The following is a 53,524-nucleotide window of genomic DNA, read 5'->3' as shown; positions in this document are numbered from 1 at the left end:
TCGCAGTACCCGCAGCGCGTCGCGCAGAACGGCACGTGGAGGTACACGCCGAACGGCCGGCCGCCGGCGCCCGCGCGGACGCCTTCCGGCAGCAGGCCGGAGGCGGGGACCGGCTCTCCGTCGGGGACGACCGCACACATGGACGCCCCACAGTGTGGCGGGCGGACCGCTGGACGTCCGATAGGGTCCCGCGCCACATGAGGCGTACAGGGACGCTCGGGCTGCTGGCCGCCGCGATGCTCGCGGTCTTCGCGCTCGCCGGCTGCGGACAGGACCAGGTCAAGGCGAACAACCGGTACGTCGCCGCGACCGACCGGGTCGTGCAGGCGTTCGAGACGAAGTTCCAGGCGCTGCAGGCCGACTTCACGCCCGTGAGCACGCCCCCGGAGGACCTGAGGACGCTCGCCCTTCTGCAGGCCGCCGTCGCGCAGGTCGTGCAGGACCTCGGCCGCATCCAGCCCCCCGCGAAGATCGCTGGCCTCCACGAGGCGCTCATCGCCCACACGCGCGAGTACGAGACGGTCATCAAGACGGCCGAGACGGGTTTGAAGTCGCAGGACCTGACGAAGATCGCCGCGGCCCGGTCGCGGTTCTCGAGCCAGCTCGCCGCGGTCGCCACGAAGATCACCGACACGATCAACACGATCAACGCCGCCCTGAAGTAGGCGTCGCCGGGTCGCGCGGATGTCGCTTCGCTCCCTGCGTCGAGCATCGTCGAGGACTCGGTGAACACGTACCTGCGCGCGAGCCGCTCGCTCACCTCGCCGCGGGTGAAGCCGGCGACCGCCATCTCGATCGCGACGAGGCGGGCGCCATCGGAGATCGGGGCCGCGTTGTCGTCGGCCGGCTCGGTGAGCGGCGCCGCGGTGGCGCCGGCGAGCGCGGACGGGTCGGTCGGGCGGTAGGGCCCCGCGTAGCCGCCGAGGACGGGCGGACGGATAGAGGTTCGAGACGACGAGGACCCTCATGCGCCGGTCCCCTCGCCCGGCCCGGACGATGGACCCGAGCCCGCCCGCCGCCGCCGGAGCCCCAGCCTCCCGACGACCCGCGCGCGGTCCTCCCGCGAGAGCCCGCCGCAGCCGAGCACCGCAGCCGGGTAGACGACCGCCGCGACGAGCCCGAGGCCGATCGCGCCGAGGCCTGCGTGCCGCGCGAGGGCGACGGCGACGCTCATGATCGCCCCGGCGAGCAGCGCGTTCGGCAGGCGCCCGGGGCGGAACGGCAGCTGCAGCGGCGACAGCGAGATGCGCGCCGCCGACGTGATGACGATGACCTCGGTCGCGACCGTCACCCACGCCGCCGCGATGTAGCCGTGACGCGGCAGGAGGATGACGTTCGCGACGACGTTGAAGACGAGCGCGACGATCGCGATCCACACGAACGACTTCTGCCGGTCGACGACGATCGCGAGGAAGCCCATGAGGTAGCCGAAGCACGTCGACATGAACGCGAGCATGAGGACGGGCAGGACCCCGGCGGCGGGCGCGAACTCCTCGCCGAAGAGGAGGACGATCGCCGGGCGCGCCGCCGCGATCGTGAACGCGAGCGCCGGCACCGAGATGAGCGCCATCGCCTCGAGCACCTGCTGCACGAGACGGCGCGTGCGCTCGGGGTCCGCGGGCCAGGCCGCGGAGATGAGCGGGAACGTCGTCGCCATGATCGCGGCGGGGAGGAACTGGACGCGATCGAGCAGCAGGTAGGCGGTGCCGTACAGGCCGGCGCCGCGCTCGCCCGTGTAGTGGAGGACGAGGAGCTGGTCGATGCGCCCGTAGGCGAACGTGAGCATCGAGGCGATCCCGAGCGCGACGCCGACGCGCAGCAGCGCCCGCCCGTGCACGCGCACGCGGTCGAGCGCGAGGCGGGTCCCGCGCAGCACCCACACGGTCTGGAAGGCCGTCGTCACCGCGGTCGTGAGCATGAGCGCGGCGGCGAACGCGACGAGGCCGCCGCCCGTCGCGGCGACCCCGATGACCGCCGCCGTCCAGATGACCGAGTTGAACGTGATGACGAGGATCGTGCGGTCGTTGCGCATCTTCAGCTGGAAGGCCGCGCGCAGCGACATCGGCGCCTGCACGACGAGCGTCCCGGCGATGAGCGCGCCCGCGGTCCGCATCGCCGAGGAGGACGCCTCGGCGCTGCACACGAGGTAGGTGAGGAGGCCGGCGGGCAGCGCGAGCAGCAGCCGCAGCACGAGCAGCGCGCCGAGCCACTCGCCCTCCTCCGCGGGGGCGGCCGCCGCGCGCCGCACCGCGTTCGGCTCGAGGCCGAGCTCGGCGACGGTGCCGACGATCGCCTGTACGGCGAGGAGCGTCACCCACTGGCCGTTGCCGTCGACGCCGAGCCCGCGGACGATGAGGATCGTCACGACGACGCCGAGCGCGAGGTTCCCGACCCGGCCGACGAGCTGGATGGCGACGTCGCGGACGGCGGCGCCGCGGGTCGGCCCGGTCGTCGCCTCCGCCGTCATGCCACCACCCTCCGGACCCACCCCGGCGCGAGCGAGCAGCGAGCCCTCTGGGCGAGGCGTCCTGCCGTCATGCGGCGAGGGTGCCGACCGCGTGGCTCGCGCGGATCGCGAGCAGCAGGTCGTCCCACGACCGGGCGACCTGCTCGGCGGCGAGCAGCTCGCAGAGCGCCCGCAGCCCGTCGAGCCCGGCCGCGCACTCGCGGTCCCAGCGCAGGGTGAGCGGGATCCACAGGGCGGTCTGCGCCTCGACGAGCTCGCGCACGACGGGCAGCAGCTCGGCGGCGGTGCCGTCGAGCGGCGGGTAGGACGGCAGCCACACCGCGTCGCCCCGCCACGACGGGCCGGCGTGGAACCCGAGCGTCTCGATCGTCGGCGCGCCGCCGCAGACGATGTCGAAGCGCGCGGCGAGCGCCGCCCACGCGGACGCGTCGAAGCGGTCCCACGGCGCGACGAAGACGTCGGCGTGCAGCGCGGCGTCGCGCAGCGCCTCCTGCGCGGTGTCGAGGCGCTCGTCGAGCTCCGCGCGCTTGAGGCCGCTGAACTCGGACGGGCTCGACGCCTTCCCCGACCGCGTGCGGTGATCGAGCCCCTGCAGTGCGAAGGCGACGCCGTCGCGGCGCAGGTCGGCGAGCAGGTCGCGCTCGGCGGCGTCGTGCTCGCGCCACGCGTCGGCCGACCGGTCCAGCGGCCGGTCCGGGACGCGCGGGAGCACCGACATGAGGTAGGGGACGCCCGCGCCGGCGAGCACCGCGTGCACGGCGGCGGCGTCCTCCGTCGTGCGGCCGGGCGCCGCGCCGTACGCCTCGTGGTGGGGGAAGCCGTCCACGCGGACGACGAGCTTCGGACGGCCCTCGGCCGCGTCGCCCAGGACGGCGCGGCGCGCGGCGACGTACGGTGCGACGACGTCCTGCTGCCACGACAGCCGGCCGCGGCGCAGCTGGGCGCGCTGGAAGCGGCGGCTCAGGCCGGACGGCACGAGCAGGCCACGGACCGCGCGGCGGACCTCCGGGACGTGGAGTGCGGCCGGCTCGACGAGTCCGAGCGCGAGCTCCTCGCCGAACAGGAGCCCGGCCGTGCGCGTCTCGTCGATGGTGAAGGCGGGCGCCATCGTCAGACCGGCGCCCCGGGGGCGACGAGGGGCGTCGCGACGACGGGCAGGCCGTGCGCGAGCGCCTCCACGACCTTCACCTCGCCGAGCTGGTGCCGGACGGCGGACTCGTAGGACGCGAGGCGGCGCGCGCCGCGCGAGGTGACGATCGGGTGCAGCCGGATCGCCGGGTGCTCGACACGCTCACGGGCCGGCTCGCCGGCGCCGAACGCGACGTAGAGCGGGACGACCGGGCCGCGCTCGGCGAGGGCCCGCGCCACCGCGTACGTGCGTAGGGCGCGGCCGACGCCGAGCGGCGGGGTGTGGGCGGTGAGGAAGAGGTCGGGCATCAGACGGCGGGGTCGGCGGGGCGGAGCTCGCGGTGCAGGCGGGCGACGACCGCGGAGGGGTCGTCCGCGGGGCGCCCGGGTCGCACAGCACCATCGCGTCCACGTGCCTGACCTGGACCGTACCGCTGAGCGCGCGGGCGAGGGCGAACGGCCCGCCAGCACCGCCGGAGGGCGCGGCCCGCGGCGTCACGAGGGGACGGAACTGCGCGGCCTCCAGGTGGGTGTAGCGCCACACGTCGCCGAGCGCCTCCCGCGACGCGGTCCCGGGAGTCCGGCGTCGCGAGGAAGGCGAGGAGCTCGTCCGCGAGCTCGGGCGTGATGCGCTCGTCGGCGCCGACCTCGAGGACCCAGTCGCCGGTCGCGTGGCCGGCGGCGTTCGCCGCCTCGTCCTGGACGATGAGGCACGCGCTGACCGTATGGCCCGCGCCGGCCGTCATCCGCGCCGCCGCCGCCGGCCGAGCCCGACGCTGACGGCCTGCGCCGGGCCGTACAGCCCGGCGGCCTTCAGGCGCACGCGGGCGGGCGTCGTCGACGGGAACACGGGCTCGCGCGGGACCGAGAGCGCCCGCCAGCGGCCGGCCTCGACGCCGACGCCGTTCACGCCGCACGCGATGCGGAAGCCGGCGCGGCTCGCGGCCGCCATGGTCGTCTCGTCGTGGCGCCCGTACGGGTAGGCCATCGTCCGGACCTCGTGGCCGACGAGCTCCTAGCACCTCGCGGCTGCGGCGCAGCTGCACCTCCTGCTCGTCCGCGCCGAGCAGCGGCAGGTCCACGTGGTCGTGGGAGTGCGCCCCGATCTCGAAGCCGGCCTGCTCGAGCGGCGCGACCTCGTCCGGGCCCAGGATGCGGCGGCCCGGCGGCAGGTCGGGATGGTCGTGGCCGAGGAGCGCCGGCGTCAGGAACGCGGTCGCGGTCGCGCCGCGCGCGCGGAGGATCTCCGCGGCGAGGTGGTGGGTCTCCGCGAGGCCGTCGTCGAACGTGATCGCGCCGAGTCCGTCGGCGGCCCGCCCGCCGCGGGCGACCGCGTCCCACAGTTCGGTGATCCCGACGAGGCGGTAGCCGCGGGCGCGCAGCGCGTCGACGTGCGCGGCGAAGCGCCGCGGCGTCGTCATCAGGCCACCCGGGTCCGTCTGCGGGGTCTCGTCGCCGAGGCCGTGGTAGCAGAGGACGAACGGCAGCCGGCGCCCGCGGGCGGCGGCGACGAGGTGGCGGCCGAGGAGCACGGGCGACGGCACCGGCTCAGCGCGTCCCGGCGACGGGGTGGGGACGGCCGCCACGGCGTCCACGTCGGCGAGCGCCGGCAGCGGCGTGGACACGACGGAGTGGCCCGCCGCGAGGTACTCGTACGTCGTCGATCTTCGACGCGCAGGTGATGTCGCGCCCGTCGAGGGGCGTGCCCGGCGAGTTCATGCGCCTGTTCCTACCAGCTTGCGCAGGCGGGCGTGAGCAGGAGCATGACCTTCGGCGTCGCCCGTAGCCCCGCCACACCGGGAGCGCCGCGAGCCGGCCCCAGAGCGCTCGCGCGGCGCCGGCGGCAGGGGGCGGGCGGCCTCCCGGCCGAAGCGCGCCGGCGCGAGGGCCACCTCGACCCGGGACCCGCGGGTCGCCCCGGCCGCAACGAGCGCGAGGGCGGGACTCTCCGCGGCGGCGTGCGGCGGGCGGGTCAGGCGTGGGTCGCGGCCATGGCCTCGTACGTGCGGCGCATCCCGTCGGCGAGGGAGACCTCGGCGGCGAAGCCGAGCTCGGTCCGCGCGCGGGTCGCGTCGAGCGCGCTGCGCTGGAGCTCGCCGAGGCGCGCGTCCGCAAGCTCGGGCGTGAAGGCCGTCCCGGCGGGCAGGCACTCCCGCAGCGCGTCGACGAGGTCGAGCACGGTCGACTCGACCTCGGTGCCGATGTTGTAGGAGCCGTGGGCGTCCGGGTGCTCGGCGGCGAGGAGGTTCGCGGCGACGATGTCCGCGACGTAGATGTAGTCCCGCGTCTGCGTCCCGTCGCCGTAGATCGTCGCCGGGCGCCCGCTGAGCGCGCGGCCGCAGAAGATCGCGATGACCCCGGCGTCGGCCGCCGGGTTCTGGCGCGGGCCGTAGACGTTGCCGTAGCGGACCGAGACGGTGCTCAGGCCGTGCAGGCGCTGGGCCCAGGCGCAGTACTGCTCCGCGCACTGCTTCGACTGCCCGTAGGCGCCCATGGGCTTCGGGTCGACGGTCTCGGGCGTCGGGATGACGTCCACGTCCCCGTAGATGCCGCCGCCGGTCGAGGTGTTCACGACGCGCTGCACGCCGACCGCGCGCGCGGCCTCCAGGACGTTGATCGTCCCGATGACGTTCACCGACGCGTCGAAGGCCGGGTCCTCGATCGACTTGCGCACGTCCGCCTGCGCGGCGAGGTGGAAGACGAGCTCGGGCCGCGCCCGCTCGAACACCGCGCCGAGCGCGTCCGCGTCACGGATGTCGACGACGTCGAGGACCGCGCCGCCCGCGAGCGCGCCCGCGAGGTTCGCCTCGTCGCCGGTCGTGAGGTTGTCGACGACGGTCACCTCGTCACTGCGCGCGATGAGCGCATCGGTGAGGTGGGATCCGATGAAGCCGGCACCGCCGGTGACGAGGACTCGCATCGGCACGATGCTAGACGCTGGGTCCGGGAGCCCGCGGGGGTCCGTCCGGGTGGATCTCGGGGCGCGGCTGCGGCTGAAGCCGCACCCGGTCGTGCTGACGCTCGCGCGCCGCGACGGCCGCGCCGGCGAAGGGCCTCGTCGTGCGGGTCTTCCAGCGCTGGACCGGGATGGAGGCGCAGCGCCGCATCACGCGGTGAGCGCACCGCGCGCCGCGCGCGATCGCCACAATGGGGGCATGTCGCCCACCTGGATCTGGATGCAGTCCATCCTCGCCGTGTTCATCGTCGCCTCGATCGTCATCGCGATCACGAAGCTCACCTGAACGGCGGCCGCGGCCGCGGCCGCAGCGCTCAGCGCCCGAGGAGGCGGCCGAGGACGCCGCCGCGCGGCGGCTCCGGCGGCATGACGGGCGCGAACGGCAGGTTCGTCCCGTCGAGGATCGCGAGCGGGACGGCCCGCGCGAACCAGTCGATGTGCTCGGGGCTGAACCCCGCCTCCTCGAGGGGCGCCCGGATCCCGGGCGGCCGGCCGACGAGGCCGTGCGCGTCCGAGGCGACGTCGTGGACGAGGCCCTCGGCGGTCAGCCGTCGGGCGAAGCGCTGGACGTCCTTGCCGAAGCGGCCGACGAAGGCGCTCGCGGTGATCGAGGTCAGCGCGCCGCCGGCGACGAGCCGCGTGAGCATGCCGGGGTCGCGCTGGAAGGCCGGGATGCGCTCGGGGTGCGCGAGGACGATGTCCTCGTGGCCGCGGGCGCGCAGCGCGTCGACCCCGGCCTCGACGCCGGCGGCGACCGGGCTCAGCGGGCACTCGAGCAGCAGCCACGGACCGCCGCCGAGGTGCAGCGCCCGCAGCTCGTCGTCGGAGAGGTCGAGCGCGCGGGTCAGGGCGACCTCGGCGCCGGGCCGCACCTCGAGGTCGATGCCCTCGTCCCGGAGCACGGCGTTGACCTCGTCGACCTTCTCCGCGATCCGCGCGGCGGTGTTCTCCATCCAGTCCCAGGAGACGTGGGGCGTGGCGACGATCGTCGCGGTCCCGCCGGCGACCGCCGCCCGCGCGAGCTCGAGCGTCTCCGCGATCGTCCTCGGCCCGTCGTCGATGCCAGGGAGGATGTGGTGGTGCAGGTCGATCACGTGTCCTCCAGGGTAGACCGCGCGGGCCGCGGCCGGGGTCCGCGAGGCGCCGGACCGGCCGGAGAACGGCGCCGGGGCGGCGCTACGCTCCGTGCATGATCTCCTCGATCGTGGTGGGCACCGACGGATCGGACACCGCCGGCACGGCCGTCGGCGAGGCGGTCTCGCTCGCGGTCGCCCTCGGGGCGAAGCTCGAGATCGTCTGCGCGTACGAGCCGGTCGCCGCCGAGCGGCTCCGCGAGGAGCGCAGCCAGGTCCCGAGCGACCTGCAGTGGCTCGTCAACCCGCGCGAGGACGTCGACCAGACGCTCGCCGCGGCGGCCGAGGCGGCGCAGGCCGCGGGCGTCGAGCGGGTCGGCGTCCACGCCCGCCAGGGCGACCCGGCCGACGCGATCCTCGACGTCGCCGAGGAGCAGGGCTCGGACCTCATCGTCGTCGGCAACAAGGGCATGACGGGCGCGAAGCGCTTCCTCCTCGGCTCGGTGCCGAACAAGGTGAGCCACCACGCGCCCTGCAGCGTCCTCATCGTCCGCACCTCCTGACGCCGAGACGCCGGCTCAGGGCAGCAGCGGGCCGCCGGTCGGGGCCGGCGCCGGGGTGGTCCCGGTCGGCGCGGGCGCCGGGTTGGAGGACGGCGGCGTCGTGGACGGCGGCGCCTTCGGGGCGCCGAGCGCGGCCGCCGCGTCGAGCAGGCCCGCGCCGTACGCCCGGTCGGGGCCGGGGACGCCGAGGTCCCGAGCGGTCGCCTTCAGGCGCTTCTCGATCTGCGCCGGCGTCGGGTCGTCCCCGAGCGTCTTCGCGGCGAGCATCAGGGCGATGACGCCGGTGACGTGCGGCGCGGCCATCGACGTGCCCTCGTAGTCCCCCGGGACGATGAAGCGGCCCGGGTCGCTCGCGCGGAAGGTGATCTGCCGGATCGTGCGGCCGGGCGGCGCGCCGGGGTTGCAGTTCGCGTCGTCGCCGAGCAGCGGGGAGTCGTCCCCGCCGCCGGGCGCCATGAGGTCGAGGCCCGGCCCGTCGTTCGAGTAGTCGGCTGCGCAGCCGTGCTCCGTCGTCCCGCCGACCTGGATCGACAGCGAGCCGTACTTCCTCGCCGGGACGTTGTCCACGGCGGAGTTGCCGGACGCGCCGACGACCGCGACGCGATGGCGCTTGGCGTACTCGAGCGCGGAGCGGATGTCCGGCGCGCTCGTGAGCGACACCGGGCGCACCCCGTCGCTCAGCTCGATCGACACGTTCAGGACGCGGGCGCCGTGGTCCACCGCGTAGCGGATGCCCTGCGCGACGCGGTAGGAGGAGCCCTCGCCGTACTGGTCGAGCACGCGGACGGCGAGGATCTTCGCGGCGTACGCGACGCCGACCATGCCGTAGCCGTTGTTCGCGGCGGCGGCGATCTCGCCCGCGACGAACGTGCCGTGGCCGTTCTCGTCGTTCGGGAAGTTGTCGGAGCCGACGAAGTCGCGCCCGCGGATCATGCGGACCGCGGGCAGGTCCGGGGAGCGGACGTAGGGGCCGCGGTCCGCGTAGGCCACGCCGGTGTCGAGCAGGCCGACGACGATGCCGCGGCCGCCGTCGGCGCCGGCGGCGCGCGCGAGGTTCCACGCGTCCTGCGCCCGGATGCCGAACGGGCCGGTGAAGTCCCACTGGCGCGCGGACCAGCCGCCGGCGGCCGCCGCGTGGCCCGTCGTCCCCGTGTCGTCGGGGTTGAAGCCGGCGATGCGCGCGCGGTAGGCGGGCGTGACCCAGGCGACGGGCCGCTCGGCCCGCAGCCGCGTGAGCGCTGCCGCCGCCGTCGTCCCCCGGCGCAGCCGCCCGACGACCGCGCCGCCCGCGCCCGCGAAGCTCGACCCGACGCCCGCCGCCCGCAGGACGGCCGTCCGCTCGGCGGCGCCGACGTCGTGCTTGAAGCGGACGACGACGCGGCGCGACGGGTCGGCCGCGTGCGCCGCCGGCGCGGAGAGGAGGGCCGTCGCCGCGAACGGCAGCAGCGCCGCGGCGAGGAGCCGGGCCCGGGCACGTCCGGAGGCGAGGTGCAGGGACAAGTTGCGATCAGGAGCGGGTCGGCGGGGCGACCCTGGCGAGCCAGTGTGACACGCCCCTCGAACCCCGGTGACGGTCATTCGACGCGGTGGCGGGGACAATGGTGACGTGATCGATGCCCCCTTGTTCGCGGCCGACCCTCCGGCGCCTGCCGACGTGGCGGCGATGCGGCTCGCCCTGGCGCAGGCCCGGTCGGCCGAGGCGCACGGCGACGTGCCCGTCGGGGCGGTCGTCGTCGACGCCGTGGGCACCGTCCTCGGCGCCGGTCGCAACGAGCGCGAGCACGCCCAGGACCCCACCGCCCACGCCGAGATCCTGGCGCTGCGCCGCGCCGCCGCGGCCGTCGGCTCCTGGCGCGTCCTCGACGCGACGCTCGTCGTGACGCTCGAGCCGTGCGCGATGTGCGCGGGCGCGATCGTCCTCAGCCGGGTGCCGCGCGTCGTGTTCGGCGCCTCGGACCCGAAGGCCGGGGCGGCCGGGAGCGTGCTGGACATCCTCGCCCAGCCCGCGCTGAACCACCGCCCGGAGGTCGTCGGCGGTGTGCTGGCCGACGAGTGCGCCGAGCTGCTGCGCGCGTTCTTCCGCGCGCGGCGTTAGCTCGCGGCCCGCGTCCTCGGGCCGCGGCGGTCGTGGGCCGCGATGAACTCGTCGAGCCTGCTGCGGGTGCGGCGGTGCATGAGGAGGCGCAGCAGTGGGGTGCGGCCGAGCAGCCCCGGGACCGGCCCGAGGGCCTGGCCGGCCCAGGCCCGCAGGTCGAAGCGGTCGCGGTGCGCGGCGATGAGGCCGTCGCGGAAGACGAACGTCGCGTGCACGTCGTTGTGGACCGGGCGCCCGGTCTGCGAGAACGTGTAGTCGGCGATCCAGTGGGCGGTGCCGGTGCCGTTCCGGCTCACCTCGCGGTCGAGGAGGACGGCGCGGAGATCGCCGCCGCTGCTCTGGCAGAGCATCCGCCACATCGCCTGGCCGCGGCCGTCCTCGAGGTGGCCGAACGCCGGGTCCTCGAACGTCGCGTCCGGCGTGTAACAGGCGGCCATCGCGTCCCCGTCGCCGGCGTCCATCGCGGCGTACAGCCGCTCGAGGAGCTCCTCGTGGGCGGCGACCTCGGCGGGCGACAGCGACATTGGCCGCAGCCTACTCCGGACGACCGAACGCACCCAAGAGGGTGGCGGTGAACGTCGCGATCCGATCGGGGCTGAACCGCTCGGGGTCGGCGAGCACGATCCGCGCGGCGTCCTCGCCCATCGTCAGCAGCCCGCGCGCGAGGAGCTCGGTGTCGATCCCCTCGGGGCCGCCACGCGCCTGCACGCCCCACTCGACGAGCGGCTCGAGCAGGGCGAAGACGGCCGCCCGTCCCTCGGCCACCCGGCGTCGCACGATCGGGGGCGCCCCCTCGACGGGGAAGAGGACGAGCCGCCACAGCCGCGGGTGATCGCGCACGAGCATCGTGAAGGAGCGGACCGCGTCGACGAGCAGCACGTCGGGGTCGCGGGTCACCGGCAGCTCCGGGATGACCGCCGAGACCTGCCCGACGGCGCGCGCGGCCGCCTGGTCGACGAGCGCGGTGAGCATCCCCTCGAGGTTGCCGAACTGCGCGTAGACGACCGTGCGGGCGATGCCGGCCTCGCGGGCGACGCGGTCGATCGACACCGCGCCGAAGCCCTCGTCGAGGACGATCCGGGTGACGACGTCGAGCAGCTGCTCACGGCGCTGCTCGGCGGGGAGTCGGCGGGCCTTGGGGCTCATCGGGGCGCCGCGGACTCTTCCAGACGGCGGGGGCGGCCGGGAGGGGACTCCACGTGGACAAACGCCCACCGCGATCTTTGTCCAGCGGGATGAGGTGGGGGAGGCGGCCGGCGCAAAGGCTTCATGGGTCCGCATCAACCGTCGCGCCGGCGGGCAGGGTCAACGGTCGTACCGCCGGCACGCAGCCAGGAGAAGACACAGCACATGAGGTCCAAGAAGACGCTCGCGCGGGCGCTCGGAGCCGCGCTGCTCGCCGGCGCGCTCGCCGCGCCGCCCGCCCTCGCCGACGGCGCCACCCAGGCCCCGACCCCGGTGAACCTCGTCTCCGACCACATCGGCATCAACTCGGCCTTCGTCTTCCTGGCGGCGGTCCTCATCATCTTCATGCAGGCCGGGTTCGCGATGCTCGAGATCGGGTTCGTGCGCGGGAAGAACGCGGGCTCGGTCGTCGCGAAGATCCTCGTGAACTTCGCCATCGCCGCGCTCGGCTGGTGGGCGGTCGGGTTCGCGATCGGCTTCGGCGGGGGCGGCTCGATCATCGGGACGCACGGCTTCTTCCTCGGGTCCGACCCGCTGAACGGCGCCTTCGCGCTCGCGTCGCCCTCGCGGGTGGGCGGCGTCTCCGTCCAGGTCCTCTGGCTCTTCCAGTTCGCCTTCTGCGCGGTGACGCTCGCGATCGTCTGGGGCACGACGCTCGAGCGCATCAAGTTCGGCGTCTACGTCGCCTACGCCGTCATCTTCTCCACGGCGATCTACCCGATCGTCGCCCACTGGATCTTCGGCGGCGGCTGGCTCGCGGCGGACATCCACGTGCAGGACTTCGCGGGGTCGATCGTCATCGACGTCACCGGCGCGGCCGCGGGCCTCGCCGTCCTGCTCCTGCTCGGGGCGCGGCGCGGCAAGTTCGGGCCCGACGGGCTCCCGCGCGCGATCCCCGGCCACAACATGCCGCTCTTCGGCCTCGGCGTCCTCATCCTCTGGCTCGGCTGGTTCGGCTTCAACCCGGGCTCGACGCTCAACGCGCTCGACGGCCGCTTCGGCACCGTCGCGCTCATCACGCAGCTCGCGGGCAGCGCCGGCGTGCTCACGGCGATGATCGTCATGCACCGCAAGACGAAGACCTTCGACATCGGTATGGCGGGCAACGGCGCGATCGCCGGGCTCGTCGCGATCACGGGTCCGTCCGGCTACGTCGAGCCGTGGGCGGCGCCGATCATCGGGGGTGTCGCGGGCGTCATCGTCGTCTACGCGGTCCTCGCGATCGAGCGGCGCGTCGACGACCCGGTCGGCGCCCTCGCCGCGCACGGCATCTGCGGCGTCTGGGGCGCGCTCTCGTGCGGGCTGTTCGCGGCGCCGCACCTCGCGAAGCTCAACCTCGGCGGCAGCCACGGCGGGCTCTTCTACACGGGGTCCTTCACGCAGCTCGGCAGCCAGGCGCTCGGGATCGCCGTCGTCTTCGCGTTCGTCTTCGCGACGTCCTACGCGGCCTTCTGGCTCATCGAGAAGACCTACGGCCTGCGCGTCACGGCGCTCGAGGAGCACGAGGGGCTCGACATCTCCGAGCACGGCATGTACGGCTACCCCGAGCAGTTCATCCCGGCGTCCGAGCTCTACGGGGCGGCGGCGCTCGCGCCCGACTCCGACCCGGTGTCGGTGCTGCGCTGAGGGACGGGACGGGACGGGGCGGGGCGGGACGGGCGGGCGCAGGGCGAGCCACTAGCCTGACCGGGTGGTCCCGTCCGCCTCCCGCGCGTCCCGCCTGTCCCCGGGGCTCGTGCGCCTCCTCGCTGTCGCCTGCGGCGCCACGGTCGCGAACCTCTACTACGCCCAGCCGCTGCTCGACACGATCGCGCGGGCGCTGCACGTCTCGTCGGGGGTCGCCGGGCTGCTCGTCACCTCCTCGCAGGTCGGGTACGCGACGGGCCTCGTGTTCATCGTGCCGCTCGGAGACCTCGTCGACCGGCGGCGCATGGTCTGCCGGCTGCTGCTCGTCACGACGCTCGGGCTGCTGCTGGCGGCGATCGCACCCTCGTTCTGGGTGCTCGCGCTCGGTGTCGGGGTCGCCGGGGTCACGTCGGTCGTCGCGCAGGTGCTCATCCCGTTCGCGAGCGAGCTCGCCGACGAGGAGGACCGTGGCTCCGTCGTCGGCGTGGTCATGAGCGGGCTGCTCATCGGGATCCTGCTCGCGCGGACGGTGTCGGGGCTCATCGCGTCCGCGGCCGGGTGGCGCGCGGTGTATTACGTCGGGGCCGGGCTCATGCTGTCCCTGACCGTGGCGCTGTGGCGGGCGCTGCCCGACGTCGCGCCGCCGTCGACGCTGCCCTACCGGCAGCTGCTCGGGTCGATCGGGACGCTCGTCCGCCGCGAGGGCGCGCTGCGGCGCCGGATGGCGTACGGCGCGATGGGGATGGCGACGTTCTCGACGCTGTGGACGACGCTCACCTTCCTGCTCTCGCGCGCGCCGTACTCGTACGGCGACGCGGTCATCGGCCTGTTCGGGATCGCGGGGCTCGTCGGGGCGGGGTCGGCGCGCTTCGCCGGGCGCCTCGCCGACCGCGGCCTCACGCACCGGGCGACGCTCGGCTTCTGGCTCGCGGTCCTCGGCGGGTGGGGCCTGCTCGCGCTCGGGACCTCGTCGGTCGTCGCGATCATCGCCGGCCTGGTGCTGCTCGACCTCGGGGTCCAGGGGCAGAACATCCTCAACCAGGCGACGATCTACGCGCTGGCGCCCGACGCGCGCAGCCGCGTGACGACCGCCTACATGGGCAACAACTTCCTCTTCGGCGCGGCGGGCTCGGCGGCGGGCGCCGCCGCGTTCTCGGCCGGCGGCTGGGACGCGGTCTGCGCGCTCGGCGCCGGCTTCACGCTCGTCGCCCTCGGGTGCTGGCTGGACGAGCACCGCCGGATCGTCGCGGTGCCGGCGGTGTCGTCCGCGCAGTCCTCCGCCTAGGTCCGGCTGCCGGAGGTGCCGGAGGGGGTCGTGGTCGACGGGGCCGGCGCGTGGGGCGCGGCCGGAAGCTCCCGGGGTCCGGTCCGCTGGCAGCGAGCGGTCAGCGCCGGGATGCGGTGATGCCGACGCCGGGCAGCATCCGCGCGAGGCGCTTGGCGAGCTTCGGGCCCTGGTTGGCCGGGCAGCCGCGGACGAGCGTCCCCTCCAGCCGTACCTCGGTCATGATCGGCCCGTAGCGCCCGGAGCCGGTGATCTGGGCGGCGACGCCGTCGGCCGTGCGCGAGCCCGGTACGCTCGCCGCGCCCCAGCTCAGCAGGCCCGGGAAGGCGGCCACGAGCCGGCCCTTGTCGCTGAGGCGCGAGCGGACCCAGGCCATGGAGGTGGTCGTCGGGGCGACGTAGAGCGCGTTGAGGTCGGCGGTGATGACGTGGCTGCAGCCCCCGCGGCTCGAGGGCGCCGTGAGCGTGGCGGACGAGGACCGGGCCCGGATGGCCCAGTTGGCCGGGACCGTGAACGAGGCCGTCGCGTGCTGCTTCTCGAAGGTGCTGCGCAGGGTGACGACCTGGTCGCCGGGGTCGGCGGATGCCACTCGCGCGGTCGCGCCGAGGACGACCACGGCGAGGCACGTGAGCACCACACCCACGCGTCGCACGGCCGACCGGCTCTTGCGTTTCCCCCACATGACCTTGACCCCCGTCAGATGTCACGGCGATCGTGGCAGACCGCACGGACGGCGTCATTGTGCCGGATGTCGCCCCGTCGTGTCAGCGCGAGGTGAAGACCGCGACGCGCCGCGGCTCCGGCACCCCGCGCGGCACGATGTCCCGCCAGGTCGCCGAGGCGTCGTCGTGCCGATCCATCGCCGTGAAGTCGACGAGGATCTCGTCCGCCGCCGCGACCTCCGCGAGGCGCGCGGCGAGGTTCACCGGCGGCCCGTGCCAGTCGCCCGCGCGGCGGATGACCTGGCCCCAGGCGACGCCGGCGCCCGCCCGTAGCTCGGTCCGCTGTGCGAGGGACGCGACGGCCTCCCGGGCCGCGGCGAGCAGGCGCGCCGTGTCCGCCGAGACGAGCAGCACCCCGTCGCCGAGGAACTTGCCGGCGGCGACGTCGTGGTGCGTGGCGGCCTCCTGGCCGACCGCGTAGAGCACGTCGGTCAGTTCCGCGATCTCCTGCGGCGAGCGGTCCAGCATGAACGCGGTCGACCCCCGCAGGTCGACGAACGCGACCGCGACCGGCGGCTCGGCGTGGCGTCCCTCCGCCGCGGCCCCGAGGCGCCGGCGCGAGATCTGCCGCGCCCGCCGCTCGCACAGGAGCGTGAACGTCGCGACGACGACGGGCATGACGGCCGTGATCCACGCCTCCGCGGCCGCGGGCCGTTCGTCGGTGGGCAGGTGGTCAAGCCGCCGTACGGCGATGTCGGCGCCCGCCGCCCCGACCCGGTCCGCGGCCCGCCCCAGCGCCTGCGCCATCCCGAGCATGTCGTGCTCCTCGAGATGCACGCCGCTCGAGTCCCGCGCGAGCGCCACGAGCGTGTCGATCGAGGAGACGTCCCCGGCCTCGATGATGCCGAGGTCGAGCAGGTGTGCCGTCAGCCGCTCGCGGGGGTCAGCCATGCGCGCCCAAGGATGACGATCCCGGCTGGCGCGTGCCCGCTCCCACGCGCCGGGACGCCCGACTCGGTACCCTTCCCGCTTCGCCAGCGTGCTGGCCACGGAGAGATGCCGGAGTGGTTGAACGGGGCGGTCTCGAAAACCGTTGTGCGGTGTAAGCCGTACCCAGGGTTCGAATCCCTGTCTCTCCGCTAAAGGGCCCACTTTGCGGGCGTTTGGTCGTTCTGCGCCGAGTTTCGGGAGCTGCCATAGTTCGGCGACGTATCGCGGCTCGGTGGGATTTGGCGATGTTTTCGCGCATGTCTTTCCCGAGAGCATCCCCGGATGTCACCACCCTGACGCCGGCCATTTGCCACGGTAAGACCGGCGGTGAGCGTCGCCGGTGCGCCCCCGGGCGGGCCGAAACGGGGTGCGGCGCACAACGGTTCTCGAGACGGCGCCGCTTGGTGTCGCACCTTGCCTATCTCGGTGTTGCACTGATCGGGTGCCGACGACCTACCCGCGATACACCGTGACGGACACGGGGCAGACCGCTGAGCTGCTCGATCTCGCGGCGGGCGTGGCCGGAGGTGACCGATCGCCGACGTTGCTGTTGCGGTTGACCGAGGCCGGTGGCCGGGCGCTCCGAGACGAGCTCGCCGGTCTGAAGCACCTCAGGAGCGTCAGCGCGCGGGGCTCGAGCGCGCGGCCCGGCTCGTCGATGTCGACGAGCCTCTGGGCGACGGGGCGCGGCGCTGATCCTGCTGGACAAGTCCGCGTGGGTGCGTGGAGCCCCGGCCTGCTGGACTACGGCGAGCTGTGCCTCTACGCGATCACGCAGATCGAGATCCTCTACAGCGCCCGCCCGCTGGCGGACTTCGCGACAGCGCGACGTGGTCGCCCGGCTGCAGGCCGAGGCTGCGGAAGAGCCGCGCGATGCGCCACGCGGCAGCGGTCAGCTGTGCGTACGTCCGCGTCCGGCCGTCGTCGGTGATCAGGGCGAGCCGGTCGGGATTGGTCTTTGCGATGACGTCGGGGTGCATTCGGCGCAAGATGCCCACGCGCGCTCACATAGGGTGCGCGGGGCGATGGAGGCGGCTCGCACGCTAGCTGCGACCGGGGCGCAGCGCACGGCGTTGCCGCTGCTCGACCGGCAGGCGGAGCTCTCCGCGCTCGGCGACGCGATCGCGGCGACGGCCGCCGGCGAGGGGCGGGTCGTGCTCGTCGAGGGCACTCCGGGCGTGGGGAAGACCCGTCTGCTCGCCGAGGCCCGCCGGCTGCTCGACGCCGCGGGGCTGCGGGTGCTGCCGGCCCGGGGCGGGGAGATCGAGCGCGAGCATCCCTACGGCGTCGTGCGTCAGCTGTTCGAGTCCGCGCTGCTCGGCCCCGAGCCCGTGGGGTGGATGCGGGGTCCGGCGGCGCCGGCCACGAGCGTCTTCCGGCCGGATGCCGCGGTCGATCCGGACGCCTTCACGACGCTCGGCGGTCTGTACTGGCTGACCGTCAACGCCGCGACGGAAGGTCCGCTGGCGCTCGTCGTCGACGACCTGCACTGGGTCGACCGTCCGTCGCTGCACTACCTGCAGTACCTCGTCCGCCGGATCGAGGGCGTGCCCGTCCTCGTGGTGCTCGGCGGCCGGCCGGACGAGAGCGATCTGCTCGCCGACATCACGACGGCACCGGCGACGTCGCGGCTGCGACCCGCGCCGTTGTCCGCCCGTGCCGCCGGCCTGATCGCCCAGGAGCTGCTGGGCGTACGACCGGCGGCGCACTTCGCGGAGGCCTGCTGGCGGGCGACCTCCGGCAACCCGCTGTTGCTCGTCGAGCTGCTGCGGGCGCTGCGCGCGGAGGGCATCGCGCCCGACGACGCGAACGTCGAGATGGTCGACCAGGTCGGGCCCTCGGCCGTCGCGCGGATCGCGCTCGTCCGGCTGCGCCGCCTCGGCGCGCAGACCATCGCCGTGGCGCAGGCGGTCGCGATCCTGGGGGAGGGCGCGGCGAGCCCGCTCATCGCTGAGCTCGCCGAGGTCGAGGACGGCGCGGTGTCCCCGGCGGTCGCCGCGCTCATCGAGGCCGAGATCCTCGACGCCGAGCCGCCGCTCGGCTTCGTCCACCCGGTCGTCCGCGACGCGGTCTACGCGGAGCTGACGCCCGACGCGCGCGACCGGCGCCACGCGCGCGCGGCCGAGCTGCTGCACGCGCGGGCCGCCGACGCGGACGTCGTGGGCGCCCACCTGCTGCTTGCTGCGCCGCGGGGCGAGCGCTGGATCGTGACCGTCCTGCGGTCCGCGGCGGCGGACGCGGCGGCCCGCGGCGCCGTCGAGACGGCCCTGACCTTCCTGCGCCGGGCCCTCGCCGAACGGCCCGGTGACGCCGACCCCGAGCTCCAGCTCCAGGTCGGCCTGGCCGAGGGGGCGCTCGACCCCGCCGCGGCGGTCGGCCACCTCGAGGCAGCCCGGCGCTCGCTCGCGGACGAGGCGCGCCGCGCCTGGGTCGGGGAGCTCATCACGCGCCTGCTCGTCTTCGATCGGCCGGCCGACGCGATCGCCGCCGCACGGCGGACGCGCGAGGAGTTGCCCCCCGGTCTGAGCGACACGGCCGCCGCGCTGGTGGCGGTGGAGCGCTGGGCGGGTCGCTTCACCGACGCCGATCCGGCGCCGGCGCCTACGCCGGTCCCGGCCGGTGCGCGCGGGCGCATGCTCATGGCGGTGCAGGCCTGGGAGCTCGCCCTCGCCGGAGCGCCGGCCGAGACGTGCGTCGCGCAGGCGGCGAGCGCGCTCCTGCTGGACGCGCCGGCCGGATCCGGACCGGTCTTCACGCAGAACGGGCTGCTGACCGCGATGATCGGCTCGACCGTCCTGCTCCTGGCCGATGACGAGCGGGCGCAGCACTTCTGGGACGCCTGGCAGACCGAGGCCGAGCAGGTCGGCAGGGTGCACGCGGTCATCGCCGGCGCGATCTGGCAGGCCATGCTGCATCTGCGCCGCGGTGAGCTGCCCGGCGCGGAGGCGGCGATGCGGATGGCGATCGAGGGGCCGCGACGGTGGGGGCCGGGCACCGAGACGGCGTCACCGGCGTCGCTGGGACTCCTCGCCGAGATCCTGATCGAGCGCGGTGACCTGGCCGGGGCGCACGAGCTCATCGACGCGGTGCCCGGCCGGCACCGCCCGACCACCGAGGGCGAGCTGCACGTGCGCTGCCGCGAGCTGCGTCTGCTCGTCCTCGAGGGGCGTCACGCCGAGGCGCTGGACGGCTTCGAGGGCGTGCGCGCCCGCCTGGAGACCGTGCGCAACCCGGCCTGGTACCCGTGGCGCTCGATCCGCGCCGCGGCGCTGGCCGGCCTCGGGCGCGGCGAGGAGGCGATGGCGACCGCCACCGAGGAGCTCGAGCTGGCGCGCAGCTGGGGCACCCCGGGACCGATCGCCCGCGCCCTGACCCTGACGGGGGAGCTGACCGGCCGCGTGGAGGACTTCGAGGAGGCGGTCGCGCTGAGCGGCGGCCCCTTGGCCCGGCTCGAGCACGCGCGGGCGCTGCTCGCGCTCGGCGGCGCCGTGCGCCGCCGCGGGCAACCGCGTGAGGCCCGGGCGCACCTGCGCGATGCGCACGACCTGGCCCTCCGGTGCGGCGCTGCGCCGATCGCCCGCGCGGCCCGGGACGAGCTCGCCGCCGCCGGCGGGCGCCCGCGCGCCGTCTCGGGGAGCGGCCCGGACGCGCTGACGCCGAGCGAGCGGCGGGTCGCCGAGCTCGCGGCCGCCGGACGCCGCAACCAGGACATCGCCCAGCAGCTGTTCCTCAGCCCGAAGACCATCGAGGTGCACCTGTCGAGCGCGTACCGCAAGCTCGGGATCCGGGCTCGGGGCGAGTTGGGGGCGGCGCTCGGGGTCGAGCGCCGGCGCCCGTCGTCCGGCCGGTGACGCGCGCCGCCGCACGTTAGGGGGTCCCCCAATGGTCGGCGGCCGGGTGCTCCCCGTAGCGTCACGACCATGACCGAGCCCGACCCGGTGAGGGCCCTGGCCGTGCACATGCACCTCGTCGTCGCGCGCCGCGGCGAGACGCTCACCGGGCAGGTGTCCACCGACAACGCCCCCGCGAGGCAGTTCACCGGCTGGATCGGGCTCAACGCGGTGATCGACGACCTGCTCGTCGAGCAGACCGTCGATGGGCCGCGGCCGTACGGCGACGCCACGGCCTGATCCCGGTGGCGGCATGAGGCGGTCGGCACCTCGGCCGGCAGCACGGTCCGGGCTCCGCGGTTGCCGCTGCGCCGGCTCGGGTAGCCACCACGCGACCGACCAGACTGGAGAGCGAGATGCAGACCGACGAGACGATCGCCGTCCTCGGCGCCGGCGGGACGATGGGCCTTCCGATGGCGCGCAACCTGGCCCGCGGGGGCATGCGCGTGCGGGCGTGGAACCGGACGCAGGAGAAGGCGGACCCGCTGGCCGCGGACGGGGTGGAGGTCGTCGGCACCGCGGAGGAGGCGGTGCGCGGCGCGACGATCGTCCTGACGATGCTGCGTGACGCCGACGCCGTGCTCGAGGCGGTCGACGGCACCGCGCTCGGCCAGGCCGACCTGTGGCTGCAGATGAGCACGATCGGCCTCGACGGGACCGCGCGCTGCGAGCAGCTCGCGGAGGAACAGGGGGTCGTCCTCGTGGACGCCCCGGTGCTCGGCACCAAGCAGCCCGCGGAGAACGGGGCCCTCCTCGTCCTCGCCTCCGGGCCGGACTCCGCGCACGAGCGGGCGCAGGCGGTGTTCGACCTCGTCGGCGCGCGGACGCTGTGGGCCGGTGAGGCCGGGGCGGGCAGCCGGCTGAAACTCGCCTGCAACAGCTGGCTGCTCGCCGTCGTGGCCGGTGCGGCCGAGACCCTCACCCTCGCGGAGGGGCTCGGCCTCGACGGCGCGATGGTGCTCGACGCCTTCGCGGGCGGACCGCTCGACATGCCGTACCTGCAGACCAAGGGCAAGGCGATGCTCGAGCGGGACTTCCCGCCCGCCTTCGCGCTCGCGCTCGCCGCGAAGGACGCCGGTCTCGTCGTGGACGCGGCGCGTCAGGGCGACATCGAGATGCCCGTGCTGCAGGCCGTGCGCGCCCGGCTCGACGCCGGGGCGCAGACGCACGGCGAAAAGGACATGGCGGCCACCTTCCTCACGACGGCCGGCCCGGCCCCGCCGCGCCCCGACCGCTGACCCGGCGGCGACCCTGGCCGGCCGTCAGTTCGCCGCCGACGTGGTGACGCGGCGGAGGAACTCCGCGACGGTCTCGCCGCTCCGGCCGCGCGGGGGGTACGGGGGCGTGGGCTCTCCGTCCAGCGCCCCGCGCAGCGCCAGCGCCAGGAACGTGGCTTCGGCGCGGGCCTCGGCCCCCGCCTCGTCGGCGGACAGCGGGACGGGCTTCAGGCGAGCTCGTGGATGAGGAGGGCGCATCGTGGCTCCTTGTGAACGGGTCCGGCCACTGTACATCCGTTTGGACACGTGTTCAAGCACCCGTCGAGATCCACGTCGCGTCGCGGTAAGGTCACTCGGGAATGAGCAAGGCACGCCCAGCCTCCCGCGCACCGCGCCGGGCCCGGATCCCCGACGGCGAGGCGCGCGGGGCGATCATGGCGGCCACCGAGCGGCTGCTCGCCGAACGGCAGCTGCACGAGCTGTCGGTGACCGATATCGCCGAGGCGGCGGGCACGTCGCGGGGCATCGTGTACTTCTACTTCGCGGGGAAGTCCGCGGTGCTCGCCGCCCTCGCCGAGACCGCGTGCTCGGAGCTCGTCGAGATCTGGCGCGACTGGTTCGACGGCCACGGTCCGGTCGAGGAGGCCGAGCTGCGCCAGAACTTCAGCGCGAGCGTCGCGCTGTGGTCCGAGCACCGGGCGATCATCTCCGCCGTCGTCGAGACCTGGCGGCTGGATCCGGAGGTCGGCGCGGTCTGGGGCCGGGCGATGAACAAGCTCATCGCCGACACCCGCGCGCGGATCGAGCGCGACCGGGCCGCCGGGCACGCGGTGGGGGCGGGCGACGCGGGCGCGCTCGCGGAGACGCTGATCTGGTCGACCGAGCGGATCCACTACGTGGCGCTGACCGGGATCGCCGGCAGCCTCGCCGAGCGCCCGCAGCTGGTCGAGGCGATGGTCCAGCTCTGGAGCCGCCTGCTGGCCCCGTGAGCCCGGGCCGGCGTCAGCCGGCCGCGCCGATCCGGGACGCCGGGACGGCGACGCGGAAGAGCGTCGCGTGGGTCTCGGCGACCGGGAGCGCGCCGTCGTGCACGGTGGCGCGGACGGAGAGCCTCACGCCGTCGTCGCTCTCGCACCAGGCCGCGAGCTGGAGGGTCCGCTCGGCGCGGGCCGGCGCGGTGTGGTGGGTGATGACGGTGCGGGTGAACGCGCGCGTCCCGGGCAGGGCGGCGAAGGCGCCGATCAGCTCGTCGGTCGCGCAGGCGAGGACGGCGGTCCGGGCGACGCCGCCGTCGCCGACGAGCGGGCCCTCGATCGTGAGGGCGCCGCGGAGCACCTGCCCGTCGAGGTGCAGACCGAGCGCGAGTTCGGGCGGGGACGTCATGACCGGCGGCCGGCCCGGCGTCGCCGAGGGGTGCGCCGGCCGGGCGGCCGGGGCACCGGCGGCGTCGTCCTGGTCGCCTTCGAGGTCGATGCGGGGAAGGATCCGGTCGAGCCAGTCGGGGAGCCAGAAGGCCGCGGGGCCGGCGATCCTGAGGGCGGCGGGAATGGCCAGGAGGCAGACGGCGGAGGCCGCGAGCAGGACCGTCGCGACGAGCCCGGTGCCCGTCTGCCGGATGGTCTGCAGGGGGGCGGTCATGAACGCGAGGAAGACGCCGGACATGATCGCGGCGGCGCCCATGACGACCGGGCCCGTGCGGACGATCGCGCTGCGGACGGCGACGTCGACGCGGCCGGAGCTGTCCCAGCCCTCGCGCAGGCGCGTGAGGATGAAGACCTGGTAGTCCAGGCTGAGGCCGAACACCAGCGCGACGAGGGCCAGGAGCGAGAGGGCGTCGGCGAATCCGGCGCCGCCGAGCAGCGGGCTCTTTCCGGTGGACAGCAGGGCGAGCACGCCGAACGAGGCGGCGACGACCGCGGCGTTGAGCAGCACGGCGATCAGCGGGAGCAGCAGCGCCCGTAGCACGAGGACCAGGGCGATGAGCGCGACGGCGCTGAGGGCGAGCACGAGGACCGGCAGTCGCGCCTGGAAGGCGCGCCGGTAGTCGGTGAGCTGCGCCGCGACGCCGCCGACCGCCGTCCGGCTCCCGGTCGCGGCGGCGAACGTCCGCATCCGGGCACGGGTGCGGTCGTAGAGCCGGGCGGTGGCGGGATCGTTCGGGCCGCTGCGCGGCACGACGGTGAGCACGGCGGTCCGCCTGACGATCCGCGGTCCGAGGACGAGGGCGGCGTCGCGGTCGGCGATGAGCGCGGCGCGCAGGCGGGACAGCGCGGTCTGCCCCGCGGGCGTCCGCAGCCGGCCCGAGCGGTCGACGGCGTACGCCTGGAGCGGGGCGGTCCAGCCCTGTCCCAGGGCGCGGACGACACGTTCGGTCGCGGTGCGCGCCGGGGCGCCGGCGGGAAGGACCCGCACGTCGGGCGGGCCCACGTCGAGCCCGACGCCGGGCACGGCCAGGGCGCCGAGCACGGCGATCGCGGGAAGCGCGGCGAGCGCCGGGCGCCGCAGGACGAGGCCGGCGAGGCGCCCCCATCCCGCCTCGTCGGAGCGGGCTGCCGGTCCGATCCGCCAGCGGTCCAGATGCCGCCCGATGAGCACGAGGGTCGCCGGGACCGCGGTCAGGGCGGCCGCCATCGCCACGAGCGCCGCCGCTGCCGCCCCGATCGCGGCGGACTGCAGGAACGTGCCGGGGGCCAGCACCACCGCGACGGCCATGGTGGCGAGGATCGTCGCCCCGGCGATGACCACGGTGCGCCCGGAGGTCCGCGCCGCGAGCGCGGCGGCGGCGTCGACGTCCCGGCCGCGTCTGCGGGCCTCGCGAAAGCGGGACACCATGAGCAGCGAGTAGTCCACGCCGAGGGCGAGGCCCATCATCGACGCCAGCGGCGTCGCGACGTCGGTGACGTCGCGGAGCTGCGCGACGATGTCGGCGACGCCGAGCGCGCTGGCGACGGTCGCCCCGCCCAGCAGCGCCGGGATGCCCGCCGCCAGCGGCGAGCGGAAGACGAGCAGCAGCACCACGAGCAGGATCGGCACGGCGATGATCTCGGCCGAGTGGGCGTCGGACACCGACCGCTCGGAGATCGCGCCGCCGATGACCGAGAACCCGCTGACGGACGCCCGTACGGGCGGGTGGACCTCGGCCCGGACGACGCGGCGCACGGCGTCGCCGACCTCGGGGCCGAACGACTCGTCGGTCGGGCGCTCGACGAGCAGGACCGCCCCGCCGCCGGCCGGCCGCAGCTGCGGCGGCGCGCCCGGATCGAGGGACGTGAGCACGGTGTTGCGCCGGTCGCCCCGGAGCGCCGCCGCCAGGCCGCGGGCCTGCGCCTCGACCGCTCCCTGCGGACCCTGGAGCAGGATCGGGGCCTGGCCGCGGGAACCGATCTCGCGATCGGCCAGGTCCTGCGCGCGCTGGGAGGCCGTGCCGGGGACCTCGATCGACGTCGGCGCGATGTGCCCCTCCAGCCGGGTCCCGTTGACCGCCAGCGCCACCGTCACGAGCAGCCACACGGCGAGCGTGAGCCGGGGGCGTCGCAGCGCCCAGCCGGTGACCCGTCTTATCGCTCCGCCCTCATTCACCAAATGGTGAAGAAGGCTCGACACCATGTCAAGCGGAGCGCTACGGCGCCGGTCTGACGATGAGCGCGGCGATCATCCGCTGCATGGCCGCGATGGCCTCGTCGAGCTCGGCCGTCCTGCCGCCGTCGAGCAGCGCGAGCGTGAACCCGTCGATGGTCGCCACCACCATCGTCACGGTCGCGCCGTGGGAGAGCACCGTCTGCCACCCGGCCGCGAGCATCGCGTCCAGACGGGTGGCGACCATGGCCCGGTAGCGGGCGCGCACGGCGGCGACCGCCTCCGCGAGCTCCGGGGTCGTGATCGACGCGGCGTACAGGCTCAGCCACGCGGCGTGGAGCGCCGGCTCGTCGACCGCGTGATCCCAGAGCGCGCCGTACCCGATCTCGACGACCAGCGACGGATCGTCGAGCCCGGCGACCGCGGCCTCGACGCCCGTCAGCAGACGCTGCCCGAGCTGATCGACCGTTGCGGCCAGCAGCCCCGCCTTGTTGGTGAAGTAGTAGTGCAGCAGCGCCTTGTCGACGCCGGCGGCATCGGCGACGCCCTGCATCGTCACCCCCGCGTGACCGCGCTCGGCGACCAGCGCGATCGCGGCGTCGAGGATCTGCGTGCGGGTCCGGCCGGGTGCGCGAGGCGCGGGCATCCGCGCATGGTAGGCGCGGGGCCGGGGGTGGCCGCGGCCGGCGCGCCGCTCGCCCCGCACGTCAGGATGGGTGGATGACGCCGCCGCCTGCTCTGCCGCTCGACCTCGGGGCTCTGCTCGATGCGGTCGAGACGGCGCCGCCGGTGGCGGCCGCCGAGGTCGTCGGCCGGGTGCTCGCGGAGACGATGGGTGCGCGCGAGGTGAGCTTCCTCATCGCGGACTACAGCGGGCGGTCGCTGATCCGGCTCAGCCACCTCGGCCGCGACGCCGCCGGCCGGGCGGGGCGCGAGCGCAGCGACGCGGTGTCGCTCGTGGGGACCCCGCACGGGAGCGCGCTGCTGGCGCAGGAGGTGCAGGTCGTCCGCGACCGCGGGGTCAGCCGTCTCTACGCGCCGGTGACGAGTCGCGGCGAGGCGGTCGGCGTGCTGGAGGTGACGGTCGACGGGGTGCCGCGGGCGGAGGAGCTGGCGGGCGTCGCCACCGCCGCGCACGCCCTGGCCTACGTGATCATCGCCAACCGCCGCTTCACGGACCTCTTCGAGTGGGGGCAGCGCTCGGTGCCGCTGTCGCTCGAGGCGGAGATCCAGCACCGGCTGCTGCCCGGCGCGTACACGTGCGAGGGGGGCCAGTTCACGCTCGCCGGATGGCTCGAGCCGGCGGGGGACGTCGGGGGCGACACCTTCGACTTCAGCGTGGAGCGCGACACGCTGCACCTGTCGATGACCGACGCGATGGGGCACACGCTGAACGCGGCGCTCCTGGCGACGGTGCTCGTGGGAGCGCTGCGGAACGCCCGCCGGCGCGGCGTGGACCTGGGGGAGCAGACGCGCCGGGCCCACGCGGCCCTGACGGCGTACGCGGCCGACGGGGCCTTCGTCACCGGGCAGGTCGCCCGGGTCGACCTGGCCTCCGGCGTTCTGGCCATCGTCAACGCGGGTCACCCCGCCCCGATCCTCATCCGCGGGGGCGTGCCGACCGCGGTCCCGCTGAGCGTCGACCCGCCGTTCGGCGTGCCGTCGGCGCGCGCGCACGTCGTGCAGGAGCTGCGTCTGGAGCCCGGGGACCGGCTCGTCTTCCTCACCGACGGCATGCTCGAACGCAACGCGGCGTCGATCGACGCGGCGTCGATCCTCGCCGGCAGCCGCCACCTGCACCCGCGCGAGGCGGTCCAGCAGCTCGTGCAGCACGTCGTCACGGCGTGCGGCGGCGACCTCAGGGACGACGCCACCGTGCTGTGCGTGGACTGGCACGGCGGGCCGACCGCGACCCGCGACGCCGCCGAGGGCGCGGATCGCTGACCGCCGATCGCCGACGGGGCGGGGCCGGCCGGAGCGGTCAGTCGGGCGCGGCGCGGGCCCCGAAGGTCGCCGCGAGCGCCTCGTCCGCGCTGTACCGCGGCCGCCAGCCGAGCTCGCGCCTGGCCTTCCCCGTGTCCATCACCGACGGATGGCTGAGCACCTCGGCCCACTCGGTCACGGACGGCAGGAACGCGGGGAGCGGCACGGCGGCGATCCCGCGCCCGGCGAGGGCCATGAGGCCCGTCGGCGCGCGCACCGGGCGCACGCCGAGGTGGCCGGCGACGTCGGCGGCGGTGATCGTCTCGTCGGCGGCGATGTTGTAGGCGCCCGGCGGGCCGGCGGCCGTGATGCACCGCATGAGCGCACTGCCGACGTCGGCCTCGTGGATGACCTGCAGCTCCAGCGCGGGCACGGGGAGCGGCAGGCCGCCGCCGGGGACGTGGGAGGCGAGGCGCATCAGCCGTCCTCCGAGGGCCGCCAGGGCGGGCGGGAGCTTCGCGCCGGCCGCGTTCGGCCCGAGGACCACGGGCGGCCGCAGGAGGTAGACGTCCACCGACGGGTGCCGCTCGCTCTCTTGCTGCAGGCGGGTCTCGAGCTCCGCCTTCTCCTGGGCGTAGAACAGGTGCGCGGCCGGGCGCACCGGCCAGGTCTCGTCCATCGGCACCGGGTTGTCCGCGTGGAAGCCGTAGGCCGCGACGCTCGAGGCGTAGACGAACCGCGACACGCCGGCGTCGGCGGCGGCCCGGAAGGCGTTCAGCGTCCCGTCCACGTTGATCGAGCGGGTGGTGCGGCGATCCGCGGCCCCCGTGATCATGAACGCGAGGTGCACGACGACGTCGGCACCTGCGAACGCGCGCGTCAGGGCATCGAGGTCGCGCACGTCGCCCTGCCGGTAGTCGAGCTTCGACCAGCGCCGCGCGGCGGGATCGAGCGGGCGCCGGGCGATGCCGACGACGCGGCCGACGCGCTCGTCCTCCTCGAGCAGCGGGAGCAGTCCCGCCCCGAACGTGCCGGTGGGACCGGTGACCGCGACCGTCAGGGCCTCGGCCGTCATCGGGTGCGGCCCCCCGCGCACGGCGGCACGGTCAGGCCCCCGGTCGCGCCGGGCGCAGCGGCCCGCCGTCGGGGGCGCCCGCGCCGGTCCAGCGGGTGGCGAGCGTCGCGAGGATCTCGGCGAGACCGAACAGGATGAAGAACACGGTCGCGGCGGTGCTGTCGTCCTTGAAGCCGAAGAGGAACGGGGAGGCGACGAGCAGCGCGCCGAGGCCGAGGTCGAGCATCGCGTGGGCGACGAGCGGGACGACCTTCACGAGCGAGAGCCGCCAGCACGTGCTCATCGAGACGACGAGGATGGCGACGCCGGCGACGAGGCTCACCGCGGTCGGCGCCGCCTGGCTTGAGAAGCCGAAGAGGAACGGGGCGGCGATGAGCAGCGCGACGAGGAACGGCTCGGCGACGGAGTGCGCGGTGACGGACAGGGGGCCTTGGCGGAACATAGGGGGAGCGTGTACCCGAATCCGCCGGCGGCAACCGCTGGGCCGCCCGCTCAGGTCGGCACGTTCACCGGGTCCTGCCCCTGGCGCGGCGCCCGGTCGCGCAGCGCGGTCACCGGCGGCCGGCGCTCGGGCGCGGGACGGCGGAGCGCCGGCACGAGCTGCAGCGCGCGGACCCCGGCCCGCGCGAGGTTCGCCGCGAGCCGCAGCGGCGTGCGCGGGTCGGGCCGGAGGCGGCCACCGAGCTGCAGCGGCGCGAGCAGGCTCTGCCGTGCGGGGATCCTGCCGCTGATCGCCGGCGGGGCGTCGGTCGACCACAGCGACCCGGGGATCGATGCCTGCTCCTCACCGCTGCGATACCAGCGGTCGACCATGAGCAGGATCGCGTCGGCGAGCGGCCGGGCGTGCGCGTAGAGGACGTCCAGGGCCACGGTCTCGCCGCCGAGCACGGTCTCGCGCCGCGGCCTGACGGCGGTCTCCACGAGCGCGCGGGCGACGACGTCGGCGGCGTACGCGTCCGGCGGGACGCGCGGCTTGTCGCCGGTCGCGCTCGACGCCTGCGCGAACAGGGGCGTGTCGATCGGGCCCGGGTGGACCATGGAGACGGTCACGCCGCTGCGCTGCTCGCGCTCCTCGATCGCGAGCGTGTTCAGGAAGCCGCGCAGCGCGTGCTTGGCGGCGGCGTACGAGCCCCAGGTCGGCAGCGGCACCCGGGTCATCAGCGAGCCGGTGGCCACGATGCTGCCGCGGCTCTCCCGGAGGTGGGGTAGGGCGGCGCGGATGACGTCGACGGCGCCGGTGAAGGTCACCGCGACCGTGCGGTCGAAGTCGTCGGGATGGACCTCGAGCGTGTGGCCGAAGACGGCGACCCCGGCGTTCGAGACGACGACGTCGAGGCCCCCGAGAACCTCGACCGCCCGCGCGACCGCGGCCTGCGCCTGCTCGCGGTCGGCGAGGTCGGCGGGGATGACCTCCGCGTCGATGCCCTGTCGGCGGACGGACGCCCGCAGCGCGTCGTCACGACGGGCGACGAGCACGAGGCGGGCCCCTTCGGCGGCGAAGAGCCCGACGGCGCTCAGGCCGACGCCGGAGCTCGCGCCGGTGAGCAGGATCCGCTTCCCGGCCAGGCGCGGGGCGGTGCTGGTGGTGGGCATGCCGCCCGCCTGCCCGGCCCGTCGCCGCTGACGCAGACCGGGCGCGCTCGCCCCCCCCGGCGCGGCGCGATACGACCGTGCGGTTCACGTCGGGCTGCCCGGGTAGCCGCGCGGAAACCCCACCCGAAAGCGGTCTTGCGTATGAAGGCAGTCACCTGGCACGGCAACCACGACGTTCGCGTCGACAACGTCCCCGATCCGACGATCGAGCACCCCACGGATGCGATCATCCGGGTGACCTCGTCCGGGATCTGCGGGTCGGACCTGCACCTCTACGAGGTCCTCGGCCCGTTCCTCGACGCGGGGGACATCCTCGGCCACGAGCCCATGGGCGTCGTCGAGGCCGTCGGCGCCGAGGTCACGAACCTCAAGCCCGGCGACCGCGTGGTGATCCCGTTCAACATCTCGTGCGGGCACTGCCACATGTGCGGCAACGACCTGCAGTCGCAGTGCGAGACGACCCAGGTCCACGAGTACGGCACCGGCGCCGCGTTCCTCGGCTACACGAAGCTCTACGGCCAGGTGGCGGGCGGGCAGGCCGAGTACCTCCGCGTGCCGCACGCGGACTACGGCGCGATGAAGGTGCCGGACGGGCCGGCGGACGACCGCTTCCTCTATCTCTCGGACGTGCTCCCGACGGCGTGGCAGGGCGTGGAGTACGCGGACGTCCCGGAGGGCGGGACGATCGCGATCCTCGGTCTCGGGCCGATCGGCGAGATGGCCGCCCGGGTCGCGCAGCATCGCGGCGCCGGCCAGGTCATCGGCATCGACCTCGTCCCCGACCGGCTCGCGCGGGCCGCGGCCCACGGCGTGACGGCCCTGAACCTCGAGGAGATCGACGATCTTCCCGAGGCGGTGCGCGGGCTCACCGACGGGCGCGGCCCGATCGCGGTGCTCGACGCCGTCGGCATGGAGGCCCACGGCGCGCCGATCGGCCGCTTCGCCCACCTCATGGCGGGGATGCTCCCCGACGCGATCGCGCAGAAGGTGATGGAGACCGCGGGCATCGACCGGCTCACCGCGCTGCACATGGCGATGGAGCTCGTGCAGCGTGGCGGGACGGTGTCGATCTCCGGCGTCTACGGCGGCGCGGCGAGCCCGATGCCGCTGCTGCAGATGTTCGACAAGCAGCTCACCATCCGCATGGGGCAGGCGAACGTCCGCCGCTGGACCGACACGCTCATGCCGCTCCTCACCGGCGACGACGATCCGCTCGGCGTCGACGACTTCGCCACGCACCACGTCCCGCTCGCCGACGCGCCGCAGGCCTACGAGACGTTCCAGAAGAAGCAGGACGGCGCCTTCAAGGTCATCCTCAAGCCCTGAGGCCCGCCGACGCCCCCCGGTACCGCGTCGCGCTCAGTGCTCGATGCGGTACCGGATGTGCGTCGCGTGCTGCGAGTGCAGGGTCTCGACCGGCGTGAGCCGCAGGTCGCCCACGTCGTCGAAGAGGCGCTCGCCCGCTCCGAGCAGCACCGGGGCGATGTCGAGGACGAGCTCGTCGACGACGCCCGCGGCCAGCGCCTGACGCACGGTCGAGGCGCCGCCGGCGATGTCGACGCCGCGGCCGTCCGCGGCGGCGGTGGCCTGCGCGAAGGCGGCGTAGAAGCCGTCGGTGACGAAGTGGAAGCTCGTGCCGCCCTCGAGCTCGATCGGGTCGCGGGCGTGGTGGGTGAGGACGTAGACCGGCGCGTGGTACGGGGGCTCGTCGCCCCACCAGCCGCGCCAGTCCTCGTCCCACGCGCCGCGGACCGGGCCGAACATGTTGCGGCCCATGACGTACGCGCCGCGGGGGCGCATGAGCCAGTCGCGGGCCGTGACGTCCGCCGGGTCGGTGATCTCGCCGAGGTGCCACAGGTGGACGTCGCGGCCGCCGACGCCGAGCGGGTTCTCGCGATCCTGGCCGGGGCCGGCGACGAAGCCGTCCAGCGAGATGGACATGTGACACGTGGTCGGGGTCATGGCCGCTGTGACGCCGCGGGGGGCGGGAACTCATCGGTCATCTCCCGCCCACCCTACGCGCGGCCGGCCCCGGGCGCGCGACCCGGCGGCGCGGCCGCGCCCGGCGTCCCGCTACGTCGCCGCGAGGGCCGCGAAGCTGTCGAGGTCCCGGGTCTGGGTCGCGGTGCGCTCGATCCACGTCCGCCAGAGCTCGTCGCCGCGCTCGCTGCGCTTCACGGCGCCGAGCCCGAAGATGCCGACCTGGAGGCCGTGGATCGCGAGCAGCCGGTAGTCCTCCCAGCAGGTCTCGCAGTCGTACTGCTCGACGCCCGCCGCGGTCAGGGCCTCGCGGTAGTGGGCGACGAGGGCACGCTCGTGGGCGCGGCGGTCCTCGGTCGTGAGGCTCGTGCCGAGGAAGTAGGCGACGTCGATCGTCCCGCGGCCGTACCCGACGCCCTGCCAGTCGAGGACGGCGATGGGCATCGTCCCGCCCTTCGGGTCGAAGAGCAGGTTGTCCGCGCGCAGGTCGCTGTGCCACAGGCACTGGGGCTCGGTGAAGGCGCGCTTCCAGGCGTCGAGGTGATCGCCGAGCTTCGCGGCCTCCGCGAGGTCGGCGTCGGGCACGAGGTCCCCCGCGATCGTCGGGAAGTCCGCGAGCGTCTGGGGGAAGTTGTCGGTGACGTGCGAGAACGACGCGCCCGTGCCCTGGAGCCAGTCGGTCCCCGCGAGCTCCGGCCGCCGCCAGGAGCCGGCGTGGAGCGCGGCCGCCTGCTCCATCACGAGCGCGGCCTCGTCGGGCGTGCAGCCCTCGAGCTGGTCGACGACACGCGCCGGGGTGAGGTCCTCCATGAGCAGGACGAAGTCCGTCTGGTTCTCGGCGAGCGCCGCGTGCAACGGCGACGGGATGACGATCGACAGCGTCGGCGCGAGGTCCTGGTAGAAGCGGATCTCGTTGCGGTAGTAGCCCGACTGCCGCCCGAACTCGCGGCTCGCCTCGTCGTCGGAGGCGAACTTGCCGACGACGGACGGCGGGCCGCCGTCCGGCACGTCGTAGGTGAGCGTGAAGCGGTAGGAGTCCGCGAGCTGGCCGGTGCCGCAGGGCTCACGCTCGACGGCGGTCACCCGGCCGGACGTGAGCCGGCCCGAGGCGGACAGCACGTCGGTGAGCCAGGCGGCGTCGATCTCGTCCCACCGGACGACCGCGGCGCTCACAGCCGTGTCTCCTTGCCGAGCTGCAGATACTCGGGCGGCCACGACATCTCCGCGTAGCTCGACGCCGGCGTGCCGTCGATCTCGGCGTGGCCGATGAGGTCGATGAGGGTCAGGCGCGGGTTGATCGGGTACTCGAGCTCGGCCGGCGTGTCGAGCAGCCGGACCCGGGTGGCGCGGCCGGCGTCGTCGTGGACGGTGGCCTCCATGCCGCGGTGGTAGAAGTCCTCGTCGAGCTCGTAGTCCCAGTCCACCGACGTGATCTCGGCCATCGCCCCGTCGCGCAGGACGTAGCCGCGCAGCCACGAGCGTCCGTAGGCGTGGAGGTCCATGAGGTGGACGACCGCGTCCTCGGACATGAAGTTCAGCCACTTGTAGTGCTCGACGAGGCCCCACACGCGGGCGCCCCACGAGTGGTCGCGATGGCAGAAGGCGTCGATCTCGTGCGTCGTCCCGTTCGCCGTCAGCGTGCCCCGGGCGCGCCCGGTCTGCTCGAAGCGCTCGTCCGCGTAGAACCGCGGGAAGCCCGGCGACGCCGCGTTGTACGCGTACGGCGCGTGGAGGGCCTCCCACGTCAGCTCGATCGTCAGGTCGTCGCTGCGGTAGGCGACGTCGCAGCTCTGGAGCGGCTCACGGTGACGGGTGTGCACCGGGCCGGCGCGCCAGTCGTCGAAGCCCATGCCCGCCGGGGTGTCGAGCCCGTCCTGCAGCTCGAAGACCGGGGCGCCGATGCCATCGCCGAACGCCACGCCGGCGGCGCCCGCCTTGCCGTGCGCGTCGACCCAGGTGTAGACGAACGCGGCGATGCCCTGCTCCGGGGCCGCCAGGCACCACACGAGGGACTCGCGCATGTGCGGGCGGTCGGGGGACAGCTCGTGGCGGGCGTCGAAGGTCGGGTCGAGAACGGTGACCGGCATGCGGGACCTCATTTCGGGGAGCGGACCGCGGCCGCGACCCCTCCCGACCGCCGGGCCGGGGGAGGGGGCGACCGCGCTGCGCGGACCGTAGGTCGCGCGCCGTAATCCGATCGAAATCGGCCGCGACCGGCTCGCTGCGCCTCACGCGGAGCTGAGCGGCTCCTCGGTCAGGCGCCGCTCGCCGAGCGCCGCGAGGCCGTCCGCCGCCGTGTCGTATCCGCGCAGGTGCGGCGGCGCGATGACGTCCAGGACCTTGCGTGGCTCGCTGCCCGGGCGGGTGACGATCGCGATCGGGTGCCGCCACCGGCACCCGAGCACGGCCGCGGCGCCGGTGCAGTCCATGAACGTGCAGTCGCGGAGGTCGAAGAGCACGGGGTCGTCGACGGCCGCGAACGCGGACCTGAGCTCGGGGACGGTGGAGAGGTCGAGCTCCCCGGCGACGTGCAGGACGCTCACGCCGCCCTGCTGGGTGACGGTGATGGTGAACGGGGCCGGGATCATGGCGCGCCCTCGAGGATGAAGCTCTCGATCGAGTAGTCCGGGGCGATGCTGTTTGCGCTGAGGAACGCGAGGACCCGCCGGGACGTCAGCTGCTCGATCCCCTCGATGAGGCGGGCGCGCATCGTGTCCTGGTAGGCCCGCCGGGTGCGGAGCACGAGCGCTTCGCCGTCGTCGTCGATGAGGTGGTGCTCGGCCCGGGTCAGGGCGTCCTGCATGACGACGGTCACGAGGTCCTGGTTGAGGTAGGTCCGGGCCTTCGTCGGTCCGCGGCCGGTGTACTCGCGGGTGAGCTGGACCACGTGGTTCGAGATCGCGCTCGTCATCGAGTCGCGAGCGGTGCTGGCTTCGTCGTCGGCCATGACTGGCCTCTCTGCCAACCTCCTGAGAAATGGGCCCTCCAGCAGCGGAGGTCAGGCGGGCAATGCCCGCCGGAGGACCCGTGAACGTCCGCAACCACGCCGTCCAGACGCAGTCGCCTCCGGTCACGTGCCACTGACGATACTCCCTCTGCCCAGGTCCCGGGCCGATTGCGGCCGAGGCCGGCCCGGGGGCGGTGGGGGGACCGGCCCTCCGGTGCCGGGGCTACGTCGCGGACTGCGGCACCGGCGGGCTCGGCGCCTCCTGCTGCGACAGCGCCCGGGGGTGGCCGGTCCCGGGCCACGGCGTGAGCAGGAGCAGGATCCGCGTGTCGGCGATCGCCTGCACCGAGTGCCGCTCGCCCGGGTCCTGCTCGACGAGCAGCCCGGCGCCGCCGGTCGTGACCGAGCCGTCGGGCGCGGTGACGCTCACCTCGCCGTCGAGGACGACGATCCAGGCCCGTTCGTGGACCTGGTGCTCGTCGAGGCTCTCCCCGGCCCTCAGCGCCAGGGCGATCGCGCGCCCCTCGTCTGCGGAGCTGAGCACCTGCGGGACCTGCGGGAGCAGCTCCATGTCGTTGATCCGCCAGCTCTTCATCGCGGGCCTCTCTGCCGACCTCGTCCGGGAAAGGGCCCTCCAGCGGCGGAGGTCAGGCGGGGAGTACCCGGTGAAGGACCCGCGACCGTCCGCAGCCACGCCGTTCAGGCGGGACCGCCTCCGCTCGCGTGCTCCGCACTCTACCCCTGCCCGCAAGCGGGCCCCCACCCGTCGATCGGGTCGGACCTCCGTCGCATCGGCCCGCCATCCGTCGACCGGGGCCCCCGGCGCTCAGGCCGCCGCCGGCCGGTGCCGACACGATCGGCATGACGGCACGCGGCCGCACCCACACCCTTCGCCGGCTCGTCGAGGACGGCATGTACGCCGTCGACCCCGGCGCGGTCGCACACGCCATGGCGGTGCGCCACGCGGCCCGGGCGCTGCAGCCGGATCTCACCTTCCGCAGCGACGAGCCCCGCTCGCGGCTGCGCTCGTTCCGGGCGGACCCGCACGCGCGCTCGTTCCGCCTCACGGGCCGGCGCTGAGCCGGGCCTCGGCGCGGCGCGCCGTCCTCCGCCGGGAGACGCCCGTGCCGGTCGTCAGCGGGCGAGGCCGCGCGCACGCTGGCGCTCGGGGGTGATGCGGATGACGTCCCACGCGAGGCCGGTCCGCTCGAGGGCGGTGATGAGCCAGTCGCCGGGGTCGATCTGCCCGCGCCGGAGGCCGTGACGCGCGGAGGTCGGGAAGGCGTGGTGGTTGTTGTGCCAGGCCTCGCCGAAGGAGAGCGGGGCGAGCCACGCGAGGTTGCGCGACTCATCACCGGTGGCGAACGGGCGGCGCCCGAAGGTGTGGCAGAGGGAGTTGATGCTGAACGTCGCGTGATGGAGCACGAGGATCCGGACGCCGCCGCCCCAGAGCAGGCCGGTGAGCCCGCCGGTGAGCGTGCCCGTCAGGGCGGCCCCGAGGCCGAACGGCAGCGCGAGGCCGGCGAGGACCCAGAGCGGGAAGGTGCGGCTGACGAAGCGCAGGTCGGCCTGGGCCTGCAGGTCCTTGGCGTAGTGCGCGGGGTTCGCCTGGTCCTTGCCCCGGAACATCCAGCCGACGTGCGCATGCACGAGGCCGCCGAGCACGCCGCGCCACCCGGGGGCGTCGTGCAGGTGGGGGCTGTGGGGGTCGCCCTCGTGGTCGGAGAACTGGTGGTGCTTGCGGTGCGTGGCGACCCACTCGATCACCGGGCCCTCGACCGCCATGGATCCGAGGATCGCAAAGGCGACACGGAGCGCACGGGGGGTCTTGAAGCTCCGGTGGGTGAAGAGGCGGTGGAACCCGACGGTGATGCCGAGCCCGGTCAGGACGTACGTGATCGCCAGCACCACGAGGTCCTGCCAGTGCAGCGCGCCGCCCCACGCCAGGAAGCCGGCGACGCCGAGGGCCAGCGGCGGCAGCCCCAGCACGAGGACCCTGACCACCCGCTCGGACAGCTCGTTCGCGACCGGCACCGACGGTGGCGGGCGGGTCGCAGGGGCGGGGATCATAAGGGGGTCACGTCTCCAGGGTAGGGCGGGGACCTGAAGCGAGGATGAGAGTGACGGGCGGCGCCCGGAGGCCGGCGGCTAGGCTGGAAGCACCTATCGGAAGCGGCTCTCGTCGGACCGGCGGGGACGCGGCCAGAAATGGGGGTCCGCGTGAGCCCCGAACCGCTGCAGTACACGCCGCGTGTCGCCCCGCTCGGCGGTCGGCCCTCGCCCGTCGCCGTCGCCCGGTCCTTCGCGCGCCGGCGGCAGGTGCCGCTCGTCGTCGCCGGCACCGCCGGGACCGCGGCCGCCCTGGGGTGGGTGATCGCCGGCCGCCGCCACGAGTTCGCCGCCGCGGTCGCCGGCGCCTCGGTGTGGGTGCTCCTGGCGACCACCCTGATGCAGGTCGTCGCGCTCCTCGCGCGCAGCGAGGCATGGCACCTCTCCATCCAGGCCGCCGGCGGGCGCGTCGAGCGCCGGATCCTGTACCGGGCGTCCAGCATGCAGGTCCTCGGCGGGCTGCTGAACAGCCAGCTGGGCGTCGCCGCCCGTATCGCCGCCCTGCGCCGCTCCTCCCCGGCGGTCTGCCCGCAGGTCCCCACGCTCATCGCCGCCGAGCTGCCGATCCTCGCCGTTGAGGCACTCATGGCCGCCGTGTTCTCGTTCACGCTCGTCGGCCCGCTGGGGCTGCCCTGGTGGCTGCCGGTCGTCGCGATCGCCGGCATCGGCTCCGCGAGCGCCGGCCTGCGCCACCTCGCCGTCGGCAAGGGCCGCGAGCTCTGGCGCGGGCTCGCGGTCGCGCGGAGCCTCAGCCACGGCAGCCGGCTGATCGCGTTCGTCCTCGTCGCGATCCTCGCGCAGACCGTCCGCGGCTGGATCCTGCTGCACGCCGTCGGCGTCGACGCGTCGCTCTTCGACGCCGTGGCCGTGCTGATCGCGGTCGTCACGCTCGCCCAGCTCCCGATCGGGCCGGGGGCCAGTGCCGCCGCGGCCGTGCTCATCCTGGGCCGTCAGGGTGTCGCCGCGAGCGCGGCCGCCGGCGTCCTGCTCACCGCGACCGGCACCGTCGGCGGAGCGTGCTTCGCCGCGTGGGCCGGCGGCGATCGGCTCTGGGCCCACCGCCGCGCCCGGCGTCCCGGACAGCGGGAACGGACCTGACACCCGCTCCCGTCGAGGGATCGTGGCTCCCCGTCGGGGTGAGAGACGGCGGTGCGGGGGGTGTCGCTCGGATAGCTTCGCGCCGTGCCGAGGACGAGGAGTACGGGCGGGCCGACCGACGAGAGCATCTTCACGTCGGCCCCGGTGACGTACCGCGAGGTGTTCGACATCGCGCGGCCCGCCGCGGAGGTGTGGGCCGAGCTCGTCTCCGACGCGCCGCTGGCCTGGTGCCGGGAGCTGTCGCTCGACTGGACCTCCCCGCGGCCGTTCGGCGTCGGGACCACGCGTCAGGCGAAGGTCCTCGGTGCGCTCAAGGTGCAGGAGCGCTTCTTCATCTGGGAGGAGGGGCGCCGCCAGGCCTTCGAGGTCACCTCGGCGAACGTGCCCGTCTTCCGCCGCCTCGCGGAGGACTTCGTCGTCGAGCCGGACGGCGCCGACCGGTGCACGCTCACCTGGTCGGTCGGTCTGGAGCCGACGACGCTCGGCCGCGCCGGCGGCCCCGTGAACGCGCTGCTGTTCAGGCGCCTGTTCGCGCAGACCCGGCGGCACTTCCCGGCGTGAGCCCGCCCCCCACCGCCACCACCACCGAAAGGTCAGCCATGTCCCGAGTCGACGCCGATGCCAGGGTCACCCGCTACATCCAGTTCGTCGGAGTCGTCCGGATCGCCTACGGCGTCATCGCCCTCTTCCGTCCGCGGCTGTGGCCGCGGTTCTTCCGGCTGGACGCCGACGATCCCGACGCGCGGGCGTGGAACGCCTTCCTCGGCAGCCGCGACATCGCCATCGGCGTCCACGCGCTGCTCGCGCGCGACCCGGTCCGGCAGAACGACGCGATCTGGCTGAACCAGGGGTGCGAGGTCTTCGACACGATGGTCGTCGGCCAGGAGATCCGCCACGGCCGGCCCTTCGGCATGTTCACCGCGGCGGGCATCGTCTTCAACGCGGGGATGCACGCGATCTGGCTACGGGTGCGGCTGCTGCGGCGCTGAGCGCGCCGCGCGCCTACCCGGCGGGCGGACCCGTGGGGACGCGCACGCGGCCCTCGGGTGCCTCGCCGACCCAGTCGTGGGCCGAGCGGCCCCAGACCTCGAGCGCCGGCTGCAGCCCGCTGGTGTCGTTCAGCGTGCCCGCCTTGACGATGACCATGCCCGGCATCAGCGGCGAGTCGCTCCACAGCGGCGAGCCGCAGTTGGAGCAGAAGTGGCGGACGTTCGGCGCGCCGGTCTCCTCGCCGACGGTCTCGAACGTCGACGGCTCGCCGCTGACCTCGAAGCCGTCCTTCGGCGCGACGACCACGAGCGAGAAGGCCGAGCCGGACTGCTTCTGGCAGTCCTTGCAGTGGCAGATCGCGGTCATGACCGGCTCGGCCGGGCTGCTGTACGTCACGGCGCCGCAGAGGCACCCACCCTCGATGGTTCCCATGCGGTCGATCTTTCCACACCGTGTCAAGTCGGTGCCAGGGCCCGCCTGCGGCCGCGGCCGTCAGGCCGGAGCGGACCAGCCGGGCGGGGTCTCGCCGGCGGCGTGGTCGACGTGGCGCCCGGAGACGAGGTAGTCGGCGACGACGACGCCCCAGAGGATGAGGAGCACGGCGAGGCTCAGCGCGAGCGCCGGCAGGCCGCCGGCGACCAGGCCGACGGCGACGCACGCCGCGGCACCCGCGAGCCGGCGGAGGTTGGCGGTCCCCGTCAGCCGCCGGCGGAAGAGGGTGTGGGCGGCGAGGTAGATCGCGGGGCCGGCGACGACCGTCGCGATCTGCGGGGTCGTCATCGCCCCGCCCGGGTGGGCGATGACGAGCTCGTCGCCGACCGCGCTGACGATGACGCCGACGACGAGCAGGGCGTGGAGGTAGGTGTAGGCGTCGCGGGCCATCGACGTGCGGTCGTCGGCCTGCGCGAGCTCGTTGTGCGCGAGCTCGGCCAGCCGGGCGAAGTACATCCACCACAGCGCGGCGGTGGAGAGGAACGCGCCCGCGAACGCGAGGAGCCGGACCGGGGTGAGCGTCAGCTGCGCGGTCGTCGCGCCGGTGACGACGATCGACTCACCGAGCGCGATGATGATGAAGAGGGCGAAGCGCTCGCTGAAGTGCGCCGTCTCGACCTCCCAGGCGCCGTTGCCGATCTGCCGCCGGCCCGGGATCCAGAAGGACGTCGCGGGCGCCACGTAGTCGATGAGGAGCGCGGTGACCCACAGGCCGGTCCGCACCGGGCCGTCCGCGATCGCGCCGGCCACCCAGAAGCAGCCGGCCACGCAGAACCAGGCGAGGATGCGCGCCGCCCGTTCGCGCTCGGGCGAGCCGGCGGGCGCCGCGGCGAAGGTCAGGAAGGCGTGGCGCCCGATCTGGATGCTCAGGTAGGCGGCGACGAAGAGCCCGGCGCGGGCGCCGAACGCCTCGGGGATCGCGACGGCCATGAGCAGGCCGGCGAGCATCAGGGCGATCATCAGGCCCCGCACGGCCGGCGACTCGGGGTCGAGCTCGTTCGTCACCCAGACCGTGTAGTTCCACGACCACCAGACGACGAGCAGCAGGAGCAGCGACTCGGCGGCGCCCTGGACCGTCAGGTTGGCGATGAGGTGGTGCGAGATCTGGGTGATCGCGAGGACGAACACGAGGTCGTAGAAGAGCTCGAGCGCCGTCGCGCGCTGCTCCTCGTCCTCGTTCTGGGAGCGCGTGTACCGGCGGTCGCGACTCGCCTCGCGGGGATGGAGAGTCACAGTTCGAACATTGCCCGGGGCGCGGACCGGCAAACGCCCGGGAGGCGGCGCACGCGCCCGGTCGGTGGTCGCAACGCCACCTCGCGGGTGGGGCGCGCGGGCGCCGGGCACGCGAAGGGACGTGAGTTCATCCGAGACGAAGACCATCCACTACCTGCAGGACGCCCTCGTGCTGGAGGGGACGCTGCGGCGCACGCTCATCGCGCACATCGCGCTCTCGCCCCGCGACCGCCATCGCGAGCTCCTGGAGGAGCACCTGTCGGTGACGATCGCGCAGGAGCGGCGGCTGCTCGAGCGGATCGCCGAGCTGCAGGGGCCGCCGAGCGCGCTCCAGGCCGCGGTCGGCGTCGCGAAGACGGCGGCGGCGGTGGGCTTCACGCTCGCCAAGGGCCCGCTCGACGCGCTGCGCGGGGCCGGCGGTGAGCGCGTCGCGCTGCGCAACCTGCAGGACGAGACCGCGTCGGAGGCGCTCGAGATCGCGCTGTACGACACGCTCGAGGAGGTCGCCACGCGGGTCGGGGACACGGCGTCCGCCGATCTCGCCCGCGAGCACCGCGCGCAGGAGCAGGCGTTCCTCGAGCAGCTCCGCGAGACGATGCCGGAGGTCGCGCGCCGCGACCTCGAGGCCGGCCGCGCGACGCGCCGGCTGCCCGTGTCCGCCTCCGGTCTCGTCGACGCCGGGCGCACGCTCGTCACGGGCGTCCAGGCCGCCCTGCGCCAGGGCGCGGAGGCTCCCGCGCGGCCGGCTCCCGCCAAGCCCGCTCCCGCCAAGCCCGCTCCCGCCAAGCCCGCTCCCGCCAAGCCCGCCGCCGCCGAGGCGGCCGCGCCCCGTCCGAAGGCCCCGGCGGCCACCTCGGAGCCCGAGTCGCCGATCGCCGAGTACGACGACATGACCCCGCTGGAGATCACCGAGCTGCTCGACCACCTCGCGCCCGACCGGCTCGAGGCCGTCGAGGCCTACGAGCGCGCGAACGCCGCCCGCGAGCAGGTCCTGACGGCGATCACCGAGCAGCGGGAGATCGCCGCAGGCGCCCGCCGGTGACCGGCGCCGCCGCCCCGTCCGGCCCGCTCGAGCCGCGGCTCATCGACGTCCGCGTGCCCGTGCGGCCGCGCGGGGCGGTCGTCGTCCTCCACGGGGGCGCGAGCCGCCGCGACGACGCGATGGTCTCGCCGACCCAGCTGTCCGTGCTGCGGATGATCCCGGTCGCGCGGCGCATCGCGCGGGCGGGGCGCGGCGAGCTCGCGGTCTTCCGCCTGCTCAACTCCCGGCGTGGATGGGACACCGGCCACACACCGGTCGCCGACGCCACCTGGGCGCTCGGCGAGGTCGCCGCACGGCTCGAGGGCGAGGTGCCGGCGTGCCTCGTCGGGCACTCGCTCGGCGGCCGGGCGGCGCTGCTCGCGGCCGGGCACCCTGCGGTGCGCAGTGCGGTCGCCCTCGCGCCGTACGTGTACCCCGGGGACGTGGCGCGGGGGATCGCGGGGCGCCGGCTCCTCATCGTGCACGGGGACGAGGACCGCGTCGCGAGCCCGGCCCGGTCGGCGCAGCTCGCCCGCACCCTCGAGCGGATCACCGACGTGCAGTACGTGACGGTTCCCGGCGGCAGGCACGCCATGCTGCGTCACCACCGCCGCTTCGACGGGGCGGCCGCCGACTTCGCGGTGGCGACGCTGCTCGGTGACGGGTCGGCTCGGTCCGCTCCGTCGTCCGGCTCGACCCCGTCGCCGGCCCCGGTGCATGAACACGGCCGTCTGCGGGCATGATCACCGCACTGTCATCGACGCGAAAGCGAGCGCCTCATGCTCACCATCCTCCTCATCGTCCTGCTGGTCCTCCTCCTCACCGGCGGCATCGGCTACGGCCGCCGCGGCCGCATCTAGGCGCCTCGCACGGCCCGGGGCGCACGCACCGCCCGCCTCCGGAGGTCTACGCTCACTCCGTGACCGCCGCGGGCCCGGCTCCCGGGCAGGACAGCATCGAGGCGGCCTTCGCCGCCGTGTACGACCCGGCGCAGGCCGTGCGCCGCGTCGTCGCGCCGGGCGCGCGGCCACCGGCGGTCGGTGCGGCGGTGACCGACGTCACCGCCCACCGCGGCGAGGACCACTGGCACCTCGTCACCTTCGGGCTCACCGACCTCGTGGCCAAGGCCCCGGGCACGCAGGCCGGCCGCAGCGGCTTCGGGCACGAGCTCACGCTGCTGATCCCCGCGACCGACGCGCCGCCGCCGTGGGCGTTCGACCTGCTCGTCGGGACCGCCCGGGTCTGCGGCGCCGTCGGCCGCCCGTTCCACCCCGGCGCGCGCCTCGCGCCCGGCGCCCCGATCGACGGCGGGACGTCGGCGCTGTGCGCCGTCGGGATCCGCGAGGACCCGCTCGTCGCGCCGCTCACCCTGCCCTTCGGCGAGTACCGCTTCCTCCAGGCGGTCGGGGTGACCGACGTCGAATACCGCCTCATGCAGCGGGCGGGGACGCTCGAGGTGCTCGCGGCGCTCGCGGCCCGTGACCCGCTGCTCCGCACCGACCCGCGGCGAGCGAGCCGTCCGGCGTGACCGCCGGGCCGGTGCGCCGCGGGATCGCGCCGACCCGAACGTGAAGGCGAGGGTCCTCGTCGGGTAGGCTGCCCGCATCCGCGGCGTGGAGGGTCGACCGGGTCGCGGGCGCCCGTTCCCGTGCCCAGGAGACCCTCCATGTCCGCAGTCCGTCCCGTCGCCCCACCCGCCGAGCCCGGAACCGGCCTCGCGAGCGAGGTGTTCGGCAGCCGCTTCGCCAGCAACGGCCTCTCGACCCGCACCCAGGTCGCCTGCGCGTGGTCGGGCCTCGGGCTCATCGTCGTCGTCCTCGGCGGTTTCCTGCTGCTCGCCGGCTTCCTGCCGCCGCCGATCCACGCGAACGACTCGGCCCAGCACGTCGCGAACTTCTACCGCGACCACGCCGACCGCGTCCGCGCCGGCGTCGTCATCGGGTTCATGGGCTGGGTCCCGTGGGCGTCGCTGACGGCGGTCATCGCGGTCCAGCTCGCGCGGATGCAGCCGCGGCGCCCGGTGCTCGCCTGCGTGCAGGCCGTCACGGGGACGGGCGGCTACGTCTTCCTGCTGCTCTCGATGATCATCCTGCTCGTCGCGAGCTTCCGCCCGGGCCGGTCGCCGGAGATCACGCAGGCGCTCCACGACCTCGGCTGGGTCACGCTCTTCATCACCGTCCCCGCCTTCTCGGCGCAGGCGCTCGTCATCGGGCTCGCGACGCTGCGCAGCGACCCGCCGGTGCAGGTCTACCCGCGGTGGTTCGGCTACTTCAACATCTGGGTGGCGATCCTCTTCGTCCCGGCGCTCGCGATCCCGTTCTTCAAGACCGGTCCGCTCTCGTGGCAGGGCATCCTCGTCTACTGGCTCGCCTTCCTCGTCTTCTTCATCTGGATCATCGTCATGTTCTTCGTCATCCGGCGGACGGCGCTCGACGAGGCGGCCGCCGAACACGTGGGGTGACCCGGCCGTCCTCGGGGCGGTTCGTCACCCCTTGAGGGTGACGCGTGACGGCGCCGGCGGGGCGGCGCCGATGACCGGCCTGGCCGTGAGGGTGAGCGCCCCGCCGGCGACGGGACGGCCCCCGGCGAGCCGGACGTGCACGGCGGCGTTCCGGCCCGCGGCGACGGCGTAGGTCGTCGTCCCGAGGACGCGGCCCGCGCGGGTGGCGGTGAGGGTGCCGGCGCAGCCGCCGTCGCCCGTCGAGCAGACGAGCGTCACGCCGATGCGGCCGATGGCGTCGCGGACGACGGTCCCGGCCGGGAGCGTCAGTGCCGCGGGGGTCGGCGTGGGGGTCGGGGGCGTGCTGGAGCTGGTCGCGATCGTCACGCCGGTCGGCGCGTTGCTGCTCTTGGGGTCGAAGCAGCCGTCGAACTCGAAGACGGGGTTGTCGACGTCGTTGCCGTGCGTGTCGGTGATCGTGATGAGGCCGATGAGCTTGGACGGGCCGCCCGCCGTGTAGCAGTCGTTGCTGTGGACGTTGAGCTCGAACTTGCCCGGCAGGAGCGTCGGGTCGATGTTCGGGTCCTTCCACGTCATGACGCAGATCCAGTCGGCGCCGGGGCCCTTGTCGGCGACCTTCGGGCCGCCCTTGTCGCACGAGGCCTTCGCCTGCAGCGAGGCGGCGGTGAGGCCGGTGTGGCCGAGGAGCGCGGCCTGCTGCAGGTACTGGCCGGTGAAGACCTGCGGGAGGCTTCGCTCGAGGCGCGCCTCCGTGACGTCGGAGCCGCCGCAGGCGGTGAGGCCGAGTGCGGTGGCGCCGGCCGCGGCGGCGACGATCGCCCGGGACAGGCGGGAACGGAGGGAGATGGGGGTCATGGTCTAGATGGTTCGTTCCACGGCGGGGGCGGAGGAGTCGGGTAGGCAGGTGACATAAGCAGGCAGGTCGAAGTCGGCGGTGCTATCTCGCCAACGCCGACCCTGGGGGCCTCGATGGACGCCGACCTCGACCTGCTGCTGATCGCTGTTTACTGCACCTGCGACGATCTCCTGCCTGCGAAGGGCAAGAACGCCAAACGGATCTTGACCGACGCGGAGGTCGTCACGTTGAGCGTGGCTCAGCAGGTACTGCGGATCAGCTCTGACGAGCAGTTCTGGGCGATGGCACCGCATCGCTTGGGGCACCTGTTCCCGCGACTGCCCAAGCGCCCGGGTTTCGTCAAACGCCGCCAGCGCCTGTCGGACAAAATCGAAGCGCTGATCCTCGAGTTCGCCCGCCACACCAACGGCTTTGACGACGACCTGCTCGTGGTCGACAGCACACCGGTCGAATGCGGTCGCTCGGTCGAAACGACGCGCCGCAGCGCCCTGGGCAACGCCGCGGAGTACGGCTACTGCGCCAGCCATTCCCGCTTCTTCTGGGGCTTCCGCCTGCACGGCCTGTTCGCGACCGACGGCACTCCACGCGCCCTTGCCCTGACCTCCCCGAAAACGGGCGAACGAGACGTCGCGCTGGACATGCTCGCCCGCTGCCACCGCAACGGCCCGGTCACCGTCATCGGCGACAAGGGCTACTCCGGCCGCGACTTCCACGCCCAAGCCTCCGCGCTCGGCGCCACGATCGTCCGCCCCCGACGCAAGGACGAGGCCGGCAAAGAGCCGCACCTGGCCCCGATCCGGCAATGCGTGGAATCGATCTTCTGGACATGCAAAGACATGCTCAACCTCGAGGACCACCGCGCCCGCGAGCTCCACACGCTCCGCACCCGCCTGGCCGCCAAGTTCCTCGCTCTCACCGCCGCGATCGCTCTCAACGAACGCCTCGGCCGCCCACCACGCAACCTCACTGCCTACTACGCCTGACCGATCCGTGGAACGAACCATCTAGCCCTCGGTGATGTCGCGGCGCGTGAGCAGGACGAACGCCGCGGCGAGCGTGACGACGCACCAGCCGGCGGACGTGACGAGCCCGGACACGAGCGGTGAGGTGAAGTGCGGCGCGGCGAGGAGGCCGTGCCAGGACTCGAACGGGGTGGTGAGCAGGAACGGCCGCACCGCCTCCACGCCGCCGAGCGAGCCGGCGAGCTGCATGACCATGCCGAGGACGACGGGCGCGGCGATGCCGAACGCGGGGTTGCGCGTCCGCACCGACAGGAGGATCGCGAGGCAGGTGAAGCCGAGCAGCGGGGCGACGGCCGTGGCCCAGCTCTCGACGACGAGCCGCGCCGCCGTCCCCGACGGGATGACCTGGCCGGTCAGTCCGGTGAGGTCCTGGTGGCCGACGAGGAGGACGCTCGCGAGGATCGTGCTCGCGGCGAGGACGAGGAGCACGGTCACGGCGAAGGCGAGCGCCGTGATCGTCTTGGCCCAGAAGAGCTGCGCGCGGCTCGCCGACCGCGTGAGGACGGTCTTCCACGTGCCGTGCGCATCCTCGCTCGCGAAGATGTCGCCGGCGACGATCGCGGTGAGCAGCGGCAGCACCCACTGTCCCGCGAACCCGAGCATGAGCAGGGGCACCGCGAACCCGCTGTGGTGGATGTAGCGGCCGTAGAGCGAGTCCTTCGGCGGGCGCTGCTGGCCCTTGATGACGACGACGACGAGCACCGGCGCCACCGCGCAGATCAGCAGCGTCAGCCGCGCCCTGAGCTGGGCGGCGAGCTTCGTCACCTCCCAGCCGATCGCGTCGAGCAGGCTCGGGTGGCGCCGATCCGGAACGGCGCTCATCCCGTCGCCTCCGTGAGCATGAAGAAGAGCGACTCCAGCGGCGCCTCGGTGAGCTCGAGGCCGCGGATCGTGACGCCCGCGGTGACGAGCTCGGTGACGTACGCGTCCACGTCCGCCTGGTCGCCGCGGGCGACGAGGCCGCCGTCGGGGTGCGCGGCCACCTCCAGGCGCGGCCGGCGCGCGGCGAGCTCGAGGGCCCGGCCGTCGTCGGCCGTGCTCACGCGGTGCCCCTGCGCCGGGGCCTGCTCGCGCAGCTCGCCGATGCCGCCGTGGTAGACGACGGACCCGGTGCGCATGATCGTGACGTTGTCGCAGATCTCCTCGACCTCGGTCATGTCGTGTGAGCTGAGCAGGACGGTCAGGCCGCTCGCGGCGAGGCGCTTGACGAGCGCCCGCATGTCGCGGATCCCGGCGGGGTCCAGGCCGTTGGCCGGCTCGTCGAGGACGAGGAGCTGCGGGTCGCGCAGGAGCGCCGCGGCGACCCCGAGCCGCTGGCGCATCCCGAACGAGTAGCCGCCGACCTTGTCCCCGGCCCGGTCGGCGAGGTCGACGATCCCCAGGACCTCCTCCAGGCGCCCGGGGGCCGCGCCGCCGTCGAGGCGCGCGAGGCCGGCGAGGTTCTTCCGGCCCGAGAGGTACGGATAGAACTTCGGGCTCTCGATGAAGCCGGAGACGCCGTCGAGCGCCCGGGTCCCGGACTCCTCGCGGGTCCGCCCGAAGAGCCGGATCGTCCCCGCGTCGGGGCGGATGAGGCCGAAGAGCATGCGCAGGAACGTCGTCTTGCCGGCGCCGTTCGGGCCGAGGACGCCGTAGACCTCGCCCTGCGCGACCTGGAGGCTGATGCCGTCGACGGCGACGAGGTCGCCGTAGGTCTTGGTGACGCCGACGGCGTCGACCGCGAGGACGCCGGTCACGGGACGGGGAGCGGGAGCGGGAGGGAGGATCGGTGCATGGGCGCCGCGGACGCTATGTCGCGTCGCTGAGACGAAAATGAGACGGGCGCGCGCCGCTCCGGGGCCCCGGCCCCGGAGCACTCGCCGCGCTACCCGGCCGCCGGCAACGGGACGCGACGCTCGTACCCGGCGATCAGGGTGCCGAGGTAGGCGCCCGCGGCGATGTCGCTCGGGTAGTGGCCGCCGGCGTACATCCGCGAGTAGACGATCTCGTCCCGCATCCACCGGTACTCGCCGTCCCGGTGGGGCTCGAGCTGCGCGAGCAGCGGCGCGAGCGCGAACGCGATGACCGCGTGCTTGGCCGGGTAGGAGAACTTCTTCGCGAACCGCTGCTGGTTCAGGGCGTGGAGCGTCGGGTCGGTGATGTACGGCGACGGCCGCGCGAAGCGCGTCTTCCCGGTCTTCGCGATCGTGTTCGCCAGCAGGTAGGACGCCGTGAGGAGCGCCTTCGCGCGCCGGCCGGCCGGCTTGGTGGCCTGTTGCGCGTACTGCTTGAGGTAGAGCTTCCAGATGTCGTGCTTGCCGTGCGCCTCGAGCCAGGTCGCCGCGGCGATGCCGGCGGCGGTGCGGCCGGCATCGATGCGGTGCAGCACCTGCAGCTCGGCCTGCTGGGCGGCGCCGGAGGGGGGCGGCCCGACCTCGTTGAGCGCGAACTGGGCGAAGACGGCGTCGTTGCGGCCGGGGAACTGCTGCAGGTACCGGACGATGTCCCGGCGCGCGCGGGCCTGCTCGGGGGCGACGAGCGTGTCGACCATGCCCAGCCGCGAATCCGGGAACAGCGCGGGCACCGGCTGGCCCTTCAGCGGGCCGCTCGCCTTGGTGGCGCTCGAGGAGGACGGCAGGTTGAGGACGAGCGCCGCGACACCGAGCCCGAGAAGGATGAGCAGCATCAGCGCGCGGATCGCTCGGGCGTCCAGGCGCGGGGCGTCAGGCACGGGCGATCCTCGGGGCGGGGTGGTGGGGGCGGCCGGCCGTCTCGTCCCAGGCGAAGTAGCGGCGCAGCAGCCAGCGCAGGTCGTTGACCTTCACGTCGTCGCGGAGCAGGCCGACCCCGACGCAGTACTTGCTGCAGGTCACGGGCCGCACGCCGAGCCTGCGCAGCTCGCGGTCGGCGGTGCCGAGGCCGCGCTCGCACTTGCTCTCGATGATGACGTGCCCGGGGTCGAGGCCGACGACATCGCTGCCCGCGTCGGCGTAGTGCAGGTCGAAGTCCACCGTCATGCGCTCGCCGCCGGCTGCGAAGGTCATGCGCCGGTAACGGTTGGCGAGCACCGGCTCCAGCTCGGGCACCTCGAGCCGCGGGTAGGCCTCGCCGACGCGGTCGATGAGGAACTCGCGCGCGTGCTCCGTGACCGCGGTGAGGTCGTGGTCGTCGTAGGGGAGCTGGTGCTTGATGGTCTCCCCGCGGCGACCTTTGAGCTTCACCTCGAAGGTCTGCAGGCCGCTGTCGACGTAGTGCCGCGAGCGGACCTTGTAGCGGCGCCGGCGCTGCTGCATGTGCGCCCGGAAGGCGGCGAGCTCCGGTGAGTCGAAGTACACGCTCTCGTAGCGGAACGTCCGCTGCCCGTCGATCTGCAGGCTCCGGTGGGTACCGGTCATCGCCGCGAGGACGAGCGCGAGTGTCTCCCAGTCCACGACGTACTTGCGGTCCACGCGGGTGCGCAGCGCCGCGGTCCGCTGGAGCTCGTCGAGGCCGATCGGGGCGGCGGCGTCGACGAGCTCGCGCACCGGGCCGGGCAGGAGGGCGCCGGGGGTCATGCCTCGTCGTCCTCGAAGCCGGTCATGTCGCCCGACGGCTCCGCGACGCCCGGGGGCTGGGCGGCCCGGACGTTGATGCGCATCGACTCGCGCACGTAGTCGACCGCGACGACGCTCACCTCGACGACCTCGACGCCGAGCCGCCGCTCGAGCTCGGCGCGCAGCGCCACCGGGTCGGTGAGCACGTGGTCGAGCGTGATGCGGGTGCGCGCGGTCCGCGGGTGGATCGCCGGGTGGTCGACGAGGAACAGCGTCAGCAGGACCCCGGCGTCGAGGACGACGCTCACCCAGCGGTCCTGGATCCGGATCCCGTTGATGAGCGCCAGGCCGAGCGCGCTGAAGAAGTAGGAGAGCTCCTGGTTCGAGAACGGCTCCGAGCGCAGCCGGACGATCGACAGCAGCGCGAACAGCCCGAAGCCGACCGCCGGGCCGATGTGCCGCTCGGTGATGATCGTCAGCACGCAGAAGAGCACGACGTTGAACGTCGTGAAGACGACGAAGAGCCCGCGCCGCGGCCGCCGCTGCCCGACGAGGAGCGCGAGCAGCCCGATGCAGGACAGGTCGATGAACAGCCGCAGGACGAGGTCCGAGACCTCGATGCCGCCCTTCACGAGCCGGGCACGGCGCGGCGCGCGCGTTCACAGGAGAGCAACATCGCGTGAACGCTACGAAGGGGATGTGAGATGAAAATGAGACGGCGGGCGGCGCACGGCGCGGCGGGCCCGCGCGGGCTACGGTTCCCGGATCCGCGTCCTCGTCGTCGAAGATGATCCGCGCCTGTCGGAGCTGCTCCTCCGGACCCTGCGCGCCGAAGGGCTCCTCGCCGACGCGGTCGCGACCGGCGCGCTCGCGCTCGACGCCGCGCAGGGAACGGCCTACGACGTCGTCATCCTCGACGTCGGCCTGCCGGACACGGACGGGTTCGCGGTCTGCGCGGAGTTCCGCCACCGGGAGATGTGGGCGCCCGTGCTCATGCTCACGGCGCGGACGGCGGTGGGCGACCGCGTCGCCGGGCTCGACGCCGGGGCCGACGACTACCTCGCCAAGCCGTTCGCGATCGAGGAGCTGCTCGCGCGCCTGCGGGCGCTCGGCCGGCGCGGCCCGGTCTCGCGCGCCCCGGTGCTCTGCGTCGGCGACCTGCGCCTGAACCCGGCCACGCACGAGGCCTGGCGCGGCGAGGTGCCGGTCGACCTGTCGCCGCGCGAGCTCGCGCTCCTGGAGGCCTTCATGCGCCACCCCGGCCAGGTGCTCTCGCGCGAGACGCTCCTGGACCAGGCGTGGCCGATGGCCGGCGCGCAGCGCTCGAACGTCGTCGAGGTCTACGTCCGGTATCTGCGCGAGAAGATCGACCGGCCCTTCGGCGTCGCCTCGCTCGAGAACGTCCGCGGGGCGGGCTACCGGCTGCGCCGGGACGGCGGCGCGTGAGCCGCCTGCCGATCCGCGCGCGGCTGACGCTCGTGTTCGTCGCGGTGATGAGCGTCGTGCTCGCGCTCATCGGGACGTTCCTTTTCTACCGCACGAAGCACACGATCGACGACTCGATCGCGCAGTCCCTCCGTGCCCGTCAGGGCGCGGCCCGCGCCTACGCCGAGTCGGCCCCGGGCGGCCGGCTGCAGCTCCCGCCGGGTGAGCGGTTCGCCGAGATCCTCGCGCCGTCCGGGGCCGTCCTGCTCCGCCGCCCGGACGGCCTGCGCCCGCTGCTGTCGCCGCGCGAGGCCGCGCGCGCGAGCGCGGGGCTGCACGTCTTCGAGCTCAGCGAACGCGAGCGGTACCTCGCGGGCCCGGCGACGGTCGGCGGGCGCCGGGTCGTCGTCGTGGTGGGCGCGTCCCTCCGCGACCACGAGAAGGCGCTCGAGGGGCTCGGCGGCGCGCTGCTCGTCGGCGGGCCGCTCGCGCTGCTGCTCGCCGCGGGGATCGCGTACCTCATCGCCGCCGGAGCGCTCGGGCCGGTCGAGGCGATGCGCCGCCGCGCGGCGACGATCAGCACCGCGGACCCGACCGCGACCCTGCCCGAGTCCGAGGTCGACGACGAGCTCGGGCGGCTCAGCGTGACGCTCAACGCGATGCTCGGCCGGATCGCGCGGTCGGCCGAGCACGAGCGGCGGTTCATCGCGGACGCGAGCCACGAGCTGCGCACCCCGCTCGCGGCGCTCCAGGCCGAGCTCGAGCTCGCCGAGCGCCATGCGTCGGACGCGGGCGCGCTGCGCGCCGCGATCGCCCGCAGCCGCGAGGACGTCGCCCGGCTCATCCGGCTCAGCGACGGGCTGCTCGACCTCGCCGCCGCCGAGGAGGCGGCCGCCGGGCCCGCGGTGCCCCTCGACGTCGACGAGCTGCTGGAGGCGATCGCCGGCGACCTGCGCCACCGCGCGGCGGCGGAGGGCAGGATGCTCACGGTGCGCCGGAGCGGGCTGAAGGTCACCGCCGACGAGCTCGCGGTCCGGCGGGCGCTCGGCAACCTGGTCGAGAACGCCCTCGTGCACGGCGCCGGCGCGGTCGTCGTGGGGGCGGACCCCGGCGGCGACGCCGGCGTCGTCCTCTGGGTGCACGACGACGGCACGCTCCCGCCGGAGCTCGCCGGCGACCGGGCGTTCGAGCGCTTCGCCCGCGGGCCCGACGCGAGCGGCCGGCCGGGCGCGGGCCTCGGCCTCGCGCTCGTGCGGCTCGTCGCCGACGCCCACGGCGGTACGGCCACGCTCGCCGCCCGCCCCGGCGGCGGCGTCCGGGCGGAGCTCAGGCTCCCCGGGCCGGACGGGGCCGCGCCGGCCCGGTGAGCAGCCGCGCACCCTCGAGCGAGATGAGTGGCCGCCGGGCAGGCCGCCGTCCCGGCGGCGACACTCCACGCATGCCCCGCCGACGCCGACGGCAATGATCGACCTCGACCTCGACCCGCCCTCGTCGTCGGCGTCGCGGCCCTGACCGTGCTCGCGACCGGCCTCGGCGCCGTGCCCGTGCTGTTCGTCGCCGAGCAGGCCGCCCGCCTGCGGCCGTGGCTCGACGGGCTCGTCATCTGGGTCATGGGCGTCGCGGCCGTCGCCGGGCTGCTCGTGCCGGCCTTCCGCACCGGCTCGCCGCCCGCGCTCGTGCTCGGCACCGTGGCCGGGGCGGGCGGCCTCTGGTGGGCGCGCCGCCGGCTCAGGGCCCGGTCCGGCCCCGGCCCCGGCCCCGGCGCCGTCGCCGAGGAGCGTGCGCGGCTGACCTTCGGGATCTTCTTCGTCCACAGTCTGCCGGAGGGCCTCGCGCTCGGCAGCGCGATGGCGGCCGCGGGCCCGCTGGCGGTCTTCGTCGTCCTCGCCGTGGCGATCCAGAACATCCCCGAGGGCACCGCGACGGCGCTCGCGATGCGGGCCGCCGGCCGCGGCCGGGCCGACCAGGTCCGCAGCGCGGTCCTCACGAGCGTCCCGCAGGTGCCGGGCGCGGTCGCCGCCTGGCTCGCCGTCGACGCCGTCGACGCCGTGCTGCCCGCGTCGTTCGCGGCCGCCGGCGCCGCGATGCTCCTGCTCGTCCTCGGCGATCTCGTGCCCGAGGCCCGGACCTCGGGGTCGCCGGCGCGCGTCGCGGGCGGGGCGCTCGGCGGGGGTGGGGTGATGGTCGCGCTCGCGGTCCTCCTCAACGCCCCGGGCGCCTGAGGCGCAGGTCCTCAGCCCAGCAGCTGGAGGACGAGCAGCGCCCCGACCGACAGGGCGACGAGCGCGTAGGTCACGCCGGTCGTCCAGCGCCCCGTCCGGCCCACCGCGTGCACCCCGAGCACCGCCGGGTCGCGGCCGAGCGCCATGAGGAACGGGAGGATCGCGAGCAGCAGGACGGCGTTGAGCGCCTGCGTGGAGACGAGGATCGACAGCAGCGGCACGCCGGGGATGAGCACGATGACCGCGGCGACGACGAGGCTTCCCGCGAACACGCCGTAGAACACCGGCGCCTCGCGGACCGACGCGCTGACGTCCCCGTGGTGCGCGCCGGCCTCGCACACGGAGTAGGCCGTCGAGAGCGGGACGACCGTGGCGGCGAGCAGCGCGGCGCCGACGAAGCCGAGGCCGAAGAGCGTCGAGGCGAAGCTGCCCGCCAGGGGGCGCAGGCCCCGCGCGGCGTCGGCGGCGTCGTTGATCGGCACTCCCTGGCGGTGGAGGGTGGCGGCGCACGCGAGGACGACGAAGAGCCCGATGACGCCGGTGAGGACCGCGCCGCTCACGACGTCGATGCGCTCGTAGCGCAGGTCCTCCGGCGTCAGGTGCTTGTCGACGGCGTAGGACTGGATGAACGACAGCCCCCACGGCGCCAGCGTCGTCCCGAGCGTCGCGACCGCGACGTAGACCGCGTCGCGCGTCAGCGGGAGGCCGGGGAGGACGGCGCCCTGGGCCGCCGCGCCCCAGTCGGGGTGGGCGAGCAGGCCGGACACGAGGTAGGTCGCGAAGACGGCGCTGATCGCGAGCAGCACGTGCTCGACGCGGTGGAAGGAGCCGGCGATGAGCAGGGTGACGATG

Annotated in this window: 60 protein-coding genes and 1 tRNA gene (2 of these 61 running past the window's edge); 26 read left to right on the top strand and 35 right to left on the bottom strand. The window is 74.7% G+C overall.

The features are described from left to right. Positions 1-140 carry the 5' portion of a radical SAM family heme chaperone HemW gene (hemW, locus tag NBH00_RS21025; protein ID WP_254570535.1) on the bottom strand. Its footprint begins 1,105 nt before the window's first position, so the window shows 140 of its 1,245 coding nt (coding positions 1-140); its start codon is at positions 138-140; its stop codon lies beyond the left edge, outside the window. Positions 141-197: 57 nt separating this feature from the next. Here hemW and NBH00_RS21020 point away from each other — a divergent pair, with 57 nt between their 5' ends. Then, the gene (locus NBH00_RS21020; protein ID WP_254570534.1) at positions 198-665 is read left to right on the top strand and encodes a hypothetical protein; all 468 of its coding nucleotides are present in this window, start codon (positions 198-200) and stop codon (positions 663-665) included. 60 nt (positions 666-725) lie between these two features. Then, positions 726-905, top strand: a complete 180-nt coding sequence (locus NBH00_RS21015) for a hypothetical protein (RefSeq protein ID WP_254570533.1) — start codon at positions 726-728, stop codon at positions 903-905. A gap of 59 nt (positions 906-964) precedes the next feature. Here the strand turns inward: NBH00_RS21015 and NBH00_RS21010 are convergent, their stop codons facing one another. The 5 genes from NBH00_RS21010 to NBH00_RS20990 all read right to left on the bottom strand — a co-directional run bounded on the left by NBH00_RS21010 (position 965) and on the right by NBH00_RS20990 (position 6,515). Next, entirely contained in the window at positions 965-2,467 is a 1,503-nt protein-coding gene (locus NBH00_RS21010; RefSeq protein ID WP_254570532.1) for a flippase, read from the bottom strand. A gap of 67 nt (positions 2,468-2,534) precedes the next feature. Next, positions 2,535-3,575, bottom strand: a complete 1,041-nt coding sequence (locus NBH00_RS21005; RefSeq protein WP_254570531.1) for a DUF2334 domain-containing protein — start codon at positions 3,573-3,575, stop codon at positions 2,535-2,537. Between the two features lie 2 nt (positions 3,576-3,577). Next, complete coding sequence (locus NBH00_RS21000) at positions 3,578-3,904, bottom strand: hypothetical protein (protein WP_254570530.1); 327 nt, start codon at positions 3,902-3,904, stop codon at positions 3,578-3,580. Then, positions 3,904-5,220 carry a polysaccharide deacetylase family protein gene (locus NBH00_RS20995; RefSeq protein ID WP_254570529.1) on the bottom strand — a complete coding sequence of 439 codons (1,317 nt, stop codon included), beginning with the start codon at positions 5,218-5,220 and terminating at the stop codon, positions 3,904-3,906. The genes NBH00_RS21000 and NBH00_RS20995 overlap by 1 nt, the downstream gene beginning before the upstream one ends. Before the next feature lie 347 nt (positions 5,221-5,567). After that, positions 5,568-6,515: an NAD-dependent epimerase/dehydratase family protein gene (locus NBH00_RS20990; RefSeq protein WP_254570528.1), complete on the bottom strand. Its 948-nt coding sequence runs from the start codon at positions 6,513-6,515 to the stop codon at positions 5,568-5,570. 49 nt (positions 6,516-6,564) lie between these two features. Between NBH00_RS20990 and NBH00_RS20985 the strand changes: the two genes are divergently transcribed. Next, entirely contained in the window at positions 6,565-6,837 is a 273-nt protein-coding gene (locus NBH00_RS20985; RefSeq protein ID WP_254570527.1) for a hypothetical protein, read from the top strand. Between the two features lie 28 nt (positions 6,838-6,865). On the opposite strand, the gene NBH00_RS20980 is transcribed toward NBH00_RS20985, so the two are convergent. Beyond that, entirely contained in the window at positions 6,866-7,645 is a 780-nt protein-coding gene (locus tag NBH00_RS20980; protein ID WP_254570526.1) for a tyrosine-protein phosphatase, read from the bottom strand. 95 nt (positions 7,646-7,740) lie between these two features. Between NBH00_RS20980 and NBH00_RS20975 the strand changes: the two genes are divergently transcribed. Further along, complete coding sequence (locus tag NBH00_RS20975) at positions 7,741-8,187, top strand: universal stress protein (RefSeq protein ID WP_254570525.1); 447 nt, start codon at positions 7,741-7,743, stop codon at positions 8,185-8,187. A 15-nt stretch (positions 8,188-8,202) separates the two neighbouring features. Here NBH00_RS20975 and NBH00_RS20970 read toward each other — a convergent pair whose 3' ends face one another. Continuing rightward, positions 8,203-9,687, bottom strand: coding sequence for a S8 family serine peptidase (locus NBH00_RS20970; RefSeq protein ID WP_254570524.1), 1,485 nt, complete (start codon positions 9,685-9,687; stop codon positions 8,203-8,205). A 163-nt stretch (positions 9,688-9,850) separates the two neighbouring features. Between NBH00_RS20970 and tadA the strand changes: the two genes are divergently transcribed. Continuing rightward, the gene (tadA, locus tag NBH00_RS20965) at positions 9,851-10,282 is read left to right on the top strand and encodes a tRNA adenosine(34) deaminase TadA (RefSeq protein ID WP_367401352.1); all 432 of its coding nucleotides are present in this window, start codon (positions 9,851-9,853) and stop codon (positions 10,280-10,282) included. Here tadA and NBH00_RS20960 read toward each other — a convergent pair. After that, positions 10,279-10,806 carry a nuclear transport factor 2 family protein gene (locus tag NBH00_RS20960; protein WP_254570522.1) on the bottom strand — a complete coding sequence of 176 codons (528 nt, stop codon included), beginning with the start codon at positions 10,804-10,806 and terminating at the stop codon, positions 10,279-10,281. The two genes, tadA and NBH00_RS20960, sit on opposite strands and share 4 nt — an antisense overlap. Positions 10,807-10,816: 10 nt before the next feature. Further along, positions 10,817-11,428, bottom strand: coding sequence for a TetR/AcrR family transcriptional regulator (locus tag NBH00_RS20955; protein WP_254570521.1), 612 nt, complete (start codon positions 11,426-11,428; stop codon positions 10,817-10,819). 204 nt (positions 11,429-11,632) lie between these two features. Here NBH00_RS20955 and NBH00_RS20950 point away from each other — a divergent pair, with 204 nt between their 5' ends. Together NBH00_RS20950 and NBH00_RS20945 are read left to right on the top strand one after the other, a co-directional pair. Next, positions 11,633-13,093 carry an ammonium transporter gene (locus tag NBH00_RS20950; protein ID WP_254570520.1) on the top strand — a complete coding sequence of 487 codons (1,461 nt, stop codon included), beginning with the start codon at positions 11,633-11,635 and terminating at the stop codon, positions 13,091-13,093. Positions 13,094-13,157: 64 nt separating this feature from the next. Beyond that, complete coding sequence (locus tag NBH00_RS20945) at positions 13,158-14,378, top strand: MFS transporter (RefSeq protein ID WP_254570519.1); 1,221 nt, start codon at positions 13,158-13,160, stop codon at positions 14,376-14,378. 100 nt (positions 14,379-14,478) lie between these two features. Here the strand turns inward: NBH00_RS20945 and NBH00_RS20940 are convergent, their stop codons facing one another. After that, positions 14,479-15,030: a hypothetical protein gene (locus tag NBH00_RS20940; protein ID WP_254570518.1), complete on the bottom strand. Its 552-nt coding sequence runs from the start codon at positions 15,028-15,030 to the stop codon at positions 14,479-14,481. A gap of 112 nt (positions 15,031-15,142) precedes the next feature. Beyond that, positions 15,143-15,991: a nucleotidyl cyclase domain-containing protein gene (locus NBH00_RS20935; RefSeq protein WP_254570517.1), complete on the bottom strand. Its 849-nt coding sequence runs from the start codon at positions 15,989-15,991 to the stop codon at positions 15,143-15,145. A gap of 99 nt (positions 15,992-16,090) precedes the next feature. Between NBH00_RS20935 and NBH00_RS20930 the strand changes: the two genes are divergently transcribed. Continuing rightward, positions 16,091-16,179 (top strand) — tRNA-Ser (locus tag NBH00_RS20930). Between the two features lie 621 nt (positions 16,180-16,800). Here the strand turns inward: NBH00_RS20930 and NBH00_RS20925 are convergent. Next, positions 16,801-17,010 carry an AMP-binding protein gene (locus tag NBH00_RS20925; RefSeq protein WP_254570516.1) on the bottom strand — a complete coding sequence of 70 codons (210 nt, stop codon included), beginning with the start codon at positions 17,008-17,010 and terminating at the stop codon, positions 16,801-16,803. A gap of 45 nt (positions 17,011-17,055) precedes the next feature. Between NBH00_RS20925 and NBH00_RS20920 the strand changes: the two genes are divergently transcribed. The 3 genes from NBH00_RS20920 (at position 17,056) to NBH00_RS20910 (ending at position 21,158) form a co-directional block, all read left to right on the top strand. Beyond that, positions 17,056-19,881 (top strand): helix-turn-helix transcriptional regulator, encoded by a 2,826-nt coding sequence (locus NBH00_RS20920; protein ID WP_254570515.1) that lies wholly within the window; start codon positions 17,056-17,058, stop codon positions 19,879-19,881. Positions 19,882-19,950: 69 nt separating this feature from the next. Beyond that, entirely contained in the window at positions 19,951-20,160 is a 210-nt protein-coding gene (locus NBH00_RS20915) for a hypothetical protein (RefSeq protein WP_254570514.1), read from the top strand. Between the two features lie 116 nt (positions 20,161-20,276). Continuing rightward, entirely contained in the window at positions 20,277-21,158 is an 882-nt protein-coding gene (locus tag NBH00_RS20910; protein WP_254570513.1) for an NAD(P)-dependent oxidoreductase, read from the top strand. A gap of 24 nt (positions 21,159-21,182) precedes the next feature. Here NBH00_RS20910 and NBH00_RS20905 read toward each other — a convergent pair whose 3' ends face one another. Then, positions 21,183-21,395, bottom strand: coding sequence for a hypothetical protein (locus NBH00_RS20905; protein WP_254570512.1), 213 nt, complete (start codon positions 21,393-21,395; stop codon positions 21,183-21,185). 101 nt (positions 21,396-21,496) lie between these two features. On the opposite strand from NBH00_RS20905, the gene NBH00_RS20900 reads away from it, so the two are divergent. Then, positions 21,497-22,126, top strand: coding sequence for a TetR/AcrR family transcriptional regulator (locus tag NBH00_RS20900; protein ID WP_254570511.1), 630 nt, complete (start codon positions 21,497-21,499; stop codon positions 22,124-22,126). Positions 22,127-22,139: 13 nt separating this feature from the next. Here the strand turns inward: NBH00_RS20900 and NBH00_RS20895 are convergent, their stop codons facing one another. Together NBH00_RS20895 and NBH00_RS20890 are read right to left on the bottom strand one after the other, a co-directional pair. Next, on the bottom strand, positions 22,140-24,716 hold the full coding sequence (locus NBH00_RS20895) for an MMPL family transporter (protein WP_254570510.1): 2,577 nt from the start codon (positions 24,714-24,716) through the stop codon (positions 22,140-22,142). A 40-nt stretch (positions 24,717-24,756) separates the two neighbouring features. Beyond that, complete coding sequence (locus NBH00_RS20890; RefSeq protein ID WP_254570509.1) at positions 24,757-25,359, bottom strand: TetR/AcrR family transcriptional regulator; 603 nt, start codon at positions 25,357-25,359, stop codon at positions 24,757-24,759. A 74-nt stretch (positions 25,360-25,433) separates the two neighbouring features. On the opposite strand from NBH00_RS20890, the gene NBH00_RS20885 reads away from it, so the two are divergent. After that, the gene (locus NBH00_RS20885; protein ID WP_254570508.1) at positions 25,434-26,657 is read left to right on the top strand and encodes a PP2C family protein-serine/threonine phosphatase; all 1,224 of its coding nucleotides are present in this window, start codon (positions 25,434-25,436) and stop codon (positions 26,655-26,657) included. Between the two features lie 37 nt (positions 26,658-26,694). Here the strand turns inward: NBH00_RS20885 and NBH00_RS20880 are convergent, their stop codons facing one another. Genes NBH00_RS20880 through NBH00_RS20870 form a run of 3 tightly spaced genes read right to left on the bottom strand, consistent with a single transcriptional unit; the run spans position 26,695 to position 29,304 of the window. After that, positions 26,695-27,711 carry an NAD-dependent epimerase/dehydratase family protein gene (locus NBH00_RS20880; protein ID WP_254570507.1) on the bottom strand — a complete coding sequence of 339 codons (1,017 nt, stop codon included), beginning with the start codon at positions 27,709-27,711 and terminating at the stop codon, positions 26,695-26,697. A gap of 31 nt (positions 27,712-27,742) precedes the next feature. Then, positions 27,743-28,153 carry an SPW repeat domain-containing protein gene (locus NBH00_RS20875; protein WP_254570506.1) on the bottom strand — a complete coding sequence of 137 codons (411 nt, stop codon included), beginning with the start codon at positions 28,151-28,153 and terminating at the stop codon, positions 27,743-27,745. Positions 28,154-28,203: 50 nt separating this feature from the next. Further along, positions 28,204-29,304 carry an SDR family NAD(P)-dependent oxidoreductase gene (locus NBH00_RS20870; RefSeq protein ID WP_254570505.1) on the bottom strand — a complete coding sequence of 367 codons (1,101 nt, stop codon included), beginning with the start codon at positions 29,302-29,304 and terminating at the stop codon, positions 28,204-28,206. 141 nt (positions 29,305-29,445) lie between these two features. On the opposite strand from NBH00_RS20870, the gene NBH00_RS20865 reads away from it, so the two are divergent. Beyond that, the gene (locus NBH00_RS20865) at positions 29,446-30,630 is read left to right on the top strand and encodes a zinc-dependent alcohol dehydrogenase (RefSeq protein ID WP_254570504.1); all 1,185 of its coding nucleotides are present in this window, start codon (positions 29,446-29,448) and stop codon (positions 30,628-30,630) included. 33 nt (positions 30,631-30,663) lie between these two features. Here NBH00_RS20865 and NBH00_RS20860 read toward each other — a convergent pair whose 3' ends face one another. The 6 genes from NBH00_RS20860 to NBH00_RS20835 form a co-directional block, all read right to left on the bottom strand. Then, positions 30,664-31,266 carry a dihydrofolate reductase family protein gene (locus tag NBH00_RS20860; protein ID WP_367401269.1) on the bottom strand — a complete coding sequence of 201 codons (603 nt, stop codon included), beginning with the start codon at positions 31,264-31,266 and terminating at the stop codon, positions 30,664-30,666. A 111-nt stretch (positions 31,267-31,377) separates the two neighbouring features. Next, a complete protein-coding gene (locus NBH00_RS20855) occupies positions 31,378-32,457 on the bottom strand; it encodes a phosphotransferase (RefSeq protein WP_254570502.1) in 1,080 nt (359 codons plus the stop codon). Further along, positions 32,454-33,371, bottom strand: a complete 918-nt coding sequence (locus tag NBH00_RS20850; RefSeq protein ID WP_254570501.1) for a DUF7064 domain-containing protein — start codon at positions 33,369-33,371, stop codon at positions 32,454-32,456. The genes NBH00_RS20855 and NBH00_RS20850 overlap by 4 nt, the downstream gene beginning before the upstream one ends. Before the next feature lie 141 nt (positions 33,372-33,512). Continuing rightward, complete coding sequence (locus tag NBH00_RS20845) at positions 33,513-33,872, bottom strand: STAS domain-containing protein (protein WP_254570500.1); 360 nt, start codon at positions 33,870-33,872, stop codon at positions 33,513-33,515. Next, the gene (locus NBH00_RS20840; RefSeq protein ID WP_254570499.1) at positions 33,869-34,231 is read right to left on the bottom strand and encodes a Na-translocating system protein MpsC family protein; all 363 of its coding nucleotides are present in this window, start codon (positions 34,229-34,231) and stop codon (positions 33,869-33,871) included. Before NBH00_RS20840 ends, NBH00_RS20845 begins: the two co-directional genes overlap by 4 nt. 223 nt (positions 34,232-34,454) lie before the next feature. Beyond that, on the bottom strand, positions 34,455-34,826 hold the full coding sequence (locus tag NBH00_RS20835; RefSeq protein WP_254570498.1) for a cupin domain-containing protein: 372 nt from the start codon (positions 34,824-34,826) through the stop codon (positions 34,455-34,457). A gap of 266 nt (positions 34,827-35,092) precedes the next feature. On the opposite strand from NBH00_RS20835, the gene NBH00_RS20830 reads away from it, so the two are divergent. Beyond that, positions 35,093-35,311, top strand: coding sequence for a hypothetical protein (locus tag NBH00_RS20830; RefSeq protein ID WP_254570497.1), 219 nt, complete (start codon positions 35,093-35,095; stop codon positions 35,309-35,311). A gap of 54 nt (positions 35,312-35,365) precedes the next feature. Here NBH00_RS20830 and NBH00_RS20825 read toward each other — a convergent pair whose 3' ends face one another. After that, complete coding sequence (locus NBH00_RS20825) at positions 35,366-36,301, bottom strand: acyl-CoA desaturase (protein WP_254570496.1); 936 nt, start codon at positions 36,299-36,301, stop codon at positions 35,366-35,368. 150 nt (positions 36,302-36,451) lie between these two features. Here NBH00_RS20825 and NBH00_RS20820 point away from each other — a divergent pair, with 150 nt between their 5' ends. The 3 genes from NBH00_RS20820 to NBH00_RS20810 all read left to right on the top strand — a co-directional run bounded on the left by NBH00_RS20820 (position 36,452) and on the right by NBH00_RS20810 (position 38,427). Continuing rightward, positions 36,452-37,438 carry a flippase-like domain-containing protein gene (locus NBH00_RS20820; protein ID WP_254570495.1) on the top strand — a complete coding sequence of 329 codons (987 nt, stop codon included), beginning with the start codon at positions 36,452-36,454 and terminating at the stop codon, positions 37,436-37,438. An 84-nt stretch (positions 37,439-37,522) separates the two neighbouring features. Beyond that, the gene (locus NBH00_RS20815; protein ID WP_254570494.1) at positions 37,523-37,999 is read left to right on the top strand and encodes an SRPBCC family protein; all 477 of its coding nucleotides are present in this window, start codon (positions 37,523-37,525) and stop codon (positions 37,997-37,999) included. A gap of 38 nt (positions 38,000-38,037) precedes the next feature. Further along, on the top strand, positions 38,038-38,427 hold the full coding sequence (locus NBH00_RS20810) for a DUF4267 domain-containing protein (protein ID WP_254570493.1): 390 nt from the start codon (positions 38,038-38,040) through the stop codon (positions 38,425-38,427). Positions 38,428-38,440: 13 nt separating this feature from the next. On the opposite strand, the gene NBH00_RS20805 is transcribed toward NBH00_RS20810, so the two are convergent. Beyond that, positions 38,441-38,860: a GFA family protein gene (locus tag NBH00_RS20805; RefSeq protein ID WP_254570492.1), complete on the bottom strand. Its 420-nt coding sequence runs from the start codon at positions 38,858-38,860 to the stop codon at positions 38,441-38,443. Positions 38,861-38,920: 60 nt separating this feature from the next. Further along, positions 38,921-40,153, bottom strand: a complete 1,233-nt coding sequence (locus NBH00_RS20800; RefSeq protein WP_254570491.1) for a low temperature requirement protein A — start codon at positions 40,151-40,153, stop codon at positions 38,921-38,923. A 121-nt stretch (positions 40,154-40,274) separates the two neighbouring features. Here NBH00_RS20800 and NBH00_RS20795 point away from each other — a divergent pair, with 121 nt between their 5' ends. From NBH00_RS20795 to NBH00_RS20780, 4 genes are all read left to right on the top strand, one after another. Next, entirely contained in the window at positions 40,275-41,195 is a 921-nt protein-coding gene (locus NBH00_RS20795; protein ID WP_254570490.1) for a DUF892 family protein, read from the top strand. Continuing rightward, complete coding sequence (locus tag NBH00_RS20790) at positions 41,192-41,917, top strand: alpha/beta hydrolase (protein ID WP_254570489.1); 726 nt, start codon at positions 41,192-41,194, stop codon at positions 41,915-41,917. The genes NBH00_RS20795 and NBH00_RS20790 overlap by 4 nt, the downstream gene beginning before the upstream one ends. Before the next feature lie 176 nt (positions 41,918-42,093). Next, positions 42,094-42,702 carry a suppressor of fused domain protein gene (locus NBH00_RS20785; protein WP_254570488.1) on the top strand — a complete coding sequence of 203 codons (609 nt, stop codon included), beginning with the start codon at positions 42,094-42,096 and terminating at the stop codon, positions 42,700-42,702. Between the two features lie 138 nt (positions 42,703-42,840). Next, positions 42,841-43,635 carry a hypothetical protein gene (locus NBH00_RS20780; RefSeq protein ID WP_254570487.1) on the top strand — a complete coding sequence of 265 codons (795 nt, stop codon included), beginning with the start codon at positions 42,841-42,843 and terminating at the stop codon, positions 43,633-43,635. 24 nt (positions 43,636-43,659) lie between these two features. On the opposite strand, the gene NBH00_RS20775 is transcribed toward NBH00_RS20780, so the two are convergent. Further along, positions 43,660-44,490 (bottom strand): hypothetical protein, encoded by an 831-nt coding sequence (locus tag NBH00_RS20775; RefSeq protein WP_254570486.1) that lies wholly within the window; start codon positions 44,488-44,490, stop codon positions 43,660-43,662. 114 nt (positions 44,491-44,604) lie between these two features. Between NBH00_RS20775 and NBH00_RS20770 the strand changes: the two genes are divergently transcribed. After that, a complete protein-coding gene (locus NBH00_RS20770; protein WP_254569017.1) occupies positions 44,605-45,474 on the top strand; it encodes an IS982 family transposase in 870 nt (289 codons plus the stop codon). 21 nt (positions 45,475-45,495) lie between these two features. Here the strand turns inward: NBH00_RS20770 and NBH00_RS20765 are convergent, their stop codons facing one another. From NBH00_RS20765 to NBH00_RS20745, 5 genes are all read right to left on the bottom strand, one after another. Further along, a complete protein-coding gene (locus tag NBH00_RS20765) occupies positions 45,496-46,335 on the bottom strand; it encodes a DUF2705 family protein (protein WP_254570485.1) in 840 nt (279 codons plus the stop codon). Further along, positions 46,332-47,249: an ABC transporter ATP-binding protein gene (locus NBH00_RS20760; RefSeq protein ID WP_254570484.1), complete on the bottom strand. Its 918-nt coding sequence runs from the start codon at positions 47,247-47,249 to the stop codon at positions 46,332-46,334. The genes NBH00_RS20765 and NBH00_RS20760 overlap by 4 nt, the downstream gene beginning before the upstream one ends. 128 nt (positions 47,250-47,377) lie before the next feature. Then, positions 47,378-48,223, bottom strand: a complete 846-nt coding sequence (locus tag NBH00_RS20755) for a phosphatase PAP2 family protein (protein ID WP_254570483.1) — start codon at positions 48,221-48,223, stop codon at positions 47,378-47,380. Beyond that, positions 48,216-49,046, bottom strand: a complete 831-nt coding sequence (locus tag NBH00_RS20750; RefSeq protein WP_254570482.1) for a polyphosphate polymerase domain-containing protein — start codon at positions 49,044-49,046, stop codon at positions 48,216-48,218. The genes NBH00_RS20755 and NBH00_RS20750 overlap by 8 nt, the downstream gene beginning before the upstream one ends. Continuing rightward, positions 49,043-49,657, bottom strand: a complete 615-nt coding sequence (locus NBH00_RS20745) for a DUF4956 domain-containing protein (RefSeq protein WP_254570481.1) — start codon at positions 49,655-49,657, stop codon at positions 49,043-49,045. The genes NBH00_RS20750 and NBH00_RS20745 overlap by 4 nt, the downstream gene beginning before the upstream one ends. A 133-nt stretch (positions 49,658-49,790) precedes the next feature. Here NBH00_RS20745 and NBH00_RS20740 point away from each other — a divergent pair, with 133 nt between their 5' ends. From NBH00_RS20740 to NBH00_RS20730, 3 genes are read left to right on the top strand one after another with little or no spacing between them, the layout of a single operon-like run. Then, on the top strand, positions 49,791-50,471 hold the full coding sequence (locus tag NBH00_RS20740) for a response regulator transcription factor (RefSeq protein ID WP_254573749.1): 681 nt from the start codon (positions 49,791-49,793) through the stop codon (positions 50,469-50,471). Further along, positions 50,468-51,817, top strand: coding sequence for a HAMP domain-containing sensor histidine kinase (locus tag NBH00_RS20735; RefSeq protein ID WP_254570480.1), 1,350 nt, complete (start codon positions 50,468-50,470; stop codon positions 51,815-51,817). The genes NBH00_RS20740 and NBH00_RS20735 overlap by 4 nt, the downstream gene beginning before the upstream one ends. Before the next feature lie 27 nt (positions 51,818-51,844). Further along, on the top strand, positions 51,845-52,672 hold the full coding sequence (locus tag NBH00_RS20730; RefSeq protein ID WP_254570479.1) for a ZIP family metal transporter: 828 nt from the start codon (positions 51,845-51,847) through the stop codon (positions 52,670-52,672). A gap of 11 nt (positions 52,673-52,683) precedes the next feature. Here the strand turns inward: NBH00_RS20730 and NBH00_RS20725 are convergent, their stop codons facing one another. Continuing rightward, positions 52,684-53,524, bottom strand: partial view of an NRAMP family divalent metal transporter gene (locus NBH00_RS20725; RefSeq protein ID WP_437126625.1) — the 3' portion only. It continues 335 nt past the right edge of the window; the window shows 841 of its 1,176 coding nt (coding positions 336-1,176); its start codon lies beyond the right edge, outside the window — the gene reads right to left on this strand; it ends in the stop codon at positions 52,684-52,686.

Source organism: Paraconexibacter antarcticus (assembly GCF_024220175.1).
Lineage (GTDB): Bacteria > Actinomycetota > Thermoleophilia > Solirubrobacterales > Solirubrobacteraceae > Paraconexibacter > Paraconexibacter antarcticus.
This window is presented reverse-complemented; position numbering and strand designations above follow the sequence as displayed.

What these genes read in the sequence shown, in the direction of transcription:
- NBH00_RS21020 (WP_254570534.1), top strand. Translation starts at nt 198, where the DNA reads ATGAGGCGTACAGGGACGCTCGGGCTGCTGGCCGCCGCGATGCTCGCG.
- NBH00_RS21010 (WP_254570532.1), bottom strand. Translation starts at nt 2,467, where the DNA reads ATGACGGCGGAGGCGACGACCGGGCCGACCCGCGGCGCCGCCGTCCGC.
- NBH00_RS21005 (WP_254570531.1), bottom strand. Translation starts at nt 3,575, where the DNA reads ATGGCGCCCGCCTTCACCATCGACGAGACGCGCACGGCCGGGCTCCTG.
- NBH00_RS21000 (WP_254570530.1), bottom strand. Translation starts at nt 3,904, where the DNA reads ATGCCCGACCTCTTCCTCACCGCCCACACCCCGCCGCTCGGCGTCGGC.
- NBH00_RS20990 (WP_254570528.1), bottom strand. Translation starts at nt 6,515, where the DNA reads ATGCGAGTCCTCGTCACCGGCGGTGCCGGCTTCATCGGATCCCACCTC.
- NBH00_RS20975 (WP_254570525.1), top strand. Translation starts at nt 7,741, where the DNA reads ATGATCTCCTCGATCGTGGTGGGCACCGACGGATCGGACACCGCCGGC.
- tadA (WP_367401352.1), top strand. Translation starts at nt 9,851, where the DNA reads ATGCGGCTCGCCCTGGCGCAGGCCCGGTCGGCCGAGGCGCACGGCGAC.
- NBH00_RS20960 (WP_254570522.1), bottom strand. Translation starts at nt 10,806, where the DNA reads ATGTCGCTGTCGCCCGCCGAGGTCGCCGCCCACGAGGAGCTCCTCGAG.
- NBH00_RS20955 (WP_254570521.1), bottom strand. Translation starts at nt 11,428, where the DNA reads ATGAGCCCCAAGGCCCGCCGACTCCCCGCCGAGCAGCGCCGTGAGCAG.
- NBH00_RS20950 (WP_254570520.1), top strand. Translation starts at nt 11,633, where the DNA reads ATGAGGTCCAAGAAGACGCTCGCGCGGGCGCTCGGAGCCGCGCTGCTC.
- NBH00_RS20935 (WP_254570517.1), bottom strand. Translation starts at nt 15,991, where the DNA reads ATGGCTGACCCCCGCGAGCGGCTGACGGCACACCTGCTCGACCTCGGC.
- NBH00_RS20925 (WP_254570516.1), bottom strand. Translation starts at nt 17,010, where the DNA reads ATGCACCCCGACGTCATCGCAAAGACCAATCCCGACCGGCTCGCCCTG.
- NBH00_RS20920 (WP_254570515.1), top strand. Translation starts at nt 17,056, where the DNA reads ATGGAGGCGGCTCGCACGCTAGCTGCGACCGGGGCGCAGCGCACGGCG.
- NBH00_RS20915 (WP_254570514.1), top strand. Translation starts at nt 19,951, where the DNA reads ATGACCGAGCCCGACCCGGTGAGGGCCCTGGCCGTGCACATGCACCTC.
- NBH00_RS20910 (WP_254570513.1), top strand. Translation starts at nt 20,277, where the DNA reads ATGCAGACCGACGAGACGATCGCCGTCCTCGGCGCCGGCGGGACGATG.
- NBH00_RS20905 (WP_254570512.1), bottom strand. Translation starts at nt 21,395, where the DNA reads ATGCGCCCTCCTCATCCACGAGCTCGCCTGAAGCCCGTCCCGCTGTCC.
- NBH00_RS20900 (WP_254570511.1), top strand. Translation starts at nt 21,497, where the DNA reads ATGAGCAAGGCACGCCCAGCCTCCCGCGCACCGCGCCGGGCCCGGATC.
- NBH00_RS20890 (WP_254570509.1), bottom strand. Translation starts at nt 25,359, where the DNA reads ATGCCCGCGCCTCGCGCACCCGGCCGGACCCGCACGCAGATCCTCGAC.
- NBH00_RS20885 (WP_254570508.1), top strand. Translation starts at nt 25,434, where the DNA reads ATGACGCCGCCGCCTGCTCTGCCGCTCGACCTCGGGGCTCTGCTCGAT.
- NBH00_RS20880 (WP_254570507.1), bottom strand. Translation starts at nt 27,711, where the DNA reads ATGACGGCCGAGGCCCTGACGGTCGCGGTCACCGGTCCCACCGGCACG.
- NBH00_RS20875 (WP_254570506.1), bottom strand. Translation starts at nt 28,153, where the DNA reads ATGTTCCGCCAAGGCCCCCTGTCCGTCACCGCGCACTCCGTCGCCGAG.
- NBH00_RS20870 (WP_254570505.1), bottom strand. Translation starts at nt 29,304, where the DNA reads ATGCCCACCACCAGCACCGCCCCGCGCCTGGCCGGGAAGCGGATCCTG.
- NBH00_RS20865 (WP_254570504.1), top strand. Translation starts at nt 29,446, where the DNA reads ATGAAGGCAGTCACCTGGCACGGCAACCACGACGTTCGCGTCGACAAC.
- NBH00_RS20860 (WP_367401269.1), bottom strand. Translation starts at nt 31,266, where the DNA reads ATGACCCCGACCACGTGTCACATGTCCATCTCGCTGGACGGCTTCGTC.
- NBH00_RS20850 (WP_254570501.1), bottom strand. Translation starts at nt 33,371, where the DNA reads ATGCCGGTCACCGTTCTCGACCCGACCTTCGACGCCCGCCACGAGCTG.
- NBH00_RS20845 (WP_254570500.1), bottom strand. Translation starts at nt 33,872, where the DNA reads ATGATCCCGGCCCCGTTCACCATCACCGTCACCCAGCAGGGCGGCGTG.
- NBH00_RS20840 (WP_254570499.1), bottom strand. Translation starts at nt 34,231, where the DNA reads ATGGCCGACGACGAAGCCAGCACCGCTCGCGACTCGATGACGAGCGCG.
- NBH00_RS20835 (WP_254570498.1), bottom strand. Translation starts at nt 34,826, where the DNA reads ATGAAGAGCTGGCGGATCAACGACATGGAGCTGCTCCCGCAGGTCCCG.
- NBH00_RS20830 (WP_254570497.1), top strand. Translation starts at nt 35,093, where the DNA reads ATGACGGCACGCGGCCGCACCCACACCCTTCGCCGGCTCGTCGAGGAC.
- NBH00_RS20825 (WP_254570496.1), bottom strand. Translation starts at nt 36,301, where the DNA reads ATGATCCCCGCCCCTGCGACCCGCCCGCCACCGTCGGTGCCGGTCGCG.
- NBH00_RS20810 (WP_254570493.1), top strand. Translation starts at nt 38,038, where the DNA reads ATGTCCCGAGTCGACGCCGATGCCAGGGTCACCCGCTACATCCAGTTC.
- NBH00_RS20805 (WP_254570492.1), bottom strand. Translation starts at nt 38,860, where the DNA reads ATGGGAACCATCGAGGGTGGGTGCCTCTGCGGCGCCGTGACGTACAGC.
- NBH00_RS20780 (WP_254570487.1), top strand. Translation starts at nt 42,841, where the DNA reads ATGTCCGCAGTCCGTCCCGTCGCCCCACCCGCCGAGCCCGGAACCGGC.
- NBH00_RS20775 (WP_254570486.1), bottom strand. Translation starts at nt 44,490, where the DNA reads ATGACCCCCATCTCCCTCCGTTCCCGCCTGTCCCGGGCGATCGTCGCC.
- NBH00_RS20770 (WP_254569017.1), top strand. Translation starts at nt 44,605, where the DNA reads ATGGACGCCGACCTCGACCTGCTGCTGATCGCTGTTTACTGCACCTGC.
- NBH00_RS20765 (WP_254570485.1), bottom strand. Translation starts at nt 46,335, where the DNA reads ATGAGCGCCGTTCCGGATCGGCGCCACCCGAGCCTGCTCGACGCGATC.
- NBH00_RS20750 (WP_254570482.1), bottom strand. Translation starts at nt 49,046, where the DNA reads ATGACCCCCGGCGCCCTCCTGCCCGGCCCGGTGCGCGAGCTCGTCGAC.